The sequence below is a fragment of the Embleya sp. NPDC059213 genome, from assembly GCF_042754445.1.
In the GTDB taxonomy this organism is placed as follows: domain Bacteria; phylum Actinomycetota; class Actinomycetes; order Streptomycetales; family Streptomycetaceae; genus Embleya.
Genome location: NZ_JBHZAV010000073.1, coordinates 1 through 47,393 on the forward strand (window position 1 = coordinate 1; position 47,393 = coordinate 47,393).

At 71.7% G+C, this 47,393-nt stretch carries 40 protein-coding genes; 13 read left to right on the plus strand and 27 right to left on the minus strand.

Annotated features, from left to right (window positions below):
• Window positions 1–166 precede the first annotated feature (166 nt).
• The 3 genes from ACFXMF_RS25540 to ACFXMF_RS25550 form a co-directional block, all read right to left on the minus strand.
• Window positions 167–1,003, minus strand: coding sequence for a PaaX family transcriptional regulator C-terminal domain-containing protein (locus tag ACFXMF_RS25540; protein ID WP_360319613.1), 837 nt, complete (start codon window positions 1,001–1,003; stop codon window positions 167–169).
• A 37-nt stretch (window positions 1,004–1,040) separates the two neighbouring features.
• Complete coding sequence (locus ACFXMF_RS25545) at window positions 1,041–2,693, minus strand: AMP-binding protein (RefSeq protein ID WP_379990432.1); 1,653 nt, start codon at window positions 2,691–2,693, stop codon at window positions 1,041–1,043.
• Window positions 2,694–2,800: 107 nt separating this feature from the next.
• Complete coding sequence (locus ACFXMF_RS25550) at window positions 2,801–3,253, minus strand: PaaI family thioesterase (RefSeq protein ID WP_360319609.1); 453 nt, start codon at window positions 3,251–3,253, stop codon at window positions 2,801–2,803.
• Window positions 3,254–3,491: 238 nt separating this feature from the next.
• Here ACFXMF_RS25550 and ACFXMF_RS25555 point away from each other — a divergent pair, with 238 nt between their 5' ends.
• Window positions 3,492–4,583, plus strand: a complete 1,092-nt coding sequence (locus ACFXMF_RS25555; RefSeq protein ID WP_379990431.1) for a Gfo/Idh/MocA family protein — start codon at window positions 3,492–3,494, stop codon at window positions 4,581–4,583.
• Window positions 4,584–4,969: 386 nt separating this feature from the next.
• Window positions 4,970–5,506: a ricin-type beta-trefoil lectin domain protein gene (locus ACFXMF_RS25560; protein ID WP_360319605.1), complete on the plus strand. Its 537-nt coding sequence runs from the start codon at window positions 4,970–4,972 to the stop codon at window positions 5,504–5,506.
• Between the two features lie 79 nt (window positions 5,507–5,585).
• Here ACFXMF_RS25560 and ACFXMF_RS25565 read toward each other — a convergent pair whose 3' ends face one another.
• On the minus strand, window positions 5,586–7,814 hold the full coding sequence (locus ACFXMF_RS25565; RefSeq protein WP_379992074.1) for a copper-translocating P-type ATPase: 2,229 nt from the start codon (window positions 7,812–7,814) through the stop codon (window positions 5,586–5,588).
• 131 nt (window positions 7,815–7,945) lie between these two features.
• On the opposite strand from ACFXMF_RS25565, the gene ACFXMF_RS25570 reads away from it, so the two are divergent.
• On the plus strand, window positions 7,946–10,459 hold the full coding sequence (locus tag ACFXMF_RS25570; RefSeq protein WP_360319601.1) for a hypothetical protein: 2,514 nt from the start codon (window positions 7,946–7,948) through the stop codon (window positions 10,457–10,459).
• A 704-nt stretch (window positions 10,460–11,163) separates the two neighbouring features.
• Here ACFXMF_RS25570 and ACFXMF_RS25575 read toward each other — a convergent pair.
• Window positions 11,164–11,592, minus strand: a complete 429-nt coding sequence (locus tag ACFXMF_RS25575; RefSeq protein ID WP_360319599.1) for a DUF5709 domain-containing protein — start codon at window positions 11,590–11,592, stop codon at window positions 11,164–11,166.
• A gap of 144 nt (window positions 11,593–11,736) precedes the next feature.
• On the opposite strand from ACFXMF_RS25575, the gene ACFXMF_RS25580 reads away from it, so the two are divergent.
• The 4 genes from ACFXMF_RS25580 to ACFXMF_RS25595 all read left to right on the plus strand — a co-directional run bounded on the left by ACFXMF_RS25580 (window position 11,737) and on the right by ACFXMF_RS25595 (window position 14,400).
• The gene (locus tag ACFXMF_RS25580; RefSeq protein ID WP_379992076.1) at window positions 11,737–12,390 is read left to right on the plus strand and encodes a hypothetical protein; all 654 of its coding nucleotides are present in this window, start codon (window positions 11,737–11,739) and stop codon (window positions 12,388–12,390) included.
• A 138-nt stretch (window positions 12,391–12,528) separates the two neighbouring features.
• Window positions 12,529–12,792, plus strand: coding sequence for a hypothetical protein (locus ACFXMF_RS25585; RefSeq protein ID WP_379992077.1), 264 nt, complete (start codon window positions 12,529–12,531; stop codon window positions 12,790–12,792).
• A 238-nt stretch (window positions 12,793–13,030) separates the two neighbouring features.
• Entirely contained in the window at window positions 13,031–13,693 is a 663-nt protein-coding gene (locus ACFXMF_RS25590) for a nitroreductase family protein (RefSeq protein ID WP_360319593.1), read from the plus strand.
• A 179-nt stretch (window positions 13,694–13,872) separates the two neighbouring features.
• Complete coding sequence (locus tag ACFXMF_RS25595) at window positions 13,873–14,400, plus strand: hypothetical protein (RefSeq protein WP_360319591.1); 528 nt, start codon at window positions 13,873–13,875, stop codon at window positions 14,398–14,400.
• 279 nt (window positions 14,401–14,679) lie between these two features.
• Here ACFXMF_RS25595 and metK read toward each other — a convergent pair whose 3' ends face one another.
• Together metK and coaBC are read right to left on the minus strand one after the other, a co-directional pair.
• The gene (metK, locus tag ACFXMF_RS25600; RefSeq protein ID WP_360323164.1) at window positions 14,680–15,873 is read right to left on the minus strand and encodes a methionine adenosyltransferase; all 1,194 of its coding nucleotides are present in this window, start codon (window positions 15,871–15,873) and stop codon (window positions 14,680–14,682) included.
• A gap of 231 nt (window positions 15,874–16,104) precedes the next feature.
• The gene (coaBC, locus tag ACFXMF_RS25605; protein WP_360323166.1) at window positions 16,105–17,313 is read right to left on the minus strand and encodes a bifunctional phosphopantothenoylcysteine decarboxylase/phosphopantothenate--cysteine ligase CoaBC; all 1,209 of its coding nucleotides are present in this window, start codon (window positions 17,311–17,313) and stop codon (window positions 16,105–16,107) included.
• Window positions 17,314–17,514: 201 nt separating this feature from the next.
• Here coaBC and ACFXMF_RS25610 point away from each other — a divergent pair, with 201 nt between their 5' ends.
• Window positions 17,515–21,252, plus strand: coding sequence for an SCO7613 C-terminal domain-containing membrane protein (locus ACFXMF_RS25610; protein WP_379989965.1), 3,738 nt, complete (start codon window positions 17,515–17,517; stop codon window positions 21,250–21,252).
• Window positions 21,253–21,270: 18 nt separating this feature from the next.
• On the opposite strand, the gene ACFXMF_RS25615 is transcribed toward ACFXMF_RS25610, so the two are convergent.
• The 13 genes from ACFXMF_RS25615 to pyrR form a co-directional block, all read right to left on the minus strand.
• Window positions 21,271–22,329: a TIGR03617 family F420-dependent LLM class oxidoreductase gene (locus ACFXMF_RS25615; protein WP_379989964.1), complete on the minus strand. Its 1,059-nt coding sequence runs from the start codon at window positions 22,327–22,329 to the stop codon at window positions 21,271–21,273.
• A 220-nt stretch (window positions 22,330–22,549) separates the two neighbouring features.
• Window positions 22,550–22,813 carry a DNA-directed RNA polymerase subunit omega gene (gene rpoZ, locus ACFXMF_RS25620; RefSeq protein ID WP_020551792.1) on the minus strand — a complete coding sequence of 88 codons (264 nt, stop codon included), beginning with the start codon at window positions 22,811–22,813 and terminating at the stop codon, window positions 22,550–22,552.
• A 78-nt stretch (window positions 22,814–22,891) separates the two neighbouring features.
• Entirely contained in the window at window positions 22,892–23,494 is a 603-nt protein-coding gene (gene gmk, locus ACFXMF_RS25625; RefSeq protein WP_379989963.1) for a guanylate kinase, read from the minus strand.
• On the minus strand, window positions 23,478–23,801 hold the full coding sequence (gene mihF, locus ACFXMF_RS25630) for an integration host factor, actinobacterial type (RefSeq protein WP_026218483.1): 324 nt from the start codon (window positions 23,799–23,801) through the stop codon (window positions 23,478–23,480). Before mihF ends, gmk begins: the two co-directional genes overlap by 17 nt.
• Before the next feature lie 523 nt (window positions 23,802–24,324).
• Window positions 24,325–25,020: an orotidine-5'-phosphate decarboxylase gene (gene pyrF, locus ACFXMF_RS25635; protein ID WP_360323173.1), complete on the minus strand. Its 696-nt coding sequence runs from the start codon at window positions 25,018–25,020 to the stop codon at window positions 24,325–24,327.
• Between the two features lie 156 nt (window positions 25,021–25,176).
• Window positions 25,177–26,202, minus strand: a complete 1,026-nt coding sequence (locus tag ACFXMF_RS25640) for a dihydroorotate dehydrogenase (RefSeq protein WP_360323175.1) — start codon at window positions 26,200–26,202, stop codon at window positions 25,177–25,179.
• The gene (locus ACFXMF_RS25645) at window positions 26,202–27,053 is read right to left on the minus strand and encodes a dihydroorotate dehydrogenase electron transfer subunit (RefSeq protein WP_360323177.1); all 852 of its coding nucleotides are present in this window, start codon (window positions 27,051–27,053) and stop codon (window positions 26,202–26,204) included. Before ACFXMF_RS25645 ends, ACFXMF_RS25640 begins: the two co-directional genes overlap by 1 nt.
• 8 nt (window positions 27,054–27,061) lie before the next feature.
• Window positions 27,062–30,373, minus strand: coding sequence for a carbamoyl-phosphate synthase large subunit (carB, locus tag ACFXMF_RS25650; RefSeq protein WP_360323179.1), 3,312 nt, complete (start codon window positions 30,371–30,373; stop codon window positions 27,062–27,064).
• Window positions 30,366–31,499: a glutamine-hydrolyzing carbamoyl-phosphate synthase small subunit gene (gene carA / locus ACFXMF_RS25655; RefSeq protein ID WP_360323211.1), complete on the minus strand. Its 1,134-nt coding sequence runs from the start codon at window positions 31,497–31,499 to the stop codon at window positions 30,366–30,368. Before carA ends, carB begins: the two co-directional genes overlap by 8 nt.
• A gap of 5 nt (window positions 31,500–31,504) precedes the next feature.
• Window positions 31,505–32,128, minus strand: coding sequence for a hypothetical protein (locus ACFXMF_RS25660; RefSeq protein WP_379989962.1), 624 nt, complete (start codon window positions 32,126–32,128; stop codon window positions 31,505–31,507).
• Window positions 32,125–33,411, minus strand: a complete 1,287-nt coding sequence (locus tag ACFXMF_RS25665; protein WP_360323183.1) for a dihydroorotase — start codon at window positions 33,409–33,411, stop codon at window positions 32,125–32,127. The genes ACFXMF_RS25660 and ACFXMF_RS25665 overlap by 4 nt, the downstream gene beginning before the upstream one ends.
• Complete coding sequence (locus tag ACFXMF_RS25670; protein ID WP_360323185.1) at window positions 33,408–34,415, minus strand: aspartate carbamoyltransferase catalytic subunit; 1,008 nt, start codon at window positions 34,413–34,415, stop codon at window positions 33,408–33,410. The genes ACFXMF_RS25665 and ACFXMF_RS25670 overlap by 4 nt, the downstream gene beginning before the upstream one ends.
• Before the next feature lie 3 nt (window positions 34,416–34,418).
• Window positions 34,419–35,054: a bifunctional pyr operon transcriptional regulator/uracil phosphoribosyltransferase PyrR gene (gene pyrR, locus ACFXMF_RS25675; protein WP_360323187.1), complete on the minus strand. Its 636-nt coding sequence runs from the start codon at window positions 35,052–35,054 to the stop codon at window positions 34,419–34,421.
• Window positions 35,055–35,439: 385 nt separating this feature from the next.
• On the opposite strand from pyrR, the gene ACFXMF_RS25680 reads away from it, so the two are divergent.
• Complete coding sequence (locus ACFXMF_RS25680; protein WP_355535963.1) at window positions 35,440–35,943, plus strand: transcriptional regulator; 504 nt, start codon at window positions 35,440–35,442, stop codon at window positions 35,941–35,943.
• A 99-nt stretch (window positions 35,944–36,042) separates the two neighbouring features.
• Here ACFXMF_RS25680 and ACFXMF_RS25685 read toward each other — a convergent pair whose 3' ends face one another.
• Window positions 36,043–37,059 (minus strand): LacI family DNA-binding transcriptional regulator, encoded by a 1,017-nt coding sequence (locus ACFXMF_RS25685; protein WP_360323189.1) that lies wholly within the window; start codon window positions 37,057–37,059, stop codon window positions 36,043–36,045.
• Between the two features lie 408 nt (window positions 37,060–37,467).
• On the opposite strand from ACFXMF_RS25685, the gene ACFXMF_RS25690 reads away from it, so the two are divergent.
• Window positions 37,468–38,820 (plus strand): MFS transporter, encoded by a 1,353-nt coding sequence (locus tag ACFXMF_RS25690; RefSeq protein WP_360323191.1) that lies wholly within the window; start codon window positions 37,468–37,470, stop codon window positions 38,818–38,820.
• Between the two features lie 82 nt (window positions 38,821–38,902).
• On the opposite strand, the gene ACFXMF_RS25695 is transcribed toward ACFXMF_RS25690, so the two are convergent.
• A complete protein-coding gene (locus ACFXMF_RS25695) occupies window positions 38,903–39,562 on the minus strand; it encodes a TetR family transcriptional regulator (protein ID WP_360323193.1) in 660 nt (219 codons plus the stop codon).
• 142 nt (window positions 39,563–39,704) lie between these two features.
• On the opposite strand from ACFXMF_RS25695, the gene ACFXMF_RS25700 reads away from it, so the two are divergent.
• Entirely contained in the window at window positions 39,705–41,318 is a 1,614-nt protein-coding gene (locus ACFXMF_RS25700; RefSeq protein WP_360323195.1) for an MFS transporter, read from the plus strand.
• Window positions 41,319–41,444: 126 nt separating this feature from the next.
• On the plus strand, window positions 41,445–41,936 hold the full coding sequence (locus ACFXMF_RS25705; protein WP_360323197.1) for a MarR family transcriptional regulator: 492 nt from the start codon (window positions 41,445–41,447) through the stop codon (window positions 41,934–41,936).
• A gap of 198 nt (window positions 41,937–42,134) precedes the next feature.
• Here ACFXMF_RS25705 and ACFXMF_RS25710 read toward each other — a convergent pair whose 3' ends face one another.
• The 5 genes from ACFXMF_RS25710 to ACFXMF_RS25730 all read right to left on the minus strand — a co-directional run bounded on the left by ACFXMF_RS25710 (window position 42,135) and on the right by ACFXMF_RS25730 (window position 45,172).
• Entirely contained in the window at window positions 42,135–42,479 is a 345-nt protein-coding gene (locus tag ACFXMF_RS25710; RefSeq protein ID WP_360323199.1) for a DUF202 domain-containing protein, read from the minus strand.
• On the minus strand, window positions 42,479–42,853 hold the full coding sequence (locus ACFXMF_RS25715) for a YidH family protein (RefSeq protein WP_379992175.1): 375 nt from the start codon (window positions 42,851–42,853) through the stop codon (window positions 42,479–42,481). Before ACFXMF_RS25715 ends, ACFXMF_RS25710 begins: the two co-directional genes overlap by 1 nt.
• A gap of 119 nt (window positions 42,854–42,972) precedes the next feature.
• On the minus strand, window positions 42,973–43,401 hold the full coding sequence (nusB, locus tag ACFXMF_RS25720; protein ID WP_360323203.1) for a transcription antitermination factor NusB: 429 nt from the start codon (window positions 43,399–43,401) through the stop codon (window positions 42,973–42,975).
• Window positions 43,401–43,967, minus strand: coding sequence for an elongation factor P (gene efp, locus ACFXMF_RS25725; protein WP_020551770.1), 567 nt, complete (start codon window positions 43,965–43,967; stop codon window positions 43,401–43,403). Before efp ends, nusB begins: the two co-directional genes overlap by 1 nt.
• 74 nt (window positions 43,968–44,041) lie before the next feature.
• On the minus strand, window positions 44,042–45,172 hold the full coding sequence (locus ACFXMF_RS25730; RefSeq protein ID WP_360323205.1) for an aminopeptidase P family protein: 1,131 nt from the start codon (window positions 45,170–45,172) through the stop codon (window positions 44,042–44,044).
• 198 nt (window positions 45,173–45,370) lie between these two features.
• Between ACFXMF_RS25730 and ACFXMF_RS25735 the strand changes: the two genes are divergently transcribed.
• Window positions 45,371–47,338 carry a trypsin-like peptidase domain-containing protein gene (locus tag ACFXMF_RS25735; protein WP_379992177.1) on the plus strand — a complete coding sequence of 656 codons (1,968 nt, stop codon included), beginning with the start codon at window positions 45,371–45,373 and terminating at the stop codon, window positions 47,336–47,338.
• Window positions 47,339–47,393: the final 55 nt, after the last annotated feature.

A 47,393-nucleotide genomic window follows, 5' to 3' on the forward strand; every position in this document is an offset into this window, starting at 1 on the left:
AGGCGAATCAGCCTCGCCGGCGTTTGAGGCGAACCCAGCCCGGCCGGCGCATGAGGCCACCCAGCCCCGCCGGCGCATGAGGCGAATCAGCCCCGCCGGCGCTTGAGGCGAACCCAGCCCGGCCGGCGCATGAGGCCACCCAGCCCCGCCGGCGCATGAGGCGAATTCAGCCCCGGCCCGCGCTCGAGGCCAACCCCGCAACCTCCCGAACGAACCCCTTCGCCCCCTCCGCAAGGAGCGAGTGCAGGGCCAAAAACACCCGCCGAGCCCCCACCGCGTTCCAATCCGCCGGCAACAACTCCGCAGGCAGCCCCGGATCCAAGTACGGCAACCGCCGCCACTGCGTCAACATCGGCACGTACGTGCGAAACGCGTCGACCGCCTCCACCACCGGCCGCGCCCCAAGCTCCGCCGCCACCGGCCCATACGCATCGGTGAACAGCGCGTACTGCTCCTCGATCGCCTCGAAGTCCCACCAGTCCCCGACCGTCGCGCCCAGCTCCGCGAACGCCGCATCCCCGGTGAACAGGTGTACATAGTCCGCCAGTTCGACCCGAACGAGCGTGCGCCGAGCGTCCTCCAACAGCCGCGCCGGCGCGATCCACACCCCCGGCGACACATTGCCGAACCCCAGCCAGGTCAACCGCGAACGCAGTTGGTGCCGATGCGCGCGCTCGGACTCGGGCACCGAGAAGATCGCCAGCACCCACCCGTCCGCAAGCCGCGCCGGCTCCAGATTGCCGAAGATCCGCCGATCGCCCTCGTCGAAGATCGACTCCATCGCCGGACTGAGCCGATACCCGGTGCCGTCCCGCCGCTCCTGGGTGAGCGTGCCGCGCTTCTTCAGTCGCGAGATCGCCGACCGCACCGCCGGCGCGTCCACGCCCAGTTCGCCCATCAGCACGATCAGGTCGGCGATCGAGATCCACCCGCCCAGATCGCGCACGAACGCGCCGTACACGGTGTTGATCAACGAGCTGGGTCGGGCCGGGGTCTCCGCCATGGTCGCCTTCCTCGCGGAGTCTGGGTCGCCGGCGATCCTATCCGGGAGCCGGTCCCACCCCGGCGACCGGCGTGCCCTCGGCCGCACGCCGACGCAGTTCGCCGCGCCGCAGCTTGCCCGTGTCGGTGCGCGGCAACTCGGACACGAACTCGACCAGTCGCGGGTACTTGTACGGCGCCATGGTCTGCTTCACGAACGCCTGGAGCACCCGAGCCGTCGCCTCGTTCGCGACCACCCCGGGATGCAGCACCACGTACGCCTTGACCACCATGCCGCGCCGTTCGTCGGCCGCACCGACCACCCCGCACTCGGCCACGTCCGGGTGCGTGCCCAGCACCGCCTCCACCTCGGGACCGGCGATGTTGTAGCCGGAGGAGACGATCATGTCGTCGCTGCGCGCCTGGTACCAGAGGTAGCCGTCGGCGTCGCGGATGTAGGTGTCGCCGGTGATGTTCCAGCCGTCCCGCACATAGTCGAACTGCCGTGCGTCGTCGAGGTATCGGCAGCCGGTCGGGCCCTTGACCGCGAGTTGTCCGGGCGTACCGTCCGGGACCGGCCTGCCGTCCGGCCCGAGCACCACGGCCCGATGGCCCGGCACCGGCAGCCCGGTCGCCCCGGGGCGGATCGCGTCGTCGGCGGCGGAGACGAACACGTGCAACATCTCGGTCGCCCCGATGCCGTCGATGATCCGCGTCCCGATCGTGTCGCGGTACGCCTGCCACACGCCGACCGGCAACGCCTCGCCCGCGGACACACAGCGCCGCACGCCGGCGAGCAGGTCGACGAGCCCGGCGCCGAGGATCGCCCGGTAGGCGGTCGGCGCGGTGAACAGTACGGTGACCCGCCGTTCGGCGACCACGGCGGCGAGTTCCTCGGGGGTGGCCCGCTCCAGGAGCAGCGTGGCCGCGCCCGCGCGCAGCGGGAACACCACCAGCCCGCCGAGGCCGAAGGTGAAGCCCAGTGGTGGGGTGCCGGTGAACAGGTCGCTGGGCTCGGGGCGGACGACGTGCGCGGAGAACGTGTCGGCGATGGCGAGCACGTCCCGATGGAAGTGCATGGTGGCCTTGGGCCGACCGGTGGTCCCGGAGGTGAACGCGATCAGCGCGACGTCGTCGCACGCGGTGTCCACCGCCTCGAACACGGTGCTCTTGGTGGCGCAGCGGGCGGCCAGCGTGTCCGCGCCGGGCCCGCCGTAGGTGAGCACGCGCAGGCCGGGGGTCACGGCCGCGGCGAGCTCGGCGGTGAAGCGGTGGTCGCACAGTGCCGCGGTGGGGCGGCCGATCTCGTGGACGGCGTCGAGCTCGTGCGCGCGCAGCAGCGGCATGGTGGTCACCACGACCGCGCCGGCTTTCAGCGCGCCGAACCAACTCGCGACCAACCAGGGGTTGTTGGGGCCGCGCAGCAGGACCCGGTTGCCGGGCACCACGCCGAGGTCCTCGGTCAGCACGTGGGCCACCTGGTTGGCGCGGGTGAGCAGGTCGCCGTACGTCCAGGTCTCGTCGGCGGTGAGCAGGCAGCGCCGGTGCGCCCCGTGTCGCGCGATGGTGTCGTCGAGCAGTGCCACGGCGCAGTTGAGCCGGTCCGGATAGTGCAGTTCCGGCAGCTCGAAGATCAGCTCGGGCCACTGGTCGACCGGCGGCAGCCGATCCCGGGAGAACGTGTCGACGTGCGCGGAGGGACGGAGCTGCATGGCCGGCACCTCATCCTGTTGTCATCGTGACGGCAGTCAACGGTACGCGACATCCGTCCGCGAGGACATCCCTTCGAGCCGGCGGACGGGCGGCCGTGGGCGCGCGCTCAGCCGGCGGCGCCGTTGACCACCAGCACCGTGCCCCGGCCGATCGCGCAGACCGTCTCGGTACCGTCGTCGGCCAGCATGATCAGGTCGCAGTCGCAGACCGCCTGCCGACGACCGGCGTGCACGATCCGGGCCTCGGCGCGCAGCCTGGTGCCGAGTGCGGGCCGCAGGTACTGGACGGACACACTGCCGGTCAGCACGGCGGAGCCGAGCGTGCTGCCGGCTGCGAAGGTGATCGCGTTGTCGGCCGCGTAGGCGAGTACGCCGCCGTGCAGATACCCGTTCTGTTGCCGGAGTTCGTCGCGGACGTCGACCTCCAGGGTGGCCCGGCCGGCGCCGAATTCGGTGACCCTGGCCCCGACGAGCCGACTGAACGGCTGGGCGGCGAGCACGGATCGGGCGAAGTCGAGCGCCTCGTGGCCGGTCGGCGAGTCGATGGGGGTCTCGGTCATCGCGGTATCACCCTTCGCGTGGAAAGCGCACCCGGCGGGGAGCGGGGCACGTGGTCATCGAAGCAGAGTCCGGATCACCGCCGCCGCGCCACGGGCCGACGGCCGCCGGGCACGCACCGAGCCCACCCCCGGCGGATGCCCTTCGTCACACGGTGGCGTCATGGCGAAATTGGACAGCTTCCCTTACCGTAGGCGCGTTTCGGCCCCACAGAAGGCCCCGAAGAAGGAGAACGACGTCATGGCGCAGAACAAGCTGGGTGTGGCGATCGTGGGGACCGGCTTCGGGTGCATCACGCACCTGCCCGCCTTCCGGGACGCGGGCTTCGAGGTACGGGCGCTGGTCGGCCGCGACCCGGTGCGCACCGCCGAGCGGGCCGAGCGGTTCGAGGTGCCGTACGCGTTCACCGATCTCGACGCGGCGCTCGCGCTGGACGGCGTGGACGCGGTGACCGTGGCCACGCCGCCGCACACGCACGCGGAGATCGTGCTCGCGGCGGTCGCGGCGGGCAAGCACGTGGTGTGCGAGAAGCCGTTCGCGAGCGATGCGACCGAGGCCGCCCGCATGCTGGCCGCCGCCGAGCGGGCGGGCGTCGTACACATGCTGGGCACCGAGTTCCGCTGGCAGTCCTCGCAGGCCCTGCTCGCGCGGCTGATCTCGGCCGGCGCGATCGGCGAACCGCGGCTCGCCACCTGGCTGTTGCACATCCCGGTCCTGACCGGACCGGCCGCCGAGGTACCCGCGTGGTGGGGCCGGGCCGAGGACGGCGGCGGCTGGCTGGGCGCGCACGCCTCGCACTGGATCGACCAGATCCGGCACACGCTCGGCGAGTTCGCGGGCGTCAGCGCGGGCCTGCCGCTGGTCGCCGACCGGCCGGGGCAGAGCGCCGAGGACACCTTCAACATCCGCTTTCGCACGGTGACCGGCGTCGAGGGCACCCTGCAAAGCTCCGCCGGGATCTACGGGCCGCCGCTGATCACCACACGCGTGGCGGGCACCCACGGCACGGCCTGGGTCGAGTTCGACGACGTCTGGCTCGCCGACGCGGCCGGCGACCGTCGGGTGGAGACCCCCGCCGACCTGGCCAACCCGGACCCGATCGCGCCCCCGTCCGACCTCATGCACACCGCCTACGACCTGCTCCACTCGATGGGCATCGACCGTGCGCCGTACACCCGCCTGGCCACCACCTTCGCCGCCCTGATCAACGGCGAACCCGTCCCCGACTCCCCCCGCCACGCCACCTTCGCCGACGGCGTGGCCGGCCAACGGGTGCTCGACGCCATCCGCAGTTCCGCCGCCGACGGCGGCACCTGGACCGCGTGCGCATAGTCCCGGAAAATCGGATGAACCGCGCCGAGCCGCCGGAAGGAAAACGGCTCAAGTGAATGTCGGGTATTCCGGTGTACACTCGCGACACTGACACGTGTCAATGGATAATCACCCTGCTCTATTTCCGGTCGATTCCTGCTTCCCGGAAACAGCCACTGCCCGTCTCCGCCCGTCGGACCCGAAAGCGGTGGTAATCCGGACAAAGAAATCAAAAATCGGAGCGGCGTCGGCAGGAATTACCCCGTCCCGACCACGCCGACCGCCGGCCGAATACCGGCACACCGACCACCGGCTTCCTTGAGGGATCACCCGTCCACAGCCATCCTCTGAGGCACCCGAACGCCGAACGCCCGGTACGGCGACGGGCCCCCCGATGGAGGCCGAAGATGCTCAAAAGGATCGTAGGCGTGCTCGCCGCCTGCATGGTTCTGTTCGCCATTCCCCAGTCCGCGTCCGCCATGGTCATTCCGAATCACTTCTCGCGGATGCTCATCGGAGCCAACTGGAAATGTCTGGACGCCGATACCAACACCATGAACACGAACGGTGGGATCGTGCAGCAGTGGCAGTGCATCGGTAATCCCGCAGACAACACGACGCCCTATAACCAGCTCTGGCTGGCCGTTCCCCAGAACAACGGCAGCGCCGCGTACAACCTCGTGCCCGGCGGCACCACCGGGTTCAAGTGTCTGACCACGATGGGGGGCCTGTCGTATTCCCGGGTCAGCCTGTGGGACTGCAACTCCGGCACCTCCCAGGCTTGGTTCCCGATCAACACCAATGCGTGGGTCAACCCCATCACCGGACTGTGCCTGGAAGCCGATCCGAACCAGAACTACAACGGCGGCGGAATGTACATCGCGCCCTGTGCAACCGCCGACGGCAAGCCGGTCCTGCGCCAGACCTTCGGCTTCATCGACTGACCGGACCCACGCCCCCGAACCACCCGACCCGGTGCACGTCGGCCCTCGCCGACGTGCACCGGGTCCACCGCGCCCTTCCCTACCGGGTCGCCGACTCCCCGCGAGCCCGCGCGTCGACCCGGCCCGGCGTCGTCCGCGTGTCGAGCGCCTCCGGGCGCAGGTCCAGGCGGCGCAGGAGTTGGGCGTTGAGGGCGACCACGACCGTGGACAGGCTCATCAGGATGGCGCCGACCTCCATCGGCAGGACCACACCCGCCCAGGCCAGCAGGCCGGCGGCCAGCGGCACGGTGACGATGTTGTAGCCCGCGGCCCAGGCCAGGTTCTGCCGCATCTTGCGGTAGACGGCCGTGGACAGGCGACGCACGCCCAGCACGGCGCGCGGGTCGTCCGAGGCCAGGACCACACCCGCCGACTGGACCGCGACGTCGGTGCCGGCGCCGATCGCGATGCCGACGTCGGCACGGGCCAACGCCGGCGCGTCGTTGACGCCGTCGCCGACCATGGCCACCCGCAGGCCGCGGGACTGGAGCTCGGCGACCTTGGCGTCCTTGTCGCCCGGCAGCACCTCGGCGAAGATCTCGTCCACCCCGAGGTCGCGCCCGACCCACTCGGCCACCTGTCGGGCGTCCCCGGTGAGCATCCCGACACGCACCCCCGCCGCGTGCAACTCCTGTACCGCAGAGCGGGATTCGGGCCGGATCTCGTCCTCCAGCGCGAGTGCCCCGGCGACCTCGTCGGCGGCCAGCACGTACAGCACCGCCGCGCCGCGCCCGACCCAGTCCCCGACGGTCGCCGACAGTTCGTCCGGTACCGGTACGCCCGCCTCGCGCAACAGCGCCGGCCCGCCGACCCGCACCCGGGTGCCGGCCACGTCCGCCTCGACGCCCCGGCCCGTCATCGACCGGAACGCGCTCGCCGCGGCCGGCCTGCCGCGTTCCCCGGCCGCCCGCACGATCGCCCGGGCCAGCGGGTGTTCGCTCTCCCGCTCGGCCGCGCCCGCGAGCAGCAGCACCATCGTCTCGTCCCGGCCGGGCGCGGCCGCGACCCCGGTCACCGCCGGCGCCCCGCGCGTGAGGGTGCCGGTCTTGTCGAACAGCACGACGTCGACACCGCGCATGCGCTCCAGCGCGATCCGGTCCTTGATCAGGATGCCCTGCCGCGCGGACAATTCGGTGGAGATCGCGATCACCAACGGGATGGCCAGCCCGAGCGCGTGCGGGCAGGCGATCACCAACACGGTGACGGTGCGCTCGATCGCCGACCCGCCCTCGCCGAGCAACGACCACGCCACCAGCGTCAGGACCGCGGCGCCGGCCGCGTAGTAGAACAGCAGCGCCGCCGCCCGATCCGCCAACGCCTGGGCCCGGGACCGGGATTTTTGCGCGTCGGCGACCAGCCGCCGAATGCCCGCGAGTTGGGTGCGCTCACCGGTCGCGGTCACCCGCACCCGTACCGCACTGTCCACCGCGACCGTACCGGCCACCACGGTCTCGCCCGTGCCGCGCGGCACCGACCGGGACTCACCGGTGATCATCGACTCGTCGAACTCGGCCGCGCCTTCGGTGATCCTGCCGTCCGCCGGGACGCGCGCCCCGGAACGCACCAGGACGGTATCGCCGGTCTCCAATTCGGCCACCGGAACACGCTCGAACTCCCCGTCCGGACGCACCCGTTCCGCCTCGTCGGGAAGCAGCGCCGCGAGTGCGTCCAAAGCTCCCGAGGCGGCGCCGAGGGCGCGCATCTCCAGCCAGTGGCCGAGCAGCATGATGTCGACCAGCAGGACCAGTTCCCACCAGAAGTCCAGCTCGTGCGACGCGAGTTCGAGCGTCGAGGCCCAGGAGGCGACGAACGCGACGGTGATCGCCATCGCGATCAGCGTCATCATTCCGGGCCGCCGCGCGGCGAGTTCGTCGCGGGCGCCGGTCAGGAACGGCCATCCGCCGTAACCGAACACGAGGGTGCCCAGAAGCGGCGGGATCCAGGACGAGCCCGGGAACGACGGCTCGTGGTAGCCGAGCAGGTCCGCGAGCATCGGGCTCAGCACCAGCACGGGGACGGAGAACAGCAGGCTCCACAGGAGCTTGCGGCGGAACATCTCGCCGTGACCGGCGTGCCCGCCGTGTCCCTGATGACCCGCGTGCCCCTCGTGCCCACCCGGCCCGGCCGGCTGCGCGTGGCCCCGGTGCCCGGCACGATCCGGGTGGCCCGTGCCGCCCGCCGGCTCCGCGTGGCCCGGATGTTCGTCCCGTCCGGTCCGGCCGTACTCCATCCCGCTCGCCTCCTCGTCCTTCGTCGATCTTTCATACATACCACCCCGGGGTATGAGAAACCCGGAACGACCCGCACTCATTCCTTGCGAATCCGGCGGAACCGTCCGCATCTCGAGCCGACGGCGGTATAACCAGAGACCAGCCCCTCTCCCTCGGGAGGCCAAAAGTGGTGCGACAGCCACGTTCCCGCAGCGTCGACTGGTTGTGGTGGGCGACCTCGTCGGGCGAACTGCAACCCTTCCTGGATCACCCGGATCACGACCAGCAGGAGATAGCCCGGGAGAAGTCGGCGGTAGCGGTCCAGCTCGCCCGCCTCGGCGACCCCCTCGTGGACTGTCTCGGGGCAATCGCCCCGGACGTCCTCGCCGACGCCCTGTGGCGGTTGCCCAACCCCACACGGACCGACACCCTGCGCGCACTGCGCGTACCGCCCGCCCGCCGACCCACTCCCGCGATCGCCGAACACGCGCTCAAGCGGTTGCGCAAACAGACCCCGAGCGTGCGCGGCTACACCGCACAGGTGGTGACCCTTCCGGTACTGCGCGTGTTGTTGCCCGCGACCCTGGACACCGACTCGGGCGCGCTGGACGGCGAGATCCTGGAAAGCCTGAAAACCACGGCGTTCACCCCCGACCTGATCCGGCTCACCGCGATCGCGGACTGGGGGTTCAGTTGCCAGGCCGCCGCACTGCTGCGGATCACGCTGACCGAGGCCGACCTCGCGCTGCCCGGGTGGCCCGCCGAGGTCATCGCCGACGTGGTGACCGCGTGTCGCCGATTCGAGGCGTTCTGTCGGGATCGGATGTGCGGCGCCAGCGAGCCCCCGTCGCCGCTGCGCTCCCTCGACGACGCACTCGGTCGGGCGCGGGCCGCCGCCGACGCGGTGACCGCCGCCGTCGCGGCCGGGCGCGCGCCGGAGGAGGCCGACCTGACCATGCTCGGGCTCGTCGGCCCGGCCGTGGCCGAGGCCCGGACGGCGGTCGGCGCCCTGGTCGAGGCCGAAGCCGACACGCTGCCCGAGGACCGGCCGGGCCTGGCCGCCACGATCACCGCGCACGAAGCCGCGGTACACGCCCGTGAACTCGCCGGAGTGGACCGCTTCCGGCAACTCGGCGGCCCGCCGGCGCACACCGCGGCGATCGACGAACTCCGCGAGCTGACCGCCGAGCTGAGCGCCCGTCACGAGAATTGGGAACCGGCCGACCGGCGGCGCGTACTGGCCCTGGCCGATCTCGGCGAGCTGATCGACGCGATCGCGGCCGACCGGGACGAGGGCGTGGACGCGTTGGCGGAGACGATCCGCCCGCATCTGCCCGACCCGACGATCGTCAACGCGGCGTTACGGGGCCGGCTGTCCTGGCACGGGACACCCGCCTCGGGCGATCCGGCGGACGCGTCGAACACGGCCGAGAATACGCAGCCGGAGCCGGTGGCACAGACGTCGGCCGACCCCGATTCGGCCCCGGAACCGGGCCGCGAATCGGGCTCCGACGCCGACCCGAACCCGGTGTCCGACGCGCAACCGGCCGAGGCCGACGAGACCTCGGCGACAGCGGACCGGGAGGACCCCGCGGAGGGCGCGACGGACCCGGCACACTCGGCGCCGGCCCCCGAGGAGGACGCGGAGGAGGACCCGCCCGCGCCGCCGGCCGCTCCCGAGCCCGCCGCGCTGATCGGCGAGCTGATCGGCCGGGGCGAGTACGCCTCCGCGGCACAGGCCATGTCGACCGATGCCCCGGAGCGAATATCCGCGCTGCGTGCCCTGGCCTACGCCGACGGGGCGCGCTCGGACACCGGCGCCGTCGCGGTGTCGCTGCGCGCCGAGCTCGACGAGATGGCGATGCGCGAGCCCAGCCACGACCGCGCGACCCAACTGTTGACGGTGGCCGCCACGGCGCGCGCCGCCGTACTGTGCGGGCACAGCACGTACGGACTGCTCCAGGAGGCCGCGGCCGGTCTGGGCGACCTGCCCGCGGTGGCCACGCTGGCCCGACACATCGCCACCGGCTCCGCGCAGGGACTGCTCGGCGGCACCCGCAACCTCGGCGCGCTCGAGGCCCTCGCCGAGGCCGAAGCCGGCGCCGCCGCGTGTGCGGCGGACGCCGCAGAGGCCCTGTTGCACCCGCGTCACCTGCGCTTCCCCCGGGCCACCTCGATCGCCCAACTGTGGTGGCGTCCCGAGGACGGCCTGCTCGGCCGACTGCTGCAACTGGCGGCCGGCAACGAGCGCCGCGATCTGGACGAGGTCGCCGAAGCGCTGCGCCGACTCACCAAGCACCACGAGTTGGAGAGCCGGCTCTCCGCGATCGACGAGGAGTTCCGCAACGGCAAGGGCCACCGTCTGGAGGGGCCGGCCAGACGTCGACTGCTGGAATACGCCCGCGAGTCGCTGGGCACGGTGAGCCGCTGGGTGGACGCCATGCGTCGGGTCACCGAAACCGAGGCGGAGGCGGAGTCCTGGATCGCCGGTCCGCTGACCGATCTGCGGCACACCCTGCTCGCCGACCGCCCGGAAGCCGAACGCGAACTCGCCGACCTCGCCGCGCACACCGGCGACCCGCTCACCGCCGGCGCCGCGCGAGCCGCCGCCGCGAGCCTGTCCGCGACCCTGGACCTCCTCGACGGCCGCCCCCTGACCGGCCCCGAACCCACCCCCGAAGCCCTCCTCGCCAAACCCACCTAGCCCACCTACACCAGACGACATACACAACAACTCGACCCACAAACACCGCAGCAGCGCGGGCGGGCCGGCGGACGGACTACGCAGCACAAACGGCCGGCCCGGCAACACAGGCGGCGCGAGAAATGCGGCCCGGACGGGCGGGCGACGCCACGCGAGACAGCGCGGACGGCACGGCAGCGGGCAACACGGCGAAAGGCGAGCAGCCCGCCAACACGGTCGACGCGGCGTGGGCACTGGCAGCGCGCCAACGCAGGCGACACGGCAACAGACGAGCGACTCGGCAAGGCGGCGCGGACGGGCCGCCCTGCAACACGGGCAACAAAGCGCGGACAGGCAGGCGACGCGAAGAGCGGCGCGACAGCACCGGCGACGCGGCGGCGGCCAGGCGATTCGGCCGAGCGGCGCGGACGGGCGGACCGCGCGAAGAACGGCCCGGCGCGGATCGGTGGGCAACGCGGCAGCACGGGCGGGCGGCGCGAAACACCGTCAACGGCGCGGCGCGGCCCGGCAGCACGAGCGGGGCACAGGTGAGCCGCGCGATGAACCAGAAGGGCGGTGGAGCAAAAGGCATGGCAGCGCGTGCGGCGGGGGGCCAAGTGGTGGGGATTGGCAGCGGCGCGAGGCGAAGCGGAGCAAGGTGTGTCGCGAGCCCACCTCAACCCCGGCGGGTGCGACGCGCGAAGTGGGGGGCGCGACGACACGCCCTACGGGACCTCTTCCTCCGGAATGATGTGCATCGCCGCCTCCTCCGCGCCCGCCGCACCGCCGTCGATGCCGACGTCGTGCGCCACCGCCTCGGATTCGGTGTCCTCGTGGGCGCCCTCGTCGTCGGCGACCAGTCGGCCCGCCCTCGGGTCGGGGCCGCCCTCCCATTCGTCGGAGACCATGTCGTCGTCGGAGACGTCCGGCTCCTCCTCGGACAACAACTGGTCGAGCGACTCGCCGCGTCGCTCCTCCTCCGGCGTGTTGCCGTACCGCTCCGCCGCCGACCAGCGGTCCGGCGGCACGATCCCGGTGTCCAGCGGGTCGTACGACAGGTCGTCGGTCGACAGCGTGTCCTCGGGCCCGAGCACCCCGTCGTCGCCCGGCGTGTCCGGGGAGTCTTCGGTCCGGTCCGGGGTGTCGTCGCTCATCGCCTGCCACCTTCCACTGAAGTGCCCGTACTCGTGGTGCGTCCAGGGCTCGACCCTGTCCCCCGCGACCCGAGTGACACTGCCCAGCGCCGGCCGGTTCATTCGGGCCTGCCCGGCGACGTCCCCACCTGGCAGCATGTCCGGGTGCCGGAAAATCGCTTACCCGTCGCCGCCCTGACCTGCTGCCTGCTGCTCGCCACGACCGCGTGCGGCGCGGACGACGGCGGCGACAGGCCCGACAGGGCCGAGCGCACCGTCGAGCCGACCGAGGTCGCCGATCTTCACGCCGAGCCCGCCCTGACCCTCGACTGCCTGCACGTGATCGACGAGCGACCCGCGCCCGCCGGCGCGCTCACCGTGTTTCTCGGCGACGTCGCGCTGGAGACCGGCCGCCGGCTCCAACCGGCCGAGGTCGACGGCTCCGAACCCCCGCACCCGCTCTTCGCCAAGTCCGGCCTGATGGTGCGCGCCGGCGCGCGGGTCGACATCGAGGTACTCCCCGCCCCCGGCAACGGCGCGTCCATCGTGTGGGGCAACGGTCGGCCCGCCGCCGGCTCCGTCCGCGTGCCGGGCTGCCCCGCCCGCTCCGCCGAGCAGCCCTGGCTCGCCTTCGCCGGCGGCTACCACGTGGACCGGCCCGGCTGCGTCACGCTGATCGTTCGCTCGCACGGACTGCGGACGAAAGTGCACGTCCCGGTGGGTGCCGGCTGCCGAACCGAGGGCTCATCCGACCGGTTGGAGACGCGGCCCCCGCCGCTGGGCGCACGGCCTGCGAAACCGGTCGTTCCATCGGTGTAGACATCACTACCCGTCTCATGCCTGAGGCTGATTTTTCCTGACGGATTTGGTCGATCTTTGATCGCCGGCGCAGGGTGGTCCAGGGGGCCAGGGACGGAAGACCCGGTCCTACGACAGGCCGGGGAGGGAGCGGACGGAATGCACGAGGCGCAGACACGCGAGACCAGCCGCGACGATTGGCAGACGCTGCACACCGGCACCCGGGAATCGGCGGCCCGCGCGCTGCGCGTCGATCTGGCCCACGCCGGTGTGGCCGAGGCCGATCTGGCCCGACGAGCGACCGAGGTCTGGGCCGGGTCCGTGGTGACCGTACCGCGCACCGGCCGGCAGTTCCGGGTCACCCGGGTCGACGTGCCCGCCCCGACGCTCTCGCTCGGCGAGCAGCGCGCGGACGTCGCCTAGTCCCGGCCGGACCGCCGACCGAAACACCCGCCACTCCGGACGCCTGCGGTCACCACGGTCCCGTCCCCGTCCGCCCGGACCGAGGTGACCCGGCGGCCCCGCCCCGGGCGCCCGACCGCACCAGTCGACACGAACCGGGGCGACTCGCCCCGGCGAACGACGTGCCCACCCGCGCGCCCCGAATCCGATCCGGGCGGGACCTTCCACCGACCCCCCACGTCGTGCTGTGCTGTCCGCCATGGTCGACGAAACCACTTACCCCACGGTTCCGCACCGGCACCGAGGCGTCCCCGCCCACGAGGCGGAAGCCCGCAGCCGAGCCTTCCACGACGTGATGTCCCAACGCCGCACCGTCCGCGACTTCTCCTCCCGGCCGATCCCCGACAACGTGATCGACTGGGCGATCCGTACCGCCGGCACCGCGCCCAGCGGCGCCAACGTGCAGCCCTGGCGCTTCGTCGTGCTCACCGACCCCGAGCGCAAACGACACCTGCGCGAGGCGGCCGAGCAGGAGGAGCGCGAGTTCTACGAGCACCGCGCGTCCGCCGAGTGGCTCCGGGCCCTCGCGCCGATCGGCACCGACTGGCGCAAGCCCTTCCTGGAGGAGGCGCCGGTGGTGATCGTCGTGTTCGAGGTGCACAAGGGCCCGGACTCGCCGCGCCCCTACTACACGAAGGAGTCGGTCGGCATCGCCGTCGGCCTCCTGCTCGCGTCGTTGCACCAGGCCGGTCTGGCCACGCTGACCCACACCCCGAGCCCGATGCGCTTCCTCAACGAGGTGTGCGACCGCCCGCAGGAAGAGCGCGCCGCGTACGTCGTCCCGGTCGGCTACCCGGCCGAGGACGCACGCGTGCCCGACATCCGGCGCAAGCCACTGGAGCAGGTCGTCGTCCGGCTCTGACCCCCCAACCCCGGCACGCACGCCGGACGGGCCCGAGCCGCGGCGCCCGTCCGGCACCACGAAACCGGCGGTGAAGTCCCGGCAGAAGCAACGGGGTTCGCCTGCGCCGCACCCCGCCCCTCTGCGATCCTGAACCGGCACGTCCGGATCCGCAGCAACCGTACGTTCGGGGGGCGTTGATGAGTGTCGTCGCCGGAAAGATCATCGACGAGTCGATCGTGATCGCCGCCGATTCCCAGGTGACCTGGGGTCAGGCCAAGACCGAGGGCACCAAGCTGTACAAGATCGGCGAGAACCTGATCTTCGGCGGTGCCGGGCTGCTGCGCGACATCAACCTGATGCGCCTGTTCCTGGACACGCACACCCCCGCGTCCGCCGAGGAACGCGACATCCTGGAGTTCTACGCCGAGTTCGTCGAATGGGGCAAGCGCAAGCTGTCCGGCTTCGAGCCCAAGTCGGAGTTCATGTTCGCCTTCGACGGCAGGCTGTTCGAGACGAGCAGCGACTTCGACGTCTTCTACTACGACTACGGTGCGATCGGTTCCGGCTGGGAGTACGCGCGGGCCGCACTGCACCTGGGCCACACCCCCACCCAGGCGGTCGGCGTCGCGTGCGACCTGACCATCTTCTGCATGCCGCCGGTGACCGAGTACCGCATACCGCGCCATCCGCAACCGTCGCCGGGCCGTGAGCACGAGGCCATCTGAACGGGATCCTTCGTCGAGTCCGCCGCAATCCGGAGCTAACCTTGTGTTTACGTGGACTCTCGTAAACTCTCGGGTATGTCCGAACAGCCCATCCCGGCGGACCTGATCGAATTGCAGCGCGCCCGAGACGCCGCGTACGAGGCCATCGCCCGGCACGCGGGGCAACTCTCCGAAGAGGAGCACGCCCGGCTGTGGGCCCAGGCCCGCGACGCCGTCGAGGCGCTGCACGCGCACCCGGCGATGACCGCCGGCGGCGAAAGTGCTGCGAAAGCCGGGGGCTCAGACCCCCGCGGCGGCCTTGAGCGCGTCCACGCGGTCCGTGCGCTCCCACGTGAAGTCCGGCAGGTCCCGGCCGAAGTGGCCGTACGCCGCGGTCTGCGCGTAGATCGGGCGGAGCAGGTCCAGGTCCCGGATGATCGCGGCCGGGCGCAGGTCGAACACGGTGTTCACGGCGGCCTGGATGGCCTCCACCGGCACCGCCTCGGTGCCGAACGTCTCCACGAACAGGCCGACCGGCGCGGCCTTGCCGATCGCGTACGCGACCTGCACCTCGCAACGGCGGGCCAGCCCGGCGGCCACCACGTTCTTGGCCACCCAGCGCATCGCGTACGCGGCGGAGCGGTCCACCTTCGACGGGTCCTTGCCCGAGAACGCGCCGCCACCGTGTCGGGCCATGCCGCCGTAGGTGTCGATGATGATCTTGCGACCGGTGAGCCCGGCGTCGCCCATCGGGCCGCCGATCTCGAACCGGCCGGTCGGGTTGACCAGGAGGCGGTAGCCCTCGGTCTCGATGCCCAGGCCGGACAGCTCCGGCTCCACCACGTACTCGCGGATGTCCGGCGCCAGCAGCGAGTCCAGGTCGATGTCGGCCGCGTGCTGCGAGGAGACCACGACCGTGTCGAGGCGGACCGGGCGGTCGCCGTCGTACTCGATGGTGACCTGAGTCTTGCCGTCCGGGCGCAGGTAGGGGATGGTCCCGTTCTTGCGCACCTCGGCCAGGCGATTGGCCAGCCGGTGGGCGAGCGTGATCGGCAGCGGCATCAGCTCCGGCGTGTCGTCGCACGCGTAGCCGAACATCAGGCCCTGGTCGCCCGCACCCTGGCGGTCCAGCTCGTCCTCGTCGCCGTCGACCCGGTTCTCGTACGCCGTGTCGACGCCCTGCGCGATGTCGGCCGACTGCGCGCCGATGGACACCGAGACGCCACACGAGGCGCCGTCGAAGCCCTTCTTCGAGCTGTCGTAGCCGATCTCCAGGACGCGCTCGCGCACGATCGTGGGGATGTCGGCGTAGCCCTGCGTCGTGACCTCGCCGGCCACGTGCACCTGACCGGTGGTGATCAGCGTCTCGACGGCGACCCGACTCTTGGGGTCTTCCTTGAGGAGCGCGTCCAGGATGGAATCGCTGATCTGGTCGGCGATCTTGTCCGGGTGACCTTCGGTCACGGACTCAGAGGTGAACAGACGGCGGGACACATCGCTCCCTGGGGTTGCAGCGGCTGCTGGCTGGCAGGTGGACCCGGACCGTCCGGACAGGTCGGGACGGGCGGGTCCACCGAATACTGGGGCCGAGTTTATCCCCCCGACCCCCGCCCTGGGACTGGGTGTCCCAAGACATGGACGGCGTGGCGTTGCTCACTTTGTGTGAACCCGGCGCGATCGACTGTTCCGACCGGCTGCCGAACCCACCGAAACGGGACACGAGAACTAGGCGAAACGGGGCACCACGAGGTCCCACACGACGTCCGCCAGATCCTCCTTCGGGCCGTGCGCAACCGGCGTTTCGCTGCCGTCGGCGGCCAGCACGATCGCCTCGTTCACGTCGGTGCCGAAGGTCAGTTCCTCGCCCACCCGGTTGACCACGAGCAGATCGCAGCCCTTGCGGGCGAGCTTCGCGCGGCCGTTGGCGAGCACGTCGTCGGTCTCCGCGGCGAAGCCGACCACGACCTGGCCGGGCCGGAGCCGGTCGCGGGCGAGTTCGGCGAGGACGTCCGGGTTCTTCACCAGCGCGATCGGCTCCGGTTCGGCGTCGGTCTTCTTGATCTTGCCGTCGACCCGGGTCGCCGGACGGAAGTCCGCGACGGCCGCGGCCATCACCACGCAGTCCGCGTCCTCGGCCGCCTTGAGCACCGCGTCGCGCAGTTCCAGGGCGGTGCCCACGTGCACCACGTCGGCCCCGGCCGGGTCCGGCAGGCCGGTGTTGGCCTCGATCAGGGTGACCCGGGCCCCCCGGGCGATCGCCGTGCGGGCGAGCGCGTAGCCCTGCTTGCCGGACGAGCGGTTGCCCAGGAAGCGGACCGGGTCCAGCGGCTCGCGGGTGCCGCCGGCGCTGACCAGCACATGCCGGCCGACCAGATCGGGCCGGGTCGCGCCGCGCCCGAGGGTGCGCCGGACCACCTGGAAGATCTGCTCCGGGTCGGGCAGCCGGCCCTTGCCGGTGTCCTTGCCGGTCAGCCGACCCACCGCCGGCTCGATCACGATCGCGCCGCGCCTGCGCAACGTCGCGACGTTGTCCACCGTGGCCGGGTGCTCCCACATCTCGGTGTGCATCGCCGGCGCGAAGATCACCGGACAGCGCGCGGTGAGCAGCGTGTTGGTGAGCAGGTCGTCGGCGAGTCCGTGCGCGGCCTTGGCGAGCAGGTCCGCGGTCGCCGGCGCGACCACGACCACGTCCGCGTGCTGGCCGATCCGGACGTGCGGGACCTCGTGCACCGCGTCCCACACCCCCGTGGCCACCGGCTGCCCGGACAGCGCCGACCAGGTTGCCTCGCCGACGAAGTTGAGCGCGGACTCGGTCGGCACCACCCGGACCTCGTGCCCGGACTCGGTCAACCTGCGCAGCAGTTCGCACGCCTTGTACGCGGCGATGCCGCCGGCGACGCCGAGGACGACACGGGGTCGGGATCCGGTACTCATCGCTGCTCCTGGGCCTCGTCGCGACCGGCCCGTGTTCCGACCGGCACGGCGAGCCTACGACACCGCCTCGGACGGCTCGATCGCGTGTCGGCCGGGCCGGCGGCCGGAAGTCGACCGGGACCTGAGTACGAGTACGGATGTCGCGCCCGGGCGGCGCTGCCAGCATCGGAGGCCGGGAGTCCATCGGGGGAGATGACGTCGATGTCGAACGAGCGGCTGCTGGACGACGCCACGCGGTGTCCGGGCTGTGCGCGACAACTCCGGATGCCGCGCACCGAGCGCTGCCCCGGGTGCGCGATCAAACTGACCGGGCCGGCTGCGGATCAACTGTGGCAGCTCGGCGTGTCGGCGGCGCAACTGCTGCGCCGGCGCGAGCACCTGCTCCAGCGCATGCGGGCCGAGGCGCAGCAGTGGCTCAGCCGCCCGTCCGTGCCGGCCGCGACGCCGCCGGTCCGCACGCCGACCCCACCCGCGGCGCCGACGCCGGTGCCGCCGACCCCGGCCGCTCCCGCCCGCCCGGCGGCCGATCGGGTTCGGGAGTCGGCCGAGGTCGGGCGGCGCCGGGTGGCCCGGATCGTGCTGGGCGCGGGCGTGCTGCTCGTGGTGCTGGCCGCGGTGGTGTTCGTCGCGGTCACCTGGAATCGCACCGGCACCGGCGGCCGGGCCCTGGTGATGGCGCTCGCACTGGTGCTGGCCGCGACCGGGACCACGCTCGCCGAGCGGCGCGAACTGCCCGCCACCGCCGAGGCGATGGCCGCCCTGACCGTGGCCATGGGCCTGCTCGACGGCTACGCGGCCTGGGCCGCCGACCTGGCCGGCGTGCGCGACGCGAGCGCGCTGCCGGTCGCGGCGGTCACCCTGCTCGCGGTCGGCGGCGCGGCGGCGCTGGGCTCGATGGTGGCGCCGTTGCGCGCGTTGCGGATCTCGGCGGCGCTGTTGCTCCAGGGTCCGTTGCCGCTGCTGATCGCCTGGTTCGGGGTGGGCCGCGCGTCGCTGTTGCCGCTCGCGATCGGGCTCGGCCTGCAGGCGGCCGCGGACGTCGTGCTGCTGCGCCGGGTCTACGCCGAGGCCGCGCGGGGCCTGCGGATCGTCGCCGAGGTCGGCGTGCTCTGCTACTGGCTGACCGCGGTCGCGCTGACCTTCGCCGAGGGCGCGAGCGGCGCGTCGGCGGGCACCATGTTCGGGCTCGCCGCGATCGCCGGCGGGATCGCGTTCGTGCTGCGCCGGGCGCCCGTCGTGCGGCACCTGGCGTCGGCGAGTGCGATGGCCGGCTCGCTCGCGGCCGCGGCCCTGCTGCTCGCCACCCGGCCCTCGGGCGAGGATTCGGAGCTGCCGATCGCGTGGACGGGCGTCGCGCTGCTGGTCGTGGTCCTGGTCGCGATGGCGCCGCTGTTCGTGGTGCCGCGCGACTTCCGGGCCGGGCCGCTCGCGGTGCTCGTACCGCTGACGGTGGCGCCCGCGTTCTGGGTGCTCGCGGCGCCGGCGGTGGCGCTGGGCGGTCCGCTGTCCTGGCCGCGCCGGGCGTGGCAGCTCGGCTCGGCCGACGCCGGCAGCCGGAGCGCGATCATGCCGACCGATACCTGGGACTTCGGCCTGGCGCCGCTGGTACTGCTGCCGGCGGCGGCGCTGGTCGCGCTGACCGCCGGCACCCTGCTGCGCGGCCGGCCCGGGCGGACACCGGTCCTGGTGACCGGCGCGATCATCGTCGAGGGCTTGCTCGTGGTCGGGCCGCCGGCCCTGGATCTGCCGCTGTGGGCGGCGCTGGGCTGGCATCTGGCGGCGGCCGTCGGCTGGGGTTGCGCCTGGCGGATCCGGCCGCTGTTGCCCCTGGTCGGGCTTGCCCACGGCGCTCTGGCCCTGGTGTGGGCGACGGCGCATCCGCTCACGTCGATCGTGGTGTGGGCGGTGGTCGCCGCCGGCCTCACGATCACCGCCGTCCTGTCGCCGGGACGCCGCAGCGCCGAGCCGAGCCCGGCACCCGCGGCAGGCGGTGATCACGTATCGACACAAAGCACCGCCAATCCCACCGAGCCGACCGCCTCGTCGGCACAACGGGACACCACGACCGCGGGCGGTACGCCGGGCGCCGGCGACGTCACGCCCCACGTGTCACCCGCCACCGAAACCGACGGCGACACCAACGCCGACGGCGACGACGCCGACCCGTACGCCCCGGCCGGCGACGGCCCGACCGACGCCCCGAAGCCGCCCGCCCCCTTCCCCGTCCGTCCCCTGGTCCGGCCGCTCGCAGCCGCCTTCGCCCTCGCGCTCGCCGGCGTCGACGCGGCGATGACCGCGGCGCACTCGGGTGCCTCGACGGCGTTCGTCGCGCTCGCCCCGACCCTGCTCTTCGCGCTGGTCACCCTGATCGCCCTGACCCTGCGCCCCACCGCCCCGACGACCCGCGCCCTGACCCTGGTCGGCGGCGCCGGCTGGGTGATCGGCACCCTGGCCGCCTCCCGCGCCCCGGGCCACCTCGCCGCGGCCCTCGCCGCAGGACTCGCGGTGAGCGTGGTCGGCGCCCTCCGCGACCTGCCCGGCACCCGGCCGGCCTGGGCCGGGGCAGCCGCCCTGAGCTGGGTCGGCGCGATCACGGCCGGCACGCACGCCCTCGGCGCGGATCCTGACACCGTGCTCGCCGCCGTGCTCGCCGCCGCCCTGCTGTTCCCGCTCGCCCTCGGCTGCGCCCGCCGGCCCGGCCTGGCCCCGACCCTCGAAGGCACCGCGGGCGCGGCCCTGGTCGGCGCCCTGCTGATCGGTCGGGAGACCTCGCCTGTCGCGTTCGCGATCGCGGCGGCGGCCACCCTGTGCGGCGCGGTGTTCGGCCGCACGTGGCTGCGACCGGGATGGGCGCCCGCGACGGCGGTCCTGTCGTACGCCACCACGGCGGCCACGCTCTACCGGCTCGACGTCGGCGGGCCCGGCCAGGCGGTGGCCGGCGCGTGCGCGGCGGTGATCCTGCTGGTGGTCGCCACGTACCTGCACGATCTGCCGATGGCCGCGATCACGATCGAGGGGATCGCCGTGTTCGCGGCAGCCGTCTCGATCGCCGAGTCCGGCGGCCTGCTCCCGGTGGCCCTCGCCGTGGTCACCGCCGGCACGCTGCACAGCGCGCTGCGCGGGCGCGGCGCGGCTCGTCCGCTCTGGGCTCCCGCCACCGTCCTGTCGTGCACCGCGACGGTGCCGGCCACGCTGCATCGCCTCGACGCGACGAACGCGGTGAGCGTCCTGGCGGCGGTGGGCACGGCCGCCCTCCTGTACATCGCCGTCGCCCGGCTCCCCCGCCCCGATCCGGCGGCCACGCTCGCCGCCGCGGTCGGCCTGCTCGCCGCGGGTATCGCCACCGTCGCCGCGGCTCCCGAGCAGAGCTGGCTCGCCCTGGCCGGGGCCGGCCTCGCCGCGGCGACCACCCCGGCCGGTCCGCTGCGCACACCCGCCCGACGTGCCGCGCTGCCGCTGCTGTTCGCCGCCTACTGGCTGCGTCTGGCGCTGTTCGACGTCACCCACCCCGAGGCGTACACGGTCCCGCTCGGCCTCGCCCTGCTGGCCGAGGGCCTGCTGCGCCGGCGGGCCCGTCCGGAGACCAACTCGTGGGCGGCGTACGGCGGGTCGCTCGCGCTGTTGCTGCTGCCCTCGTTGCCGCTCGCGGTGGGCCAGACCGAGCCGATCCGGCCCAGCCTGCTGGGCGCGGCGGCGATCGCCACGCTCCTGGTCGGCGCCCGCTTCCGACTCCAGGCGCCGCTGTTCCTGGGCGCGGCGGTGCTGGCCGCGGTCGGGCTGGTGCACCTGGCGCCGCACCTGGCGCCGGTCTACGACGCGGTGCCGCGCTGGGCGATCCTGGGCACGGCGGGCCTGCTCCTGATCGTGATCGGCGCCGGCTACGAACGCCGCCTGCGCGACCTCAAGCGCCTGCGCCGCGCGGTGGGACGACTGGGCTAGAGGGACCCGCCGCCCGCCTCAGGTGAGCGCCCGCAGCTCGTCCAGCACCTCGGACACGCACGCCGGGTCGGCCCGGTGGGGCAGGTAGAACCCGAGGCGGTCGGCGACCCCGTGGGCACGTGCGGCCAATTGGGCCGCGACGTCCTTGGGTTCGCCGATCGCGACCACCCGGCCGAGCAGCGTGTCGTCGATCGCGTGCGGGATGTCCGGCCAGCGGCCGGCCCGGATCAGCGCGTGCAACTCGGCCTGCAACGGCCCGTAGCCCTCCACGTCGAGCACCGGCCGGTAGGCGGGCGTGGAGGCGTAGAACGCGACCATCGCCCTGGCCCCCTTCAGCGCGGCCCGCATCTCCTCCTCGGTCCGCCCGGCGGCGACGATCACGTCGAGCATCACCGAGAACTCGTCCCGGCCGCGCTCGGACAGCACCAAGCCGTCGTCGACCGCGTCGGTGACCGGGCCGCGCACGAAGAGGTCGGTGTTGAGCGGGTGGACCAGCAGGCCGTCCGCGTGTTCGGCGACCATGGTGATCATCCGCCGGCCCACCCCGCCCGCGAGCAGCGGCGGCAGCCCGTACGGATTGGGTCCCGGTCGCAACGTCGGCGGCATCAGCGTGAGGTCGAAGAACTCGCCGTGGAAGTCCAGCGGCGTCTCCCGCTGCCAGCAGGTGAGCACCGCGCGCACCGCGCGCAGCGTCTCGGCCATCCGGGCCACCGGGCGCGACCACTTGGCGCCGTACCGGCGTTCGATGTGTGCCTGGATCTGGGTGCCCAGGCCGAGCCGGAACCGGCCCTGCGAGGCCAGGTGCAGGTCGTACGCGGTGTGCGCGAGGTGGGTCGGGCTGCGCGGGAAGGCCACCGCGATGTTGGTCATGATGTCCACCCCCGCCGCGGCGGCCGGCACCAGCGGCAGGAACACGTCGGTGGGGCCCTCGAAGGTGAACACCCCGTCGAAGCCCGCCTCGGCCAGTTCCCGGGCCCGGTCGCCGGCGCGGCTCAGCGGCGCGTCCAGCAACGTGTCCACCGGCAGCACCCGCCGGCCCGCCTTCGGCGCGTCCGCGCCGCTCTCGATCCGGTCCACCTCGTCGCCCCACCCTCCGGATCACCCGCACGTCGCGCGCGGGTCGCCGCTCAGAGGTACGCCATCCGCGCCGAAGGGTCAAGGCACCGGCGGGACACGTCGGGTACGGGGCGACCCGCGTGGAACGCGCGAAGGGCCCGACGGAACACCGTCGGGCCCAACACGTCGAACAGTTCAGCGATACAGCGCAGATACGGCGCCGTCGAGTCGCGTGACTCGCTCAGCCCTCGATGGGCTCGGCGGTCAGCATGCCCGAGTTGATCTCGCGCAGCGCGATCGACAGCGGCTTCTCGTGCACGTGCGTGTCCACGAGCGGACCCACGTATTCCAGCAGGCCCTCGCCGAGCTGCGAGTAGTAGGCGTTGATCTGCCGAGCACGCTTCGCCGCGTAGATGACGAGGCTGTACTTGGAGTCGGTCGCCTCCAGGAGCTCGTCGATGGGCGGGTTGATGATGCCCTCGGGTGCGGTGGAAGAAGCTGACAAGGCGGGGGCCCTTCGAAAAGCTGTGAAAGCTGTGGGTGAAAGTCGGGCTGCCTGTCGGCTATCGGGCAGCCCGGACGATCAAGATACGTTCATCAAGGCTAGCAGTTCGCGTACGACGTCTTCGACGGACGTGTTGACCAGCGTCATGTCGAATTCGGATTCCGCGGCCAACTCGACCTTCGCGGCGGCCAGGCGCCGCTCGATGACCTCGGGGGATTCGGTCCCCCGGCCCACCAGACGGCGGACCAATTCGTCCCACGAGGGCGGGGCGAGGAACACCAGGCGTGCCTCGGGCATCGCCTGTCGTACCTGCCGAGCGCCCTGCAGGTCGATTTCGAGCAGGGTGGGAACGTCGGCGTCAAGCCGTTCGAGCACGGGCAGTCGCGGGGTCCCATATCGGTTCCCGGCGAATTCGGCCCATTCGAGCAGTTCATCCGAGGCGACCAGTTTGTCGAACTGATCGCCGTCGGTGAAGTGGTACTCCACACCGTCGGTCTCCCCTGGACGGGGCTTACGTGTGGTCGCGGACACAGACAGCCAAACCTCGGGGTGACGGCGGCGCAGGTCAGCGACCACCGTGCTCTTGCCGACCCCGGAGGGGCCGGAGAGCACGGTGAGTCGACGGGTGCCGTGCACGGTACGGGGATCGTTGCCGGCGCCCGCGTCAGGACGCGGAGCCACCGAATTCCCGTTCGAGTGCTGCGATCTGGTTCGTGCCGAGACCGCGGACGCGCCGGGTCTCGGAGATGTTCAGCTTCTCCATGAGCTGCTTGGCGCGCACCTTGCCGACGCCGGGGAGGGACTCCAGGAGGGCCGATACCTTCATCTTGCCCACGACCGGATTGTCCTTGCCCTCCTTGATGACGTCGCTGAGCGAAGCACCGGAGTTCTTGAGCCGGTTCTTCACCTCGGCGCGCTCCCGCCGAGCCGCAGCGGCTTTAGCGAGCGCATCCGCGCGTTCTTCGGGGGTCAGGGGTGGGAGAGCCACGCCGTGTCACCTCGGACTTCGTTGCGATCCTCAAGGCCGCCCGGCTCGGACGGCCACCAACAAACAGTGGAACCTAGCTGGTCAGAGCGTTCGCGGCAACGCGCGACACTCCACCGGGCCGGCTCACGAGGGAGCCTAGTCGGCGAATCGGTCCGCGTCGCCCGAATCGATCGGAAAAGCCCGGCTACCTGCGGCAAAACCCAAACCTGACGGAGCGTCGGACGACTTCGGGGCGGTCCGCGGGTGCGTCCGCGCCTCCACACCCCCTCCCGGCGCTCTTGCGCCCGGTGGCCCGACCGCCCCGCCCGTGCCCGACGACCTGCCCGGTCGAGCCCGCCGATCCACCCGGCAGGGCCGTCACGGCGGCCCGGGGCGGCCCCCGGGGCGCCCGCCGGCCCCACTCGGCCTCCCGTGGCCCGTCCGGGGCCGCCGGGCTCCACACGGACGCCACAGCGGCATCCGCGCGCCGCCCGATGTTCGCGTGGCGTGCATCGCAGCGGTCCGCACCGGCAGGCGCGGCGCGCTAGCGCGCCGCCAGACCCGCGCCGATCTCGCGGGCCGCCTCGCCCACGTCCGCCGCGCCGGTGATCGGCCGCCCGATCACCAGCAGGTCCGCGCCGTCGGCCAACGCCTGCTCGGGCGTGGCCACCCGGCTCTGGTCGCCGAGCGCCGCGCCCGCCGGCCGCACCCCCGGGGTGATCAGCACGATGCCCGGGCCCACCTCGGCGCGCACCGCCGCGACCTCACGCGGCGAACACACGATCGCGCGCGCCCCGGCCGCGACCGCGAGCCCGGCCAGCCGTCGGGCCGCCTCGATCGAGGGCCCCGCCAGACCGATCGCCGCCAGGTCCTCCTCGGCCATCGAGGTCAGCACCGTCACCGCGACGATGTTCACCTCCGGCGCCGCGTCCGCCGCCGCGCGGATCATCGCGCTGCCGCCGCTCGCGTGCACGGTCAGATACGTCGGCGCCAGCCGCGCGACCGAACGCACCGCACCGGCCACCGTGTTCGGGATGTCGTGCAGCTTCAGGTCCAGGAACACATCCCGCCCGCCGCTGGCCTCGCGCGCGCCCGAGACCGCGTCCGCGCCGTCCCGCAGGAACACCTCCAGGCCGACCTTGACCGTGCTCACGTGCGGGCCCACGGCCTTGGCCCACGCGATCGCGCGGTCCAGGTCCGGGGCGTCCAGGGCCACCGCCACGGGTGCGAGGTTGCTCATCGAAATCCCACTCTCGTCGCCATCGAAAATTCGTACCCGTCCCCGCCCGAGTTCCCGCCCGCGCCGCCGTTCGAGCCCCGTCCGAGCCCCGCCGGACACGGCGATGCCGGCACGAACCCCGTCCGTACCGGCATCACCCTCGTCCACCGAAACCGCTCAGCGGTGCGCGTACCCGATCGCCGCCTCCAGCGAACCGAAGCCCCGGGCGATCAGCGCCGCGCGCAACTCGTCCAGGATCCGCACCGGCGCCGACGGGTCGTTGAAGATCACCGTGCCCACCGAGACCGCCGCCGCGCCCGCGAGGATGAACTCCAGCGCGTCCAGGCCGGTCCGGATGCCGCCCATGCCGACGATCGGCACCTGCGCCATCTGCCCGTCCAGCATCGCCGCGTGCACCTGGTAGACGCAGCGCACCGCGACCGGCCGCACCGCCGGGCCGGAGAGCCCGCCGGTGACGCCGGCCAGGACCGGCTTCATCGTGTCGGTGTCGATCACCATGCCGAGCAGCGTGTTGATCATCGACAGGCCGTCCGCGCCCGCCTCCACGCACGCCCGGGCGATGTCCACGATCGACGTCACGTCCGGCGACAGCTTGGCCAGCACCGGCACCAGCGGGTCGGTCGCGTCGCGGACCGCGCGGATCACGTCGTAGGACGTGGCCGGGTTGCAGGCGAACACCTGGCCCCGGTTGGCCACGTTCGGACACGAGATGTTGGCCTCGATGCCGACCACGCCGGGCGCGCCCTTGAGCCGCTCGGCCAGCGCCACGAAGTCGTCCACGTGGCCGCCCGCGATGGACACGATGGTGCGTCCGCCGCGCGCCGCGAGCCAGGGCAGGTCGCGCTCGACGAAGGCGTCGATGCCCGGGCCCTGGAGGCCGATCGAGTTGAGCATCCCGGACGGCGTCTCGGCCATCCGCGGGGTGGCCCGACCCGAACGCGGGTACGGCATGATCGTTTTGGTGACCACCGCACCGATCGCGGCCGGCTCGAAGAACTTGGCCAATTCCTTGCCGTAGCCGGCGCAGCCCGAGGCCGTGGTCACCGGATTCGGCAGCAGCGTCGAGCCGAGCCGGGTGGCCAGGTCGATGCCGCCGCCGGGCAGCATGATCGTGGACGGCGGCGGCTCGTCGAAGTCGTCCGCGTCGTCGTTGTCGGCGAAACCGCCGTACGCGTCGGTCATCAGTGCGCTCCCATCGCCGCTGCGCCCTCGATGTCCGCCGGAATCGTACCGACGTCGTCCCAGCGCACCTTGGTGCCGTCGAAGCACGGGCCGTCCACACACGAGCGGACGAACCGGCTGACCCCGTCGTCGCCGACCACCGGGAGCACGCATGTCATGCATACCCCGACGCCGCACGCCATCGATTCCTCGACCGCGGTGAACACGCGCGCCTCGTGCGCGTCCGCCAGCTCGGTGACCGCGCGCAGCATGCCCATCGGCCCGCACGCGTAGACCACGCCGGCCTGTACGGCGGTGAGCACCTCGGGCAGCGGTCCGGTGACGAAGCCGCGCACGCCCTCGGAGCCGTCGTCGGTGGTGACCACGACGTCCTCGGTGATCGCCCGCGCCTGGTCCACGCCGTACAACCGGGCGGCGGTCGCCGCGCCGAGCACGAAGGCGACCGAGCCGCCCTCGGCCACGATCCGCTCGGCGAGCGCGAACATCGGCGCGCTGCCGTAGCCGCCGGCCACCATCACCGCGCTGACCGGCTCGGCCGGCAGCGGGAACGGCGTGCCCAGCGGCGCGACCACGTTCACGCTGTCGCCGACCCGCAGCCGGGCCAACTCACGGGTGCCGCGGCCGGCCTCGGCGAAGACCACGTCGATCGTCTCCGCGGCCGGGTCGGCGCGGTGGATGGAGAACGCGCGGCGCAGCAACATCGCCGAGTCCACGCCGCCGATCGCCACGGCGACGAAGTGACCGGGTTCGACGCGGGCGGCGATCCCGGGGGCGCGCAGCACCATGCGGTGGTACGCGCCCGCGGGTTCGCGGCCGACGATCTCCGCCTGCACCTGCAGGGGAAGTGCCATCGGTGTCGTCAGCCCTTTCGGTGGGACGTGATGTGGTCGGCGTGCTCCTGGAGCGAGCGCACCCCGATGTCGCCGGCGATCAGCGACTGGATGCCCTGCACCGCCGCGGCGAAGCCCTGCACCGTGGTGATGCACGGGACGCCCCGGGTGACCGCCGCGGTGCGGATCTCGTAGCCGTCGAGGCGGCCGCCGGTGCCGAACGGGGTGTTGACGATCAGCTCGACGCCGCCGTCGTGGATCATCCGCACGATCGTCGGCTCGCCCTGCGGCCCGGCGCCCTCGCTGTGCTTGCGCACCACGGTGGCGGGCACGCCGTTGCGGCGCAGCACCTCGGCGGTGCCCTCGGTGGCCAGGATCTCGAAGCCCATGTCGTGCATGGCCTTGACCGGGAACACCATCGAGCGCTTGTCCCGGTTGGCGAAGGAGACGAACGCGCGGCCCTTGAGCGGCAGCGAACCGTAGGCGCCGGCCTGGGACTTGGCGTACGCGGTGCCGAACACCGCGTCGATGCCCATCACCTCGCCGGTGGAGCGCATCTCCGGGCTGAGCACGGTGTCCACGCCGCGGCCCTTGGTGTCGCGGAAGCGGTTCCAGGGCAGGACCGCCTCCTTGACCGCGATCGGCGCGTCCATCGGCAGCGTGCCGCCGTCGCCCTCGGCCGGGAGCAGGCCCTCGGCGCGCAGTTCGGCGATCGTGGCGCCGAGCGAGACGCGGGCGGCGGCCTTGGCCAGCGGCACCGCGGTCGCCTTGGACACGAACGGCACGGTGCGCGAGGCGCGCGGGTTGGCCTCCAGGACGTAGAGGATGTCGCCGGAGAGCGCGAACTGGATGTTGATCAGTCCGCGGACGCCCACGCCCTGGGCGATGCCCAGCGTGGCCGCGCGCAGCCGCTTGATGTCGTGTGCGCCGAGGGTGATCGGCGGGAGCGCGCAGGCCGAGTCGCCGGAGTGGATGCCGGCTTCCTCGATGTGCTCCATCACGCCGCCGAGGTAGAGGTCCTCGCCGTCGTAGAGCGCGTCCACGTCGATCTCGATCGCGTCGTCGAGGAAGCGGTCGACCAGCACCGGGTGGTCGCTGACCAGGCCGGCGTTCTGTTCGAGGTAGGTGGCCAGGGAGGGCTCGTCGTAGACGATCTCCATGCCGCGCCCGCCGAGCACGTACGAGGGCCGCACCAGCACCGGGTAGCCGATCTCGGCGGCGATCGCACTGGCCTCGCCGAAGGAGAACGCGGTGCCGTGCTTGGGCGCGAGCAGGCCGGCCTCGGCCAGCACCCGGCCGAACGCGCCGCGCTCCTCGGCGAGGTGGATCGCCTCGGGCGAGGTGCCCGCGATCGGCACGCCCGCGTCCTTGAGCTTTTGCGCCAGCCCCAGCGGGGTCTGCCCGCCGAGCTGCACCAGGACCCCGGCGACCGGTCCGGCCTGGGTCTCGGCGTGCACGATCTCCAGCACGTCCTCCAGGGTGAGCGGCTCGAAGTAGAGCCGGTCGGAGGTGTCGTAGTCGGTGGAGACGGTCTCCGGGTTGCAGTTGACCATCACGGTCTCGTAGCCGGCGTCGTGCAGCGCGAACGCGGCGTGCACGCACGAGTAGTCGAACTCGATGCCCTGCCCGATCCGGTTCGGCCCGGAGCCCAGGATGATCACGGCCGGCTTGGTGCGCGGCGCGACCTCGGTCTCCTCGTCGTAGGACGAGTAGTGGTACGGGGTGCGCGCGGCGAACTCGGCGGCGCAGGTGTCCACGGTCTTGTAGACCGGACGCACGCCCAGCGCCTGGCGCACCTCGCGCACGACCTCCTCGCGCATGCCGCGGATCGCCGCGATCTGCAGGTCGGAGAGGCCGTGCCGCTTGGCCAGGCGCAGCACCTCGGGGGTCAGCTCGGCCGCGTCGCGGACCTCGCCGGCGATCTCGTGGATCAGGTACATCTGGTCCAGGAACCACGGGTCGATCCCGGTGGCCTCGAACAGTTCCTCGGGCGTGGCGCCCGCGCGGATGGCGTCCATGACCACGTTGATCCGGCCGTCGGTGGGCTTCTCGGCCGTGCTCAGCAGTTCGTCCTTGGCGCCGACCTCGGAGACGAAGTCGAACTGCGAGCCCTTCTTCTCCAGCGAGCGCAGCGCCTTGTTCAGCGCCTCGGTGAAGTTGCGGCCGATCGCCATCGCCTCGCCGACCGACTTCATCGTGGTGGTGAGGCGGTCGTCGGCGGCCGGGAACTTCTCGAAGGCGAAGCGCGGGACCTTGACCACGACGTAGTCGAGCGAGGGCTCGAAGCTGGCCGGGGTCTCCTTGGTGATGTCGTTGGGGATCTCGTCCAGCGTGTAGCCGATGGCGAGCCGCGCGGCGATCTTGGCGATCGGGAAGCCGGTCGCCTTGGAGGCCAGCGCCGAGGAGCGGGAGACGCGCGGGTTCATCTCGATCACGATCACCCGGCCGTCCTCGGGGTTGATCGCGAACTGGATGTTGCAGCCGCCGGTGTCCACGCCGACCTCGCGGATCACCGCGATGCCGACGTCGCGCAGGATCTGGTACTCGCGGTCGGTCAGCGTCATCGCGGGCGCCACGGTGATCGAGTCGCCGGTGTGCACGCCCATCGGGTCGAAGTTCTCGATCGAGCAGACGACCACGACGTTGTCGTGCTTGTCGCGCATCAGCTCGAGTTCGTATTCCTTCCAGCCGAGGATGGACTCCTCCAGGAGCACCTCGGTGGTCGGCGACAGGGTCAGGCCCTGGCCGGCGATCCGGCGCAGGTCCTCCTCGTCGTGCGCGAAGCCGGAGCCGGCGCCGCCCATCGTGAAGGAGGGGCGGACCACGACCGGGTAGCCGCCGAGCGTCTCGACGCCGCCGAGCACGTCCTCCATCGAGTGGCAGATCACCGAGCGGGCCGACTCGCCGTGCCCGATCTTCTCCCGCACCCGCTCGACCACGCCCTTGAACAGGTCGCGGTCCTCGCCCTTTTGGATCGAGTCGAGGTTGGCGCCGATCAGCTCGACGTTGTACTTCTCCAGCACGCCGTTCTCGCTGAGCGAGACCGCGATGTTGAGCGCGGTCTGCCCGCCCAGGGTGGGCAGCAGCGCGTCGGGGCGCTCCTTGGCGATGATCTTCTCGACGAAGTCGGGGGTGATCGGCTCGACGTAGGTGGCGTCGGCGATCTCCGGGTCGGTCATGATCGTGGCCGGGTTGGAGTTGACCAGGATCACCCGCAGGCCCTCGGCCTTGAGGATCCGGCACGCCTGGGTGCCGGAGTAGTCGAACTCGGCGGCCTGGCCGATGACGATCGGGCCCGAGCCGACGACCAGGACGGACTTCAGGTCGCTGCGCTTAGGCACTCTTGGTCTCCATCAGCGTCACGAAACGGTCGAACAGGTAGGCGGAATCGTGCGGTCCGGCCGCCGCTTCCGGGTGGTACTGCACGCTGAACGCGGGTCGGTCCAGCAGCCGCAGGCCCTCGACGACGTCGTCGTTGAGGCACACGTGGCTGACCTCGGCGCGCCCGTAGGGGGTGTCCGAGACGGTGTCCAGCGGCGCGTCCACGGCGAAGCCGTGGTTGTGCGCGGTGACCTCGACCTTGCCGGTCGTGCGGTCCTGCACGGGCTGGTTGATGCCGCGGTGGCCGTACTTTAGCTTGTAGGTGCCGAAGCCCAGCGCGCGCCCGAGCAACTGGTTGCCGAAGCAGATTCCGAAGAACGGGGTGCCCTGGTCCAGCACGGCGCGCAGCAGCTCGATCTGGTGGGTCGCGGTGGCCGGGTCGCCGGGGCCGTTGGAGAAGAACACGCCGTCGGGGGCGACGGCGTTGATCTGCTCCAGCGTGGCGGTCGCGGGCAGCACGTGCACCTCGATGCCGCGCTCGGCCATCCGGTGCGGGGTCATGCCCTTGATGCCCAGGTCCAGCGCCGCGACGGTGAAGCGCTTGGCGCCGATCGCGGGGACCACGTAGGCGGCGTCGGTGCTGACCTGCTCGGCGAGGTCGGCGCCGGCCATCTCGGGGCTGGTGCGCACCCGTTCCAGCAGCGCGGCCTCGTCCTGTCGGGCGGCGTCGCCGGAGAAGATGCCGACCCGCATCGCGCCGCGCTCGCGCAGGTGCCGGGTCAGCGCGCGGGTGTCGATGCCGCTGATCCCGACCACGCCGTAGCGCACCAGTTCGTCGTCGAGCGAGCGGCGCGAGCGGTGGTTGGAGGGCACTCGGGCGGGGTCGCGGACGACGTAGCCGGAGACCCAGATCCGGGAGGATTCGGGGTCTTCGTCGTTGACGCCGGTGTTGCCGACGTGCGGGGCCGTCATCACGACGACCTGGCGGTGGTACGAGGGGTCGGTCAGGGTCTCCTGGTAGCCCGACATGCCGGTGGAGAACACCGCCTCGCCGAACGTCTCCCCCACCGCGCCGTAGGCGCTGCCGCGGAACGTGCGCCCGTCCTCGAGGACGAGCACCGCAGGCGTCGTGGCCCGTCCGGTCATTGCGGTCACGTGACCGATCCTTCCTGGTGGTTCCGTACAGCCGAGCCGGCGGTCGCCGGCAGTTCTCCGGCGATCAGCCGGGTGATGGTCTCGATCCACGCGTCGTGCTCGTCCGGGTGGTCGCTGCGAAAGCCCGAGTCGAGCGAGCCGTCGCCGTGCGTCCAGGTGATCACCAGCAGGCCGCCCTCGGGCAGCACCTTCCCGGCGATGGCCTTCTCGTGTCGCACCCCGGTCAGTGCCGCGGCGGGTACGAAGAAGTCGGTCGCGGCGGGGCGCTCGACCAGCAGGCCGTCCGGGCGCAGGGTCAGCTCGGCCGGGCTGCGGGTGCCCAGGCCGTGCGCGACCACCCGGTCCAGCCAGTTGCCGGCGGTGGTGCTGCCGAAGTAGCGGCCGACCAGCGGCGGCAGCAGCGGCGCGGCGGCGGCCTCGGGCGCGGTGGGCAGCGCGGGCAGCGCCGCCTGGCGCTTGGCGCGCTTCTTCCAGGCGCGCCACATGAGCAGGTAGACGCCGAGCACGAAGAGGAGGCAGATGCCGATCCAGAGGAGGCGACCGCTCCAGTTCGTCACCTCCGCCGACTTCTGGTCGGCGGCGAACAGCAGCAGGTCGTGGGGGGCCGTGCCTGAGGTCACGCGAGCTTCCCGTCGATCACCGTGGGTACGCCGCGCAGGAACGTGGCGACCACCTTGCCGGGGAGTTCCAGTCCGGCGTAGGGGGTGTTACGACTGCGCGAGGCGAGTTCGGACGGTTCGACCGTACGCCGTGTGCTCGGGTCGACCAGCACCAGGTTGGCGGGCTCGCCGACCTCGATCGGGCGGCCGTGCCCCTCCAGTCGGCCGATCGCGGCGGGGCGCACGGACATCCGGTCGGCGACGCCGGCCCAGTCGAGCAGGCCGGTGTCGACCATGGTCTCCTGGACGATCGCCAGGGCCGTTTCCAGGCCGAGCATGCCCATCGCGGCGACCGCCCACTCGCAGTCCTTGTCCTCGCTGGGGTGCGGGGCGTGGTCGGTGGCGACCGCGTCGATGGTGCCGTCGGCGAGCGCCTCGCGCAGCGCGGTGACGTCCGCGGCGGTGCGCAGCGGCGGGTTGACCTTGTAGACCGGGTCGTAGCTGCGCACGAGTTCGTCGGTGAGCAGCAGGTGGTGCGGGGTGACCTCGGCGGTGACGTTCCAGCCCTTGGACTTGGCCCAGCGCAGGATCTCCACCGAGCCCGCGGTGGAGACGTGGCACACGTGCAGGCGCGAGCCGACGTGCGCGGTGAGCAGCACGTCGCGGGCGATGATCGACTCCTCGGCGACCGCGGGCCAGCCGCGCAGGCCCAGTTCGCCGGAGACGGTGCCCTCGTTCATCTGGGCGCCCTCGGTCAGCCGGGGCTCCTGCGCGTGCTGGGCGACCACACCGTCGAACGCCTTCACGTATTCCAGCGCGCGGCGCATGATCACCGCGTCGTCGACGCACTTGCCGTCGTCGGAGAACACCCGCACGCGCGCGGCCGAGTCGGCCATCGCGCCCAGTTCGGCCAGTCGCTTGCCGCCCAGGCCCACGGTGACCGCGCCGACCGGGTGCACGTCGCAACGACCGGTCTCCTGGCCGAGCCGCCAGACCTGCTCGACGGTGCCGGCGGTGTCCGCGACCGGGTCGGTGTTGGCCATCGCGTGCACCGCGGTGAAACCGCCCAGGGCCGCCGCGTCGGCGCCGGTGGCGACCGTCTCGGCGTCCTCGCGGCCGGGCTCGCGCAGGTGGGTGTGCAGGTCGACCAGGCCCGGCAGCAGGATCTGCCCGGCGGCCTCGATCACGGTGGCGCCGTCGGCGGCGAGCCCGGCGCCGATCCCGGCGATCACGCCGTCGCGGATGAGCACGTCGGACGCGTCGCCCCCGAGGACCTTGGCGTCCTTGATCAGGTACGTGCTCACTTGGTGCTCTCCTCGGTGCCGGTGGCGTTGCTCGCGCTGTGGGGGGTGCTGGTGCTGGGGGCGCTCAGGGCCGGTTCGTTGCCGCCCAGGAGCAGATACAGGACCGCCATCCGCACGCTGACGCCGTTGGTGACCTGCTCGACGATGGTCGAGCGGGTCGAGTCGGCGACCTCGGCGGCGATCTCCATGCCTCGGTTCATCGGGCCGGGGTGCATCACGATGGCGTGCTCGGGGAGCATCGCCATCCGGCGCAGGTCCAGACCGTAGCGGCGGGAGTATTCGCGCTCGGTGGGGAAGAACGCGGCGTTCATCCGCTCGCGCTGCACCCGCAGCATCATCACCGCGTCGCTCTTGGGCAGCGGCGCGTCCAGGTCGTAGGAGACCGTGCAGGGCCAGCTCTCCACGCCGATCGGGAGCAGCGTGGGCGGCGCGACCAGGGTCACCTCGGCGCCCAGGGTGGCCAGCAGGAGCACGTTGGAGCGGGCCACCCGGCTGTGCAGGACGTCACCCACCAGGGTGATTCGGCGGCCTTCGAGGTCGCCGCGCCCGCCGGCCAGCCTGCGCCGCATGGTGAACGCGTCGAGCAGCGCCTGGGTGGGGTGCTCGTGGGTGCCGTCGCCGGCGTTGACCACCGAGCCGCGCAGCCAGCCGGAGCCCGCCAGGCGGTGCGGCGCGCCGGAGGCGTGGTGGCGGATGACCACCGCGTCGGCGCCCATCGCCTGCAGGGTCAGCGCGGTGTCCTTGAGCGATTCGCCCTTGGAAACCGAGGAGCCCTTGGCGGAGAAGTTGATCACGTCCGCGGACAGCCGCTTGGCGGCGGCCTCGAAGGAGATGCGGGTGCGGGTGGAGTCCTCGAAGAACAGGTTGACCACGGTGCGGCCGCGCAGCGTCGGCAGCTTCTTGATCGGCCGCTCGGCGATGTGCGCGAGTTCTTCGGCGGTGTCGAGGATCAGGATGGCGTCGTCGCGGGTGAGGTCCGCGGCCGAGATCAGGTGGCGCTTCACTGGCTACTTCTCCGCGTCGGTGGGAGCGGCGGGGTCGGCCGCGCGGGTGCCGAGCAGGACCGCGTCGCGGCCGTCGTACTCGGCGAGGTGGACCTTGACGGTCTCGCGCAGCGACGTGGGCAGGTTCTTGCCCACGTAGTCGGCGCGGATCGGGAGTTCGCGATGGCCGCGGTCGACCAGGACGGCCAGTTGCACCGCGCGCGGGCGGCCGATGTCGTTCAGCGCGTCCAGCGCGGCGCGGATGGTGCGGCCGGAGAAGAGCACGTCGTCGACCAGCACGACGAGCTTGCCGTCGATGCCCTCGGCCGGGATCTCGGTGCGTTCCAGCGCGCGGGCCGGACCGAGCCGGAGGTCGTCGCGGTACATGGTGATGTCCAGTGCGCCGATCGGGACCTTGGCGCCGTCCTCGATCGAGGCGAGTCGCTCGCCCAGTCGGCGGGCCAGGGCCACGCCTCGGGTCGGAATGCCCAAGAGCACGACGTCGTCGGCGCCCTTGGCGCGTTCGACGATCTCGTGCGCGATCCGGGTCAGGGCCCGGTTGATGTCCGAGGCGTCCAGGACCGCGCGGGCGGTGGCCGGGTCGAGGTCCTTGGGACGGGCGGCCGACGTGCCGCCGGGGGTGTTGCCAGGTGCTGTCATGGAAAACAGACCTCCTTCCCCGTCTCACAGGACGGGCTTTAAAGGACGTCGGGGTACGTCCCTCACAGTATCAGCCAACATCATCAGTCTTTCGGCGGCCCGGACCGGAAGAGCGCGCGGATCGAGCCGGGGCGAAAGTGGAGCAAAGGCGCCTCTCACCTGCGCGAATCCGGCTTTGTAGGCCGTTCGGCTTGACGGACGCAAATTACTCTGCGTAACCTCACAATGAGTCACCACCGGGCCAAACGCGACAGTCGCGACGTGCCGAACCTCGCAGCTTCGGGGAGAGTTCGAGGTACAGAAAGCCGGCCCGGAGGTAGCCACCCCATCGGTTCGGCCAACCACCGGTGGACCTTCACGGTCAGTCACCTGTATTGGGAGCGAGATGTCCAGCGACTACGCCAAGCAGCTCGGGGCGAAGCTCCGCGCGATCCGGACCCAGCAGGGCCTGTCCCTGCACGGCGTCGAGGAGAAGTCCCAGGGCCGCTGGAAGGCCGTCGTCGTCGGTTCGTACGAACGCGGCGACCGTGCGGTAACCGTGCAGCGCCTGGCCGAGCTCGCCGACTTCTACGGCGTCCCGGTGCAGGAACTGCTGCCCGGCGGCACCCCGAACGGCGCGGCCGAGCCGCCGCCGCGACTGGTCCTGGACCTGGAGCGGCTGCAGACCGTTCCGTCCGACCAGGCCGGTCCGCTGCAGCGCTACGCGGCGACCATCCAGAGCCAGCGCGGCGACTACAACGGCAAGGTGCTGTCGATCCGTCAGGACGACCTGCGCACGCTGGCCGTGATCTACGACCAGTCGCCGAGCGTGCTGACCGAGCAGTTGATCGGGTGGGGCGTGCTCAACCCGGAGGCTCGCCGCGCCGTGGAGAACCAGAACAACGCGTAACCCGTGATGCACGGGGCGTGACCGCTACGCGCGGAAACGTCGAAGGGTCCCGAAGCCGATCGGCTTCGGGACCCTTCACCTTTTGTACGATCGCCGGCCTCAGCCGGATTCGCGGACCACCACGCGCGGGTGCACGACCATTCGACCGCCGGGTCGGTAGTCCCGGCCGCGGATCAGTGTGGTGATCGCGTCCGAGGCGCCCGATCCCATCGTCCGGGTGTGCATCGAGACGCTGGTCAGCCGCGGCCAGACCAGATCGCAGAACGGCAGGTCGTCGGCGCCCACCACGGCCATGTCCTCCGGCACCGACCAGCCGCATTCGCGCAACGCCGAGATGATCATCAGGGCGAAGTCGTCGTTGCCCGCGAACACCGCGGTCGGCGGTTCGCTCTCGCGCTGCCACTGCCGCACGATGGCGAGCACGTCCTCGCGGACGTAGCCCACGTCCACCCGGCGCAGCGAGACGCCCGCCTCCTCGGCCGCGGCCTGCGCACCCGCCCAGCGCTCCTCGCCGAGGAAGGCCAACGGCCCGGAGGGCACCAGGCAGGCCAGTCGGCGGTGGCCGCGGTCGATCAGGTGGCGGACCGCGACCCGGCCGGTGTCGCGGTTGTCGAAGATCGCGGTGGGCACGTCGGGGTGCTCCTCGCGGCCCCACGCGAAGATCGCCCGGACCCCGGCCCGCTTGAGCACGTCGACCGCGCCGCCGGTGAGCCGGTTGGATTCGGCCATCACCGCGAGCGGTCGCAGCGCGGCCCACTGCCGGGCGGCGTCGGCTCCGCGCGAGGTGCGGTCGGCGTGGATGAGCAGGCTGAGTTCGTGCCGGTTGAGCGCCTCGGTCAGTTCGTCGATGAACGCCTCCAGGAGCTGTCCCATCGGCTGCAACGGCAGCGGGAACAGCACCACGTCGCTGTTGCCCGAGCGCAGCGAACGGGCGGGCGCGCTGGGCGCGTACCCCAGTTCGCGCACCGCGAGCATGACCCGCTCGCGGGTCTGCGCGCTGACCCGGACCCCGGGCGGCGAGTTGAGCACGTAGCTCACGGTGGATCTGGATACGCCGGCGAGCCGGGCGACATCGGAACTGGTGGGGGGTTTGGCCCCCGCCTCCGGCGCGCTCATCCGTGACCCTCCGGGCGGCAAGTGACCGACTTCGTGCTCGTCATCTCGACGACACCCCCTACCGCACCCGCGCGCGGGTCCGGCCCGCGCGCAACCGATGTCCACCGGATCACAGAGACGCGCGACCCGATACCGCTTGGTTAGCGGGCACAACCTTGGCCGTAATCGCTCGAATGCGCTACCGACGCGTGTCGGTCGTTACAAGATCACTCACGGTGATCGAGCGGTGCAGATTCTGCTTCCTTCAAGCCTTGAACAATCAAATCGTTATCTAGTCGGACTGATTTCACGTTGTGGACCCATTCCCTCTGCTTATTCGTGTCACCTAGGCTCCGAGACCAACCTCGTCAGCAGATTCGAGTCCTCCGTGCAGGGAGGGATTCGAGTCCCCTCCATCGGACGGTCCACATGAGTTCGCCCACCACCGAGGCGCCCGACTCCTCGTCGCCGGCGCCGGAAGCCGCCGGCCGCACCGAGCCCACCGGATACAAGCTCGGGCCGCTCTACGCGACGCTGCCCCTTGCCAATATCGCGCTGTACATGCTGTGGCTGGGCGTGGGGATCTACCTGCTCCCGACGCAGGTCATCCACATCAAGGGCGTTCCCGACCAGGAAGCGCTCAAGTGGCCGATCTTCTGGGGCGCGCTGTTCGCCACGATCGGCAACCCGCTGTTCGGCAAGCTCTCCGACATCACCCGGTCCCGGTTCGGCCGGCGCTCGCCGTTCATCCTGTTCTGCGCGCTCATCGGCGCCGCCGCCCTGTGTTTCCAGGCCAACGCGAACTCGATCGCGGTGGTGGGGCTGACCTGGGGCGTCATCCAGTTCATCATGAACGGCTACCAGGCCGCGGTGACCGCGGTCATGCCCGACCGGGTGCCCGCGGGCAAGTACGGCAAGTTCTCCGCGCTGATCGGCCTCGGCATCCCCGTCGGCACGATCGTGGTCTCGCTGCTGCTCGCCGGCGTCGACCTGAGCATGATCGGAATCGATGCCCGGATCGGCGGCTTCGACGGCAAGTTCGCCGACCCGGCGGACGGCGGAGCCAAGGGCTTCTACCTGGTCGCCGCGGTGCTGGTGGCCGCCGCGCTGATCTTCGTGATCTTCAGCCCGGACAGGTCCACCAAGGACCTGCCGCGGGAGAAGTTCGAGTTCGTCTCGTTCGTCAAGGGCTTCTGGGTCTCGCCGCGCGAGCACGCGGACTTCTTCATCGCCCTGGTCTCGCGCCTGGGCGTGATGCTCGGCTACATGGTGATCCTGCAGTTCAACTTCTTCATCCTGGTGCTCTACATCAAGATCCCGCAGGCCGAGGTGTTGTCCAAGCTGGGCACCCTGACCGTGATCAACGCCGTGGTGACCATCGTCGCGGCCCTGGTGATCGGCCCGATCGTGGACCGGGTCGGCCGAGTCAAGCCGTTCGTGGTCGCCTCGGGCGCCGGCGCCGCACTGTCCCTGATGATTCCGCTGATCTGGGCCACCGAGGACGGCATGATCGCCTTCCAGGTCACCAACGGCCTCTTCTTCGGCATGTACATGGCCGTCGACATGGCGCTGATCACCCAGGTGCTCCCGCGCCCGCAGGACGTCGGCAAGGACATGGGCCTGATCAACATCGCCAACGCCGGCCCGCAGATCGCCGCGCCGTTCCTGGCTCCGTTCCTGGTCGACGACCTGGACCTCGGCTACGAGGGTCTGTTCGCTTTCGGCGCCGCCGTCTCGCTGGCCGGCGCACTGCTCGTGCTGCTGGTCAAACGCGTGCGGTAGGTACGTCGAACCACATACGCCGACGGGGCGGACCGGATCACCGGTCCGCCCCGTCGGTATGTCCGCACCCCCGCGCCCGCGTTCACGGGCGCGGGATCTCGCCCGCCGTCCAGCGGCCGGTCAACAGCGCGCCCATGTCCTGCCACGCGTCGTCGATGGTGCGGGCCAGGTCCGCGATGTCGAGCGCCCCGGCCTCGGTCCACTCCTCCATCGCCACCCGCATCACCGCGTGGTACAGGGTCACCGACAGCGCCGGGCGGCGATCGTCCCCGGGCTCGACGCCCTCGCGCCGAGCGACCTCGGCGGCCATCCGCCGCTCCAGCTCCATCGCGTTGCGCAGCGACGCGGCCAGCAGGACCGGGGTGTCCTCGATCATCCGCCGCATCCGCAGGAACTCCTGGCCCGCGCCGTCCGGTTCCTCGTCGGCGACCCGGGCGAACACCTCGGCGCCCGCGCGGCGCAGCGCGGTCAACGGCGCCTCGGCCGCCGGGCGGGCGGTCAACGCGTCCAGGAACAACGCCTCGAACTCGATCGCCCGGGCCAGCGCCACCTCCTCCTTGCCCGCGAAATAGCGGAAGAAGGTACGCCTGGACACCTCCACGGCGGCCACGATCTCGTCGATCGTGGTGGCGTCGTACCCCTTGCGCAGGAACAACTCCAGCGCGGCGGCCACCAACGCCTCGCGCGTGCGTTCCTTCTTGCGCTCCCGCAAGCCCGTCGCGGTGCCGGCCGTGTCCCGCACGTTGGGTGTTCCTCTCGTTCGTCTCTGCACAGTATGACACTTGCCACTGTGTGCAACTTGAGTGATTTGGCTATATGGCACCGTGTGCCATATCGTTCGATGGCTCGGTACGACACCGGCCTCGGATGGATGTAGGGAACACATGAGTCAGACTTCGACGGCGACATCGGACGCACTCCCGCCGGATCTCTCGAAGGCCCCCGTGCGCAAGGGCATGCAGGGGCATCCCTGGCTCACCCTGCTGGCGGTCGCCTTCGGCGTGATGATGGTGGCCCTGGACGGCACCGTGGTCGGTATCGCGAACCCGGCCATCTCCAAGGATCTGGACGCCTCCCTCGCCGACCTGCAGTGGGTCACCAACGGCTACCTGCTCGCGCTCGCGGTGTGTCTGATCCCGGCGGGCAAGCTCGGCGACCGCTACGGCCACAAGACGATCTTCCTGATCGGCGCGGCCGGCTTCGCGGTCACGTCGCTGCTGATCGCCTTCTCCCAGTCGGTCTCGATGCTGATCGCCTTCCGGGTGCTCCAGGGAGTGTTCGGCGCACTGCTCCAGCCCACCGCGCTCGGCCTGCTGCGCAACAGCTTCCCCGGCAACAAGCTCAACATGGCGATCGGCATCTGGGGCGCGGCGATCTCCACCGCCACCGCCGCCGGACCGATCGTCGGCGGCCTGCTGGTCGAGCACGTGAGCTGGCAGTCGGTGTTCTACATCAACGTGCCGATCGGCGTGCTGACCCTGGTCGTCGGCATCTGGGCGCTGGCCAACAGCCGGGTGGCCGGCGCGAGCAACCGGATCGACTACCTCGGCGTCGTGCTGCTCTCGGTGGCGATGTTCTGCCTGGTCTGGGGCGTGATCAAGAGCGGCGAGAAGGGCTGGGGCAGCGCCTACACGCTGAGCTTCATGGCCGCCGCACTGATCCTGCTCGCACTGTTCGCGCTGTGGCAGACCAAGGCGCCCGAGCCGCTGATGCCGCTGGTGATGTTCCGCAACCGGTCGTTCTCGATCGGCATCGTGCTGATGATCTTCATGGCCTTCGCGATGTTCGGCGCGATGTTCTTCATCACCTTCTATCTCCAGGGCGTCAACGGCCTCAGCCCGACCGAGACCGGCGTGCGGATGTTGCCGATGTCCGTGGTGATGATGATCGGTTCGCCGATCGGCGGCCTGGCGATCACCAAGCTCGGCCCGCGCATCCCGATCATCGCCGGCCTGGCGCTGTCGGCGACCGCGATGGCGCTGCTCGCCCGCCTCGGCGAGGACGCGAGCTTCGGCGCCACCATGCTGCCGTTCGTGCTGCTGGGCTTCGGGCTCAGCCCGATCATGGTCGGCGCGACGGACATCATCGTCGGCAACGCCTCGCTGGAGTTGTCCGGCGTCGCGTCCGGCATCCAGCAGGCCGCGATGCAGGTCGGCGGCGCGCTGGGCACCGCGGTGCTCGGCGCGGTGGTGGCGGCCAAGGTCTCCTCGGCGCTGCCGGACCGGTGGCCGGCCGAGGCCGGCGCCTACGACCGACTTCCGCACGGGCAACGCGAGGCGATCGAAGGGTCGGTCGCACAGGGCTTCCCGCCGGTGGATCCGGCGACCATGAACGAGCGCACCATCGACGCCGTGCGCCACGCGTCGGCCACCACGTTCCTGGACGGCATGCAGCTCGCGTTCACCATCGCCGCGATCACGATGGCGGTCGGGATCGTCCTCGCGCTGTTCGTACGGCAGGGCGAAAAGCGCGAAGGCGCGGTCGCCGTGCACGTGTAGGGCATGATCGACTCGGAGCAACATCCATAGGCCATGGTTCGTGGGCACAACCGTCGCGCCGTTCCCGATCCACATCGGGGACGGCGTTCCGGTTTGCCCGGCAAATTAGACAGGTATTCTTACCTCGTGCAGCAAGACACCTCCTCCGAGTCCGAACTGGTGACGTTGCTGGTCGGCGCCGTGCGCGGGATCAGCCAACTCTTCTCCGACCGCATGACGGGCGCGGGCTTCGACGAGATCCGGCCCACGCACGGCTTCGCGCTGACCCTGGTCGGCGAGGGCGGCACCACCGCCACCGAGCTCGGGCGCCGACTGGGCATGACCAAACAGTCGGCCGGCGAGGTGGTCTCCCACCTGGCCCGACACGGCTACGTCGAACGCAAGCCCGACCCCGCCGACCGCCGGGCCCGCCGGATCACCCTCACCGAGCGCGGCCGCGAATGCCTGAAGGTGATCTGGACCGAGCTGTCCGGGATCCAGGGCGCGTGGACGAAGGCGGTCGGCGACGACGGGGTCGAGGTGCTCAAGGAAGGTCTACGCGCGGGCATGCGCCAACTCGGCGCCTCCGGCGAACTCCCGGACAACCTCAGCCAGGCCTGGTGGTGGCGGGAGAACTAGAACCTGTCGGCCCGGCGGCGGGCGAGGTAGGTGTCACACCGAGGGGCCGGTTCGACCGGCTCCGCGTGGGGTCGGACGAAGTCGCTTGTCCTGGACGGGAGTTCGGCCTTCGGTCCGGCGGCCGTCGTGGCCATGTGGCTGCACGTCGAGCACCGCTCCACCGGTCGATCGTGGGTCGGCGCGTCCCGCCGGCCGCGCTCAGGGCCGGCCCAGCAGCACGCCGGCCGCCAGCACACAGGCCACGATCGCGGTGAGCAGCGTCGCCCGGATCGCCCGGTCGCCGGTCGCCGGGGCGCCCGCCCGGACCGCGCGGTAGATCTGCCGATGCCGCAGCAGGCCCACCACGTAGACCACGCAGCCGGCCGCCATCACCACGCAGCCGGGCACCATGTACCACCAGCGGTCCGGCACGTGCCCGGCGCGCACCAGCAGCGCGCCGTTGGCGACGAACGCCAGCGCGGTACGCGACCACGCCATCCTGGTGCGTTCCGGTTGCAGCCCCGGATCCAGCGGTGCGCCCGGCAGCAGTGCCGATCCCGACATCAGGACCCGATCATCAGCACGACGCTGACCACGATCACGATCACCAGGCCCGCCGAGAGCACCAGCGGCAACGCGGAGAACGGCAACGCACGCCCGAGCCGCATCGCCCGTTCGACCTGATACCAGCGCCGATACGCGGTGGCCGACAGGGTCAGGGCCAAGCCGACCAGGACCAGACCGAGCACCAGCCGCTGCGCGTGCGGAGCCAGATCCGGCACCAACTGCACCACCGCGACTCCGCCCGCGAGCAGCGACAGGGCGGTCCTTATCCAGGCCAGGAAGGTCCGCTCGTTGGCGAGCGTGAAGCGGTAGTCGGGCTCGTCCCCGATCTCCCGGAGCCGGGAGCCCTTGCGCTCGGATCTCATGATCTTCATTATCGGCATTCGATCACGGCCCGGTCGGCGCGGCCGCGTCGGACCCCGACAACGCCGTCGAGCCGCCTCCCCCGTATGGGGCAGGCGGCTCGACGAAGTCCCGGAAGCGGCGGGCTCGGCTAACGCAGCAGCGTCGGCTTGAGGTCCTTTATCCGCGCGAGCAGGCCGTTCACGAAGGCCGGCGACTCGTCCGTGGAGTATTCCTTGGCGAGTTCGACGGCCTCGTCGATGGCCACGACGTCGGGGACGTCGCTCTCCCAGAGCAGCTCGTAGATGCCCAGGCGCAGGACGTTGCGGTCCACGCCGGGCATGCGGTCGAGCGTCCACCCCACGGCGTAGGTGCCGATCAGGTCGTCGATCCGCTTGCGGTGCTCCTGGACGCCCTCGACCAGTTGCATCGTGTAGTCGGCGACCTGTGGCTCCGCCTTGTCGGCCTGGAAGCGGCCGACCCAGTCCGCGAGGATCGTCACCGGGTCGACGCCGCGCTGGTCGGCCTCGAACAGGATCTGCAGGGCGCGCTTCCGGGTCTTGCTGCGGGCACCGGCCACTAGCTGTTCACGCGGCCCAGGTAGTCACCGGAACGGGTGTCGACCTTGACCTTCTCGCCCGTCGTGATGAAGAGCGGAACCGCGATCTCGAAGCCGGTCTCCAGCTTCGCGGGCTTGGTGCCACCGGTGGACCGGTCGCCCTGGACACCCGGCTCGGTGTACTCGATGAGCAGTTCGACGGAGGCCGGCAGCTCGACGTAGAGCGCGGAGCCCTCGTAGATCGCGACGGTCGCCTCGAAGCCTTCGAGGAGGTAGTTGGCGGCGTCGCCGACGGTCTCGGGCGAGATCGGCAACTGCTCGTACGTGTCCGTGTCCATGAACACGAAGTCGGTGCCGTCCTTGTACGAGAACTGCATGCCGCGCTTGTCCACGGTGGCCGTCTCGACCTTCGTGCCGGCGTTGAAGGTCTTGTCCACGACCTTGCCGGAGAGGACATGCTTGAGCTTCGTACGAACGAACGCGCCGCCCTTGCCGGGCTTGACGTGCTGGAACTCGACGACGGACCAGAGCTGGCCATTGTCGAGCTTGAGCACCATGCCGTTCTTCAGGTCGTTGGTCGTGGCCACGAGTGTGGTGTCTCCTGCGTGCTTCTGGGACCGGATGATCGCGCGTCGGACCGGACAGGTATCGATACCGTCCGCTACAGGACGAGCAACTCCTTGGTCGTGATGGTGAGTAGCTCGGGCCCGCCGTCTTCGAGCGGACGAACCACCAGGGTGTCCTCGATGCGGACACCGCCGCGGCCCGGGAGATAGATCCCCGGTTCGACGGTGACCGGCATGCAAGCGTCCAGCTTACCGGTCGCCGTCGGACCCAGAAGCGGGTCCTCGTGGATCTCCAGTCCGACGCCGTGCCCCAGGCCGTGTTTGAAGAACTCCAGGTAGCCGGCCCGCTCGATCACCGCACGCGCGGCCCGGTCCACCTCGACCGCCTCGACGCCCGGCGCGAGCGCCTCGCGGCCCGCCTTCTGCGCGGCGAACACCACGCCGTAGATCTCCTGCTGCCAGCCGGCCGGCTCGGTGCCGATCACGAAGGTGCGGGTCATGTCGGCGTGATAGCCCCGGTAGCGCGCACCGAAATCGATCTTGAGGAAATCGCCGTCCTCGACCCGGCGGTCGCCCGGATCGTGGTGCGGGATCGCCGAGTTCGGCCCGGTGGCCACGATGGTCGGGAAGGCCACCGCGTCCGCGCCGTGGTCGGCCATCCGCCGCTCCAGCTCCATCGCGATGTGCCGCTCGGTCCGCCCGACCAGGATCGACTCGATCATCTCGCCGAGCGCCCGATCGCCGATCTCACAGGCGATCCGCAGCGCGGCGATCTCCGCCGGGTCCTTGATCCGCCGCAGGTCCTCGACCACCCGGCCGAGATCGACCAGCGCGGCGGCGGCGTTCTCCTCGGCCAGCACGGCGCCCAGCGCGCGGTAGAGCTCGACCGTGACGTGTTGCTCCTCGATCGCCAGCCGGACCGCGCCGGCCGCGGCGGCGCGCTTGGTCAGCGTCTGCGCACAGGCCCGCTCGACGAGCAATTCGACGCCCGGCGCCTCCTCGCTCGCCTGGTGTGCGTAGCGCCCGTCCGTACAGAGCACCGCGCCGGACTCGGCGGACCCTTCGCCGGCCGCTCCCGGGGCGTAGACCAGCAGCGCGGCATTCGAACCGGTGAACCCGGTCAGGTAGCGCACATTGACGCGATTGGTGATCAGGGCGACGTCCGCACCGGCACCGGCCAGACGGGAACGCAACCGATCACGGCGTTGAGCATGGGCCTCGGGCATGGAATCAGCGTAGTCCCGCGAGGTGGGCCGAGCCCGGCGTGACTCGGCCCACTGCATCCTTCGGGCTGCGCACTGCATCCTTCGGGTTCCGAGCAGGGCAATCGGGTGATATCCGGACAACGGTCGCCATCCGGTTCTACGCTGCCTGCGAGGGGGTGTACTTCAGTGGAAATCACCGGAAATGACGATGCTCGCGCCGTGCCGGCCGACGAGCTGCTGGTCCGCCAGATCAACGCCGCGGCCGAGCGCTACCGGGCCGCCGGAGCCGACCGCGGCGAGATCGACCGGCGCCGCGCAGCGGGCAGCCGCTTCCCGGACGACGACCATCGGCTGCAACTGCGCGCGGCCCGGTTGGTCGAGCAGCACGAGGTGCCCGGACAGGTGTTGCTGGCCACCTCGCCCGAGGAGAGCGCACCGCGGCTGGCCGAACGCATCATAGGTGTCACCAACGACCTACAGAGCCTGAACTTCCTCGCCCGCGGGTTGCGGGCCGCCGCCTGCGTGGCCCGGATCTGGTACTCGACGGGCGGCCCGATGCAACCGCAGGCGACCGGTTTCCTGGTCGCGCCGGGCCTGTTGTTGACCAACCATCACGTCTTCCCGGACCCGGCGACCGCGGCCGGCGCGTTCGCCGAGTTCGGCGCGGAGATGGGGATCGACAACGACCTGCCGATCCACACCACTCGCTTCGCCCCGGACCCGGACACACTGTTCCTGACCGACGAGGACCTCGACTTCACCCTGGTCGCGATGCGACCGGGCGGCGACGGCCGGCCGCCGGGGCAGATCTTCGGGCACATCCGGCTGATCGCGGCCGAGGGCAAGCTGGTGGTGGGCGATCCGGTGAACGTGATCGGTCACCCGGACGGGCGGCTCAAGGAGATCGCCATCCGGGAGAACCGGTTCACCCAACGCTTCGACGAATTCCTCCAATACGAGACCGACACCGAACCGGGCAACTCCGGTTCGCCGGTGTTCAACGACCAGTGGGAGGCGGTCGGGCTGCACCACAGCGGGGTGCCCGCGCAGGACGACAGCGGTGCGGTGCTCAACCTGGCGGGCCTGCCCTGGCAGCCCGAGCAGGGGTTGGCGCAGATCAAGTGGATCGCCAACGAGGGGGTGCGGATCAGCGTGATCCTGGCCCGACTGGGCGCGCTGACCACGACCGACGCACAGCGGGCGTTGCTCGCCACCCTGGGTGCCGGGTCGGGGCTGGGCTCGACGCCGACGGTGCGCACGGGCGTGCCCGCGCCGCGCTCGCCGGTCGAGGCCGTGTCGGGTGCCGAGGCGGTCGCGGTGGCCGGGGCGACCGGGCGGCCGGACGCGTTCGGCGGGCGGGTGCGGCTGGTCTTCCTGCACGGTCGCAGCCAACAGGGGCACGATCCGGGCGAGTTGCGGCGCGGCTGGGCGGCCGGGCTGAACAGCGGGCTGACCATGGCGGGGTTGCCGACGGTGGATCCCGAGGACGTCTGGTTCCCGTTCTACGGCGACCGGCTCGTCGAGGTGATGGAATCGGCGACGGCGGTCGAGACGCCGCTGTCCGCGTCCGCACAGGCGTTGTACGAGCAGTTGCTGGACGAGGCCGCGCGGCGGGCAGGGATGCCGGCCCCCGGGCAGGTCCTGGTGACCGAGAGCATCTGGGACCACGTGGTGGGCGCGGTGCACGAACCGCTGGGCTGGGTCGCCGCGCACACCGGGGTGGACCGACTGGTGATCCGGGCCGCGTTCCGCGACGTCGCGGCCTATCTGGATCGCGACGACACGCGCGAGGCGGTGCTCGATCAGGTGCTGGCCGGGCTGCCCGGGGCCGGTCCGCTGGTGCTGGTCGCGCACAGCCTGGGCACGGTGGTCGCGATGGACCTGCTGACCCGGCTCGGGCCGCAGGTGCCGGTGGCCGGGTTGATCACGGTGGGCAGTCCGCTGGGGATGGACACCGTGTATTCGCGGTTGCGGGGCGGCGGGGCGCACCTGCCGCCGATCGCGGGGCCCTGGTTCAACGCGTGGTGTCCCACCGATCCGGTCGCGATCGGGTGCCCGCTGGCCGACGACTGGAGCGGGCTCGGCGCGGAGTGCACTGTGGCCAATCCGCATGACCGCGCGCACGACATCGGCGCGTATCTGGCGCATCGGGAGGTGGCGACGGCGATCGGGCGGTTGTTGGGGTGAGCGCGGGCCGGCGGCTCGGTCGGGACGGGCGCCCGGGTCACCCACGTGGGGGACC

Coding starts and splice junctions, on each gene's coding strand:
- ACFXMF_RS25565 (WP_379992074.1), bottom strand. CDS start 7,814: ATGTATGAAAGATCGACGAAGGACGAGGAGGCGAGCGGGATGGAGTAC.
- ACFXMF_RS25575 (WP_360319599.1), bottom strand. CDS start 11,592: ATGAGCGACGACACCCCGGACCGGACCGAAGACTCCCCGGACACGCCG.
- ACFXMF_RS25585 (WP_379992077.1), top strand. CDS start 12,529: ATGCACGAGGCGCAGACACGCGAGACCAGCCGCGACGATTGGCAGACG.
- ACFXMF_RS25590 (WP_360319593.1), top strand. CDS start 13,031: ATGGTCGACGAAACCACTTACCCCACGGTTCCGCACCGGCACCGAGGC.
- coaBC (WP_360323166.1), bottom strand. CDS start 17,313: ATGAGTACCGGATCCCGACCCCGTGTCGTCCTCGGCGTCGCCGGCGGC.
- ACFXMF_RS25555 (WP_379990431.1), top strand. CDS start 3,492: ATGGCGCAGAACAAGCTGGGTGTGGCGATCGTGGGGACCGGCTTCGGG.
- carA (WP_360323211.1), bottom strand. CDS start 31,499: ATGACCGGACGGGCCACGACGCCTGCGGTGCTCGTCCTCGAGGACGGG.
- ACFXMF_RS25685 (WP_360323189.1), bottom strand. CDS start 37,059: ATGAGCGCGCCGGAGGCGGGGGCCAAACCCCCCACCAGTTCCGATGTC.
- ACFXMF_RS25645 (WP_360323177.1), bottom strand. CDS start 27,053: ATGGCACTTCCCCTGCAGGTGCAGGCGGAGATCGTCGGCCGCGAACCC.
- ACFXMF_RS25690 (WP_360323191.1), top strand. CDS start 37,468: ATGAGTTCGCCCACCACCGAGGCGCCCGACTCCTCGTCGCCGGCGCCG.
- ACFXMF_RS25595 (WP_360319591.1), top strand. CDS start 13,873: ATGAGTGTCGTCGCCGGAAAGATCATCGACGAGTCGATCGTGATCGCC.
- pyrF (WP_360323173.1), bottom strand. CDS start 25,020: ATGAGCAACCTCGCACCCGTGGCGGTGGCCCTGGACGCCCCGGACCTG.
- ACFXMF_RS25700 (WP_360323195.1), top strand. CDS start 39,705: ATGAGTCAGACTTCGACGGCGACATCGGACGCACTCCCGCCGGATCTC.
- ACFXMF_RS25730 (WP_360323205.1), bottom strand. CDS start 45,172: ATGCCCGAGGCCCATGCTCAACGCCGTGATCGGTTGCGTTCCCGTCTG.
- ACFXMF_RS25550 (WP_360319609.1), bottom strand. CDS start 3,253: ATGACCGAGACCCCCATCGACTCGCCGACCGGCCACGAGGCGCTCGAC.
- ACFXMF_RS25545 (WP_379990432.1), bottom strand. CDS start 2,693: ATGCAGCTCCGTCCCTCCGCGCACGTCGACACGTTCTCCCGGGATCGG.
- ACFXMF_RS25640 (WP_360323175.1), bottom strand. CDS start 26,202: ATGACCGACGCGTACGGCGGTTTCGCCGACAACGACGACGCGGACGAC.
- ACFXMF_RS25610 (WP_379989965.1), top strand. CDS start 17,515: ATGTCGAACGAGCGGCTGCTGGACGACGCCACGCGGTGTCCGGGCTGT.
- ACFXMF_RS25710 (WP_360323199.1), bottom strand. CDS start 42,479: ATGTCGGGATCGGCACTGCTGCCGGGCGCACCGCTGGATCCGGGGCTG.
- pyrR (WP_360323187.1), bottom strand. CDS start 35,054: ATGACAGCACCTGGCAACACCCCCGGCGGCACGTCGGCCGCCCGTCCC.
- ACFXMF_RS25680 (WP_355535963.1), top strand. CDS start 35,440: ATGTCCAGCGACTACGCCAAGCAGCTCGGGGCGAAGCTCCGCGCGATC.
- ACFXMF_RS25715 (WP_379992175.1), bottom strand. CDS start 42,853: ATGAAGATCATGAGATCCGAGCGCAAGGGCTCCCGGCTCCGGGAGATC.
- ACFXMF_RS25540 (WP_360319613.1), bottom strand. CDS start 1,003: ATGGCGGAGACCCCGGCCCGACCCAGCTCGTTGATCAACACCGTGTAC.
- ACFXMF_RS25560 (WP_360319605.1), top strand. CDS start 4,970: ATGCTCAAAAGGATCGTAGGCGTGCTCGCCGCCTGCATGGTTCTGTTC.